This window comes from Nostoc spongiaeforme FACHB-130 (assembly GCF_014698475.1).
In the GTDB taxonomy this organism is placed as follows: Bacteria; Cyanobacteriota; Cyanobacteriia; order Cyanobacteriales; family Nostocaceae; genus Nostoc_B; species Nostoc_B spongiaeforme.
Genome location: NZ_JACJTB010000048.1, coordinates 1 through 50,355 on the forward strand (window position 1 = coordinate 1; position 50,355 = coordinate 50,355).

Here is a 50,355-nt window from a genome sequence, read left to right on the forward strand (position 1 = left end):
TCAACAGGGTCGAACCGTCTACCATATTCATTGGGAGACCTCAAGCTTTGGTGTCGTTACCTTTATCTTGTGGTTTCCCCTTCTTTTTTGCTACCCCATCTCACATAAGGCGTTTTATCTAAAACAGTAATGCCAGCAATAATTGAAAGTTAATCAGGTGTAAAAAATTAACTATGCAGTTAGTAACAACACTAACTACAAGTATGTATTATTTATATTTCAAGTTTAACATTGTAGCGATCGCTTAATATCTACTTTTAAGCTAAACACTTAATTTACCTGATTCATCAAAAAATTATCAGTTACCATCAGAAATTTATTCAAATTTTAAAAAATAGTTTGCATTTTTAAAGAAGAGTTTACTTAAACAGTCCCAAATCTTGTTAATTGCAGGCCATATCTTAAAATTAATCCCAAAAATGGGGCATTTCATTAACAAAAAACCAGAAAAAATCGGGATTTCATGGTAACATATTTTACAGTAAACTTTGATGGCAGTAGTAACTTTTTACCCTAAATTTATACAGGTATCGAATATCAGTATACTTGCTGTATAGCTTAAACAAAGAAAATCAACTTCTAATTTGATAACCAGTGTAGTATATAAAGCCACGGATTTTCATGATTGCGTTTAGTCAACATCAATACACTTACAATTTTCTGGTATGAATAAGCTAATTCCAGCAATCAAAGTTAAAAATCTTAGTCTTTACTACAACACCCAAAAAATCCTGGAAGGAGTATCAATGGATATTTACCAGGATAAAGTCACAGCAATTATTGGCCCTAGTGGTTGTGGTAAGTCTACTTTTATTAAATGCCTCAATCGGATGAATGAATTAGAAGCTGAAGTTCATGTTGAAGGAAAAGTAGAATTTTACAATCAAAATATTTATGAACGTCGCGTCAATTTAAATCGCCTACGTCGTCAAGTTAGTATGGTGTTGCCTAAGCCAAATTTATTTCCTATGAGCGTTTATGATAACGTTGCCTATGGGGTGAAAATACTGGGATGGCGGCCGAAAGTTGAATTAGATCAAATTGTCGAATCTGCCATCAAAGATGCTGATCTGTGGGATGAAGTCAAAAATAAACTGCATAAATCTGCTTTAGAACTTTCTGGTGGACAACAACAGCGACTTTGTATCGCCCGTGCTTTAGCAGTCAAACCAAAAGTCATTCTGATGGATGAACCTTGTTTTGGACTTGATCCTGTAGCAACGACAAAAGTGGAAGGATTAATTCAGAGTTTGCGTTTGCGATCGGAATTAACAATGGTGATTATTAGCCATAACTTACAACAAGTCACACGCATATCTGATTTCACAGCTTTTTTCTCCACCAATGAACATCGCATTGGGCAAATGGTAGAATTTGGACTCACAAAAAAGATTTTCTCTAACGCCCTTGATGTTCGCACGCGGGAATATGTGTTAACCCGTCTTGGTGGTAAATATGAAAATAGATAAAAAGTATGAAGTATGAAATCAGGCTGAGGAAAGAGTATTTTATATGTAATGTTTTTGTCAAAATCTAATATAAGTTTTATATTTATTTTTGATCAAAATTGCTAATTTTCAGGAGTTTTACGGTTATCAGATAGTTTACTACACAGATATAACATGGGTAATTTCTTGGCTTGGATAATCATTTAATCATCTAAGCTAAATTACCTGTGGTAGTTTATGAGCTATGCTAACACAACTGAGTTGAATGGCTCAGGTAGTATCACCCAAGTGCAGCCTACTGAAGCAGAAGAAACAATTGTCTGTTATTCTTTTGCTCATCCAACAGAGACGGCAGTTTTATTATTAGATGCTGAAAACTTACAAATCAATTCTGAAACTGAAAAGTTTTTAACAAAAGTTTGTACTTGTCCAATTCAAATTAAAATTGCCTTTGCTAATTGGTGTAGCATGGGTAAACTTGATGTCGAGTTGCATGGACGTGGTTACGATTTAATTCATGTACCCGTAGGTAAAGATAATGCTGATGGAAAAATGATTGCCTTTGGTTCATCTATTTACGAAAGACATCCAAAGGCGAGAGAAGTTTTGGTTTGTTCTTCTGATAAAGTGATGACTAATTTATGTAATCATCTCCGGCAACATGGGTTAATAGTATATCAAGTTAGTCAACAAGGCGAAGATATTATAGTATTAAATAGTGCCACAGGCCAACAGGTGAGAAAAAATACTAATGTACCAGAAATCCCCGCGATCGCCCAATTTATTCAACAAATTAAAGAGTTAATTAAAACAGAACAAACCCGCACCCATAGTCCTTGGGTTAAGTTAGTTACTATTTCACAAAATTATAAAAACAAATATAAAATAAGTATTACTCAGGTAGCTGAAAAACACTTTCCTGGTAAGAAGTCTAGTGCAATATTTGAGGAATATCCAGCCGAATTTGTGCTGCATCAAGTTGAGCTAAATGCGCCGATATATATCACATTATTTGAAATTGCGGCTGATAAAACTGATATTACTGAACATCAAAAGATAAATATTAAAAGTAAAGCAGATTTAGAACAAGCATTAAAAAAGATTATTCATAAATTAACTAATAACTCGCCTGGCAGTTACATTGACATTGGCCCTTTAGGGAGTGAATTTAAGCAGCAATATGGTAAAGCAATTACAGAACAAATTAAAAGCTTGCAATTAAGTGGCAATTTCATTAAATTTCTGCAATCATGTAGCTCTTATCAACTCAAGCAAACAGGAAAAAGTTGGCAAATAGCAGTTAAATAACCTTGTATAATATCCTTATTTGATTTCTAAATTATCGGTTGAGACAGGGAGTGGGGAGTAGTAAAGAGTAGTTTTTGGGTGTACAGATTGTTTTGAGAAATCAAATTAAAGTCTTATTATGCCAGTTCTTGATTATTTAGGTGTAATTATGTAAGATGCTTACATAATTACTGCTTAGGAAGGACTTGATAATCTAGCAAAAAAGGCAAAATTTACACATAGATAAGCTCTCAAGCTAGATTTTCAGGATTTATGGAAATTGCTCACGTTCATTTCTATGTAGAAGATGCTGCGGCTTGGCGGGATTGGTTCGTCTACTATCTGGGATTTGCCGCAGTTAATGTTGGAATAAGTTCAGAACACACTCGTACCGAAATGGTGCAGAGTGGTGCTATTTGCTTTTTGCTATCTTCACCATTATTGCCGACAAGTCCGGTAGCAGAGTTTTTGCGCCTCCATCCTCCTGGGGTAGCGGATATTGCTTTTACTGTACCAGATGTAGAAGTTGCGATCGCTCAAGCAGTAGCCCAAGGTGCGACAATCTTAGAACCCATCCAAGAATATCCCGGCTATAGATGCGGTAAAATTGCGGCTTGGGGTGGGATGACTCATACTTTGATGGAAAAATCAATAAGCGTGAATTGGGAAGCACGCGATCGCCCCATGTTTAGCGCCATTGATCATATAGTTTTAAATGTACCAGTTGGTGAATTAGAATCTGCTGTGGCTTGGTACAAAAACGTTTTAGATTTGCAAGCACAACAAGCATTTAAAATTAAAACTGATCGCTCTGGATTATACAGTCAAGTGCTAGTTTCTCGGAATGGCAGTGTACAATTACCAATTAATGAACCAACTTCTCGTAATTCGCAAATTCAAGAATTTTTGGATGTAAATCGCGGCGCAGGTATTCAACATATTGCTTTGCGAACATCAAACTTAATTAGTGCGATCGCCCAATTACGTAGCCGTGGTTTATCTTTATTGTCGGTTCCCCAGACTTATTACTCCCAATTAAAAAAGCGGACAGAATTTCCCTTATCACCCTTAGAATTAGAAGCGATCGCCCAACAAGAAATTTTAGTAGATTGGCAAGCTAATACCCAAAACGCATTATTACTACAAATTTTTACTCAACCTATTTTTGGACAGCCAACATTTTTCTTTGAGTTTATTGAACGACGTTTTCAAGCACAAGGTTTTGGCGAAGGTAATTTTCGCGCTTTATTTGAAGCCATTGAAAGCGAACAAATAAAACGTGGAACTTTGCACTTTGAATAAATTAGTTTTGCTGATGACTGCCAATTTGGCTACATATACCTGAGCATCACTGCTAAATTATGAGTGGGAAATAACTTGCGGGCTTGATGAGCCAAGTTTTACTACACTATCTATACATGCTAAAGCATTAACAACGGACGGATTTAGGTTGGTTGCTTATTTTGCTGACTCTTTTGAGAGATTGCTACTGTTTTTTTGTAGCGATCAGCCTCAAACTTCTTTATCTCGAAAAGGACAAACATAACAGGAAGTCCTTGTTGATTACTCCTATCCTCACCTCATTCATTCTGTAATGGATGAGGGCTTTTTTTATTTAGCAGAATTTACCCCCATCACACCAATAATAATTAAAGCTATTGATATAAATTTAACAAGAGACATCGATTCTCGAAACCAAATTACACCAATAGTAGCGATTACAGTTGTTCCTAAACCAGACCAAACAGAATAAGCAATGCTGACTTCAATTTTTTTGAGAGCTAAAGTCAAAAAGCTAAAACATATTCCATAACAAACAAAAATTAATACTGAGGGAATAGTTCTTGTAAATCCCTCAGATAATTTCATAGAAGTTGTCCCAGCGACTTCAAATAATATTGCTGTAATGAGGTAAATCCAACTGTTTATCATATATTTATTGGTTTATTACATGAGGATGATGAAAATATGATTTTGACAATCAAACAGAATGAGTAAGAATTATATATTTTATAAAAAATAAAATTCTGCTATGTTGATAACATTTCTCTTCATCTGATTAAAATTACCAAAATTATACAAATAATTATAATTTATATTCAGTTTACCACACCTATATTATGGGGTTTACCGTACTACTGCCAACATACGGTAATCATGATTAGATTGGTGATAAAAACCGAATTTACATCCCTATAGTTTGTGAATACTATAAGAACAAAGCAAATGATTTAAACCTAAATCAACTACACAAATCGAGCAATTAAATGAGGTGGAAATATGAAACTCGTTCATTGGAATCCTTGGCAAGAAATTAACACTATCCAAAGACAAATCAACCGTTTATTTGAAGAAGAAATGCTACCATCTACTTTACTTGATCGAACCTTGGCAAAAGTTCCTGCTGCTGAATTACAAGAAACCGAAGAAGCGATTCATCTCAAACTAGAACTGCCAGGAATTGAAGCCAAAGACCTAGATGTGCAAGTGACTGAAAAAGCTGTCTATGTTAGCGGTGAACGTAAGTCTGAAACGAAAACAGAAGGTAAAGGTATTACCAAGAGTGAATTTCACTATGGTAAATTCCAACGCTTGATTCCTCTACCAACTCGCATTCAAAATACCAATGTTACTGCTGATTATAAAGATGGTATTTTGAATTTGACATTGCCTAAAGCTGAAGACGAAAAGAAAAAAGTCGTCAAGCTAAATCTAGAATCTATTGGCTAAAAATTAGAGACGTTGCATTGCAACGTCTCTACAGAGATAAAAACTTTGTAGAACAATATCCCCGATAATCAAGAATGGGAAGCTTGGTTATTTAGTGATCATATTCCTGGTGATAAGTAAATCAGCAAATAGCGATCGCATCGCTAAAGTCTTGGTTGATAACAGATAAAATGAAAGCGATCGCTGATGAAAGTTTAATAAACCAAAGGTCTAGCACCACTCATTTGACGCAAAGAATTGATGCAGGCTGGACAGTCACAACCAAACAAAGTAACTGCCATTTCGCTTTCTTGGTCGCTGAACTCTAACATCGGTACATTATCGTTAGAAAATTCTACTTCAGCCTGTTCAGTTGGGATTTGTGCTAACACAGACGCTCTAGCACATACTAAGCCAACCTTATGCTTATTGCGGATACAAGATAAACGGTCTTCAGTATTTTTGACTACTGGTTCTGCTGCTTGTGCTTGATTAAACATCGCTGTCATAGACAGGAGAGAACTAATCAGCATCGGGGTAGAAAGTAAACTCAGTATAATTTTATTCATGGGCTGACTCAAAAATTCCTGGCGGCTTAGAATACTTTGATTAAATCTTACGTTTACCATGAATGTCTATCAGGAGCTTATGTTTCTTAGGTAAGAAAACGAGAAATTACAGCACCTAGCCCCGACGAATGGAATTCGCACGCCAGATGCTACTCTGCGCGGCTTCCCGCAGGGTAGTCCGCCTATCGCGCTTGCGCTGCGCTTGGCGCACCACGCGGATTAATTTTAAATTAGGCTATTTTTCTGGTCATTTCAAACAAATGTTGAGCGTTTCTGCCCAAAAAAGCCTGAAAAAGTGCTGGTTTTCCCTGTTCCGATTCTACTATGTAACGCTGGGCAAGTTCATAATAAGCGTAAGTCCAAGGAATTTGGATTTCTGCTTGACTGCTGTCATCTAAGACTGTCACCATTTCTGAGACGGCGTGAGTTGCAGTTTGGCGCAAACCACAAGTTACATCACCTTCAATTTCGGTTTTCATCGGGACACCTAATTTCACCAAAGCCTCAGCAGTAGTGTCTATGTCAGGATATGTAGGGGTATTTTGGCGGTTAATATATCCTGTAAAGTGGTTGACGGCGTAACCATGCAACAATACCCAAGCACCATATTGAGTGATTTTATTCACCTCCTCCACAACGGAACGCCGGGGAACTTGCCAAGGACGAGTAAAGATTTGCTTTAATTGTTGTTCATCTGAGAAAATCGGTGTCCAGGAAGAAAGCATTGCGTCAGGAATTTTTGAGACTGTTTGATAAATGAGTCGGGCAATATTTTCTGGTAATTCATCGACAATTAATTCACTAATAAATAGTTTGGGTAAGTCAAATTCTGCTGCTTGTAGATGTTGATAGTGACGTGCGTAAAGATGGGTAGCGGTAAATGTATATTCACCCGCAACTTCGTAACCTAATGCTTCGGCTATTTGTGCTAAGTGGTTGATTCCTAAGTTAATCTTTCCTTGGGGACTATCGACTAGCAATCGCAAAGACCGAAAAGCAATATGGTCATTGGCAACGCTTCCACCCGCATTTATAATCATTTTTTCGTAAATTTGAGCATAATTGACTCTGGCTTTATATTCTTGCCAAAGTGCTTCCCAGAGAGAAGATGCGAGTTCGGGTTTCATAATGTCTCACGCAGAGGCGCAAAGGCGCAGAGAGGTTAGGGGTTAGAGACTAGAGGCTAGGGTTTAGGGAGATTTTTTACTCAGCACTTTTGAGAATATCTGAGAGAATTTCGAGGGCGGTTTGTATTTGGTGGCTGTCAATAATTAAGGGTGGACAAAAACGAATGGCGGCTTTACCACAACCAAGTAATAATAAACCGCGTAAAAATGCTTCTTGGATGATGCGATCGCGTAGTTTACTATCATAATTACCAGCTTCGTCAACTAAATCCACCGCTACCATCAAACCTTTGCCTCTGGGTAAGGACATTTTGGGAAATATTTGATGCAACTGAGTTAAGCCAGCTTGTAACAGTTCTCCCATTTGGTTAGCGTTGGTCATCAAGCCGCTTTCTAACAGTCGCAATGTTGCCAAAGCCGCCGCACAAGCTACAGGGTTGCCGCCGAATGTGGTAGCGTGGGAACCAGGCGGCCAGGTCATTAATTCTGGGCGGGCGAGAATTGCGCCCAGGGGTAAACCACTAGCGAGGCCTTTAGCGGTGGTGATAATATCAGGCATTACACCCCAATGTTCAATAGCAAACAAGCGGCCTGTACGCCCCATACCTGATTGCACTTCATCTACTACCATTAATATGCCGTAGCGATCGCAGATATCTCTAATTCTTTGCAAAAATCCATCTTCTGGGACAATATAGCCGCCTTCTCCTTGAATTGGCTCAACGAAAATTGCTGCAACTTCCTGGGGCGGTAGCATTGTCGGAAATAATTGTTTTTCTAAATAATCTAAACTAGCGTGCGTACCGTAAGGAATGTGAGTTACCCCCGGAACTAACGCCCCAAAGTTAGCCCGTTGCACTGTTTTAGAACCAGTCAGCGACATTGCGCCGTAGGTACGTCCGTGGAATGCACCCAAAAAGGCAACAATGAGCGATCGCTTGGTGTAATATCGAGCTAGTTTAATTGCGCCTTCGTTGGACTCTGCCCCGGAGTTAGTAAAAAATACCTTTGCACCTTCGGGAAAAGGGGCGCGAAAGGCTAATTTTTCTGCCAATTCCACCATTGGTTCATAATAAAAATCCGTCCCTGACATGTGTAGCAAACAAGCCGACTGTTCTTGAATAGCTTGCACAACTTCTGGGTGGGCGTGTCCTGTCGCAGTCACAGCAATACCAGCCGTCATATCTAAAAATACATTGCCGTCCACGTCTTCTACCATACAGCCTTGACCGCGAGCCACCACTAAGGGATAGTCGCGGGTATAAGATGGGGAAGTTACGGCGCGATCGCGTTCTACAATTGCTTTAGCGCGAGTCCCTGGTAAAGCTGTCACCAAACGCGGCACACTAGGTAAAGGTTGATTAATGGAGATACTTAACATTTTTTAGATTTTTTTTAGATTATTGATGATTAAACTGTCATGTAAGATTTTTGACAGTATCATTTGCTGCTATTTGTACAAATGTTACGTATTGACAGAACAACGGTAATATGGGTTATTTTCTTCTGGATAAATACCGTAAATTTTTCATGAATCATCCGCACAACTTAGCACCAGAGTTTCATGGCTCTTCTCTTACTGAGTATCTATTATTAGCTGATGATGGGAAGTACTGAATTTTGTGAGCTTGATTCTAGCAAGATGAACTTAGTTATAATGCCACTATTGTAATCACGGTTTCTGGATTGTCAAATTAATATCACCCAGATATTAAGCAAGTGTAATTATTATTGATTAATAGCAATTTTTTCGAGCCTATGAGTAACTTTTTGCGTCACACACTCAACCTGTCTTTAGGTATTACATCCTTATTAACTGCTACCTTTGCTCATAGCTATTTTCCTACTCAGTTAAAAAACATACAACTCCCATCATCAGAAAATCGTCAAGATAATTCTGCCTCATCTCAACTGCAAATTTCCTGGGCTGCGATGCCAACTCTGAGTCTAAATACAGTTCATAAATATGCGGCTGGGGTATCTGTAGGCTATCCCGTGATTGATGAATGGAAGAATTATAAATTTAGTATTAATGGTAATCAAATTTTATCTACAACTAAATTACCAACTAGCAAAGTTAATTTTAACCAAACAGATTTATTAAGTACCCTTGTCAATACCCGAAAATATTTCAAAGACCATGCTACAGATGACCCAGATATTCAACGGAAGGGTGTATTAGGAACTCAAGGAGTCAGTGTCGAAGATGTTCTCAAAACACTAGATTTTATGATTGTTGTCTTAAAAGAAGACATAGCGAGTAGTCGCCCAACACGTCTGCAAGACCCAAATTTTATTAATAAGAATTTTCGGGTGATTAGGTGGAATGCTTATAACAAGCAAAATACTCGTCAAAAACAGCTACGCATCACTAAATATGCAGTATTTACCCATACAGGTTCGCGGACTAAAACAGCTAAATTCAATACAGCAATTTATAGTTTAAAAGATAACGCAATTACAGATAAATTCTATACACGCTACACCAAACAAGATGTTTTATCCGGCATTTATGAACCCGGTGGTAAAGAATTTGGCAAAGTTCAACCATTAGCTTATCTCACCCGTGACGGCTTAGAAGAAGCTTTGTTACAAGGTACTATCTTGATTAAATTTACCGATGGTTCCCAAGCGTTTTTTAATGTCGATAGAAATAATGGGATGTCTTACGTGCGGGGCTTAAAAGGAACAGCCCAAAAGCGTTATTGGTATTTTAAAAAAGTCGATGCTATTAAAGGTTATGGTCACAAAATAGATGCCAAAATTTCGATTAAACCAGGAGTGACTTTTGCTGGCGATGTCCTTAATGTTGGTTTAGGTAAAGTAGTAGTTATAGAACATAACCAAGGTGGACGTAAAAATCTAAGAATGGGAGTAATTGCTGATACAGGTGGAGCCTTTTTACCCAATCTTTACCAACTCGATTTTTTAGCAGGTATTTTTCAAAATCGCCAAGAATTTAACCAGTATATTCAGCAATTACCTGAGTATGCTACAGCCTATTTTTTAGTTAAGAAATAAGAATTTGCAGTAGTAGCTCGTCTAGTCTAAAAAATTTATTTTATCCGCGTTTATCTGCGGTTAATTTTTTCCGATATAAACCCGGATTTCTCACAAAGTTTGAAGAGTCAAAAACTACCAAAAGGGTTATTGCCAAGGTTGAATAGAGTAATCAAAGAATAGATACTCATTTAAATAATTTTTTCGTTTTATCTCGACAGCGAAAACCCAGTTACTGTCAGTAACTGGGTTTTTCCAATCTATTGCAATTGTAAATTATTACAAAGCAATACTCAAGAAACCGCTTTCGATTAAATAAGCTGTGTAAGTCATAAACAACTTAGAATCAATTGGCGGACAGGAAATAGAACTACCTGCTAAGGCTTTCACAGTTGCTTCACAGCTAATTTTTGGTCTTCTAGCTTGCAAATACAAATCAGGAATTGTGAGTTGTTCTTCAGACCAACGTTCTAGTAAGAATGGACGCAGTGTATATAAAGGATTATCTGGTGAAGCAGCATTTTTGATTAACTCTGCTTGCCATTCATCGTAGGGTAGCATTTGCACTGGATAACCAAAAGAACTAACCCAATCAACTAATACTTTTAAAGAAACAGGGTTGGGATGTTGTAAGTGGAAAGCTTTACCTATCGATTCTTTTTGCATTGACAGATAGACGATCGCTTTACTTACATAGTCTACAGGAGACATATCCAACATATACTCTACGTCGGGGAAGTAACCCATTTGTAGACAACCCTTGACCATTAAGTTGATGAAGTCGTGGGTGTTACCAATACCTGTGTTGCTATCACCGGCGATTAATGGTGGTCTGTGGATTGTAACAGGTAAACCGCGATCGCTGGCAATTTTCACCAACTTTTCAGCTACCCATTTTGTTTGAGAGTAACCAAGGAAAATACCTTCCCAGTGGCTAAAGTCATCATCTTCTTTCACCACCTTACCCGCGTAATAAGGTGATTCAAATACAGCCACGCTGGAAACGTAATGTACAGGCTTGACTTTGATTTGACAAGCCAATCTCAAAATCTCTTGAGTACCTAAAACGTTAGCGGTTTTCAGTGCTGAGTAGGGATAAACGTAGTTCAACAAAGCACCACTGTGATAGATTGTGTCAATGTTGGTAGCTAACGCTTGGAATAGTTCTGCGCCAAGCCCTAACATTGGTTGTGATAAATCACCAATGACGGGAATAATGCGAGGATCTAACTCATCCTGACCAATTCCATACTGTTCTAAGTTCTTTTGCAGCTTGTTTTTACCGTCTTGGAGGCTGCTTGCGCGTACCAAGCAATACAATTCTGCATCGGTTTGTTCTAAGAGTTCTCGGATGATGAACGCGCCTAAAAAGCCAGTAGAACCTGTCAAGAAGATTTTCTTGGGTTTGTCGATAGGTGTGTAAACAGCACCACCAGGATGAATAGTTGGGTCGAGGACTACTTCTGCTTGTAAATCGAGAGTGGGGATATCAGCGATCGCATTCCCACTTGTTTGTTTTACAATCCCTGTATCTTGCACATCCGATTGTTCTACTAACTCCTCAGCTAAACGCTCTGATAAAGATGCAATATTGGGATAATGCCACAACAACAAAGGAGATGGTTGAAAACCCAGCAATTCCTCTAACTTACTTACCAGAGTCATCGCTTGTGCTGAGTCTAAACCGTAGTTTTCTAAATTTTCGTGGATATCAATTTCGTCAGTTTCTACACCTACTAACTCAGCCAGGTGAGACACCATCCACGCTTGAATATCTGCTGCACTATAAGACATTGTTACCTCTTGCAATTATTGACAGAACAAGGCAAAAGTAAAAAGTTAAAAGGCAAAAGAAAGAAACAGAAAAATGGTCACAAGCCCCTAAATGTCTCTATGAAAAGAAATAAAAACATTTATTTAGAGATGCGTCGCACGGGAAATAATATGTCCTTATTAAATCCCCTAAATTTCTTTATGGGCATTGTTTTTTTATTTTTTACTTTTTACTTTTTACTTCTTAAAAACTTCGGGACGATACTGAGTGTAGTAATCGGGTATTTGCAAACCTTGAATTTTTAAATTTTGGATGCGATATAAAAACGCTGCGCCCTTCATAATCTGGTCAGCAATATCTACAACGCGACGGTTTTGTGGTTCAGCTAAATAAGAACCGCGCACCCAGTCATTAAAACCACCCATCGCCGGGCCGCACCAAATTTGATAATCAACTTCTCGACCTTTTTCACCAGCAGTAGACCAACGAGAAGATAAGCCTAAATACCAACGGAAGATCAAAGCCATCTTCAACTTAGGATTATTCACAGCTTTACCCAATTTTTCAGGATTTTTCTGTGATAAATAAGCAGCCGTCCCTTCCCAAGCTTCAGCAATAGTTTTCCGAAAAACTTGTTTTTCTAACTTTTCTCTTTCTGCCGCCGGAATTTCTTCAATTGAGTTATAAGTGCGGTACAATTCATACAATTTTTGCGCTCGCATCGGGAACATCGTACCCCGTTTCAGCACTTGTACTTTCACACCCATTTCAAACATATCGCCTGCGGGAGCCATAGTCACATCAGCCATTTCCGCTTGCGCTAATAGTTTTTTAGTATGCTCACAAGCACCCGATTCAATACAAGCTTGATTAATTGAACCAGTAACTACATAAGCAGCACCCATCATAAAAGCTGCTAAGGCTGATTCTGGGGTAGCAATTCCCCCGGCTGCGCCAACTCTAATTGGTTGAGAATAATGATATTTTGTTTGAATTTCGTCCCTTAAAGCAATTAGTGAAGGGAGCAAACAAATCAAGGGACGGTTATCAGTATGACCACCAGAATCAGCCTCCACAGTTATATCATCAGCTATTGGCACTTTTTCTGCCAATCTTGCTTGTAATTCAGTAATTAATCCTTGTTCAACTAATTCTTTTACAAGCTTGGCTGGTGCTGGCTGCATAAATTTACTCGCAACTTCGCGGCGAGAAATCTTAGCGATGACCTTATTTTTAATTTCAATTTGATTAGCAGCATTTAAGCTTAACCCAGCCAACCGATAATAAACAATGTTGGGTGTTAAATCTAAAAATGCTGAAGCTTCTACAATTCTGACACCATATTTTAAATATAAATCCACAGCCCGACGTTCAATCGCCATATCATTAGGGCTATGAATTAAATTAAAAGCGTAAGGAGCATTTGGTAAAGCTTGTTGAATTTGTTGAATTGCTGCTTCTATTCTTTCAGGAGGTAAACCACCTGCACCAAATGAACCTAAAATTTTCTCTTTTCCTAACGCAATCACCATTTCTTCGGAAGCAATACCACCAGCCATTGCGCCAGTCATATAGGCATATTTCACGCCATAACAAGCGAGAAAACTAGGGTCGCCCAACTGTTGTAGAGAAATAGGAGGAATTGAAGATATTAGTTCTATTTGGGAAGTTGTGGCATTATCAGCAGGATATAAATATCCTTCATTAGTGACACCAACTTTACCTGCAATTTTAACAACGTAGCAAGGTTTATCTAATAGCAGTAATTTATTTTTGATAGCTTGCTGTTCAAAAGATATTGTTTCTAAATTACCTTTCCAAACAAGATTGTGATTGTAGGTGTAGGCGGGGAATTTTAAGCCATTATCTTGGGTGCTGAGTGGCATATCGAAGGTAGTCACAGTAGTTATCCCTCGGATTGTTAATTGCGAATTTTATTGTTGTGGTTAAGTGAATTATTTTTTTTAAACGAACCACAAAGGGCGCAAAGTACACGAAGGTAAGAAAGTCAATTGTACAAATGAGTGGTAATTAACCTCTCTTATCTTTTCTTCTCTTTTCTTTTCTTCGCGCCCTTCGTGTCCTTTGTGGTTCGTTAAAAAACTTTTTTTCATTACTCAATTAGAATTGCTATAGTGTCGCTTTTTAAGAAAGGTCTAAGAATAAAGTGTTAAATCTTTATCCTTAAACCATGAGGTAACGTGCATTCAAGCTTATTCCTTGAGCAAATCTTCCGCGCAAACTAATTGCAATTGAATGATTTCACGCATCTGCTGACTAAAATCTTGTCGTGCTTGTAAAAAAGCTGTATGTGCTTGAGTTATCCGAGCATTATTAGCATTCAGCTTTTGACAGTGAGAGGTATTTAACTCCAGCATTCTGATTAGGGTATCTAAATCTTGATTGATAGCAGATGCTTGTGTATGTGTGGCGATTAACTCAGAAGATTCTACTTTTTCTTCTGCGGCAAAACCGTGTTCAATGATATTTTTCATTGAAACTTCTGTATTTTGAGTCAAAATATCATTGCCTAAGATTTTATGAGTATCTTGCAACGATTTGATGATATCAATTTCATCAGGCAATGGTATATTTGAATGCAGATTTTCAGTTTGAATCCCTTTAGCTTTCCCTGGCAAATCTTGGAAAAGTTTGCGGTTTTCTTCAGTCAAAATACTGGCGGTTATTGATTCACCACCGACTATCACAGTGCGTAGTGTAGCTTTATTTTGTTTAGGTGCAGGTGTGAGATTATAGAGTGGTGATAAATCTACAGCTACGCGATGGCTGAGAAGTTTTGCTAGTGCTTTGACAATAGTAGTGTGGTCATCCATACCCCGACGATTGAGGGATACGGTGATGTGGTCTTTATCTTCGAGAATTTTATCAATCCAGCGTGAACAAACACCACCCGCACCCGCTTCGATGAAGATTCTCGCGCCGTCGTCATGGAGGCGGTTGACGAGGCGGGGGAAGTCTAATTGTTGGCAAAGTCCGGTGGCGATGCTACGAGCGATCGCACCACTTTCCAGTACAATAGGCTGATATTCAGCCGCAGAATAGAAAGTTACACCTGCTAGATTCTGCGATGGTAGAGTATTTAATTTAACCAACTCCCCATACTCCGATCGCATCGTTTCACAGTGGATAACGTGATCGAAGGGAGCCACAAAAGAATTACAACCCAAGGCAGCAATGACTCGCTTACAAGCAGCAGGTTCACCGGCAATTAACACTTCCTCCGGTGTATTAATTTGTGTGAGATAAACTTGCGGCTCGTTCTTGATAGCTTCCTGTACTTGTTCAGGACTCGCCATCAAAACGAAGTTACCCCAAAAGCTCTTGTCTGAATTATCTGTGTTTGGTAAACCCCAAAATTCGCGCACCGCATTTTTTGGGCCAGATAACCTATTTCCAAATAACGCTGAGGAGTTGAAGGAGTTACTACCTTGGAAGAAATCATTCCAAACTCCTTGCGCTACCATCATACTCGTTTCACCCAAGCTATAGCCAAATACATACTTCGGCTTGAGTTGAAAGTCATCACAAATAACTGTGGTGAGCAGTCTGGTGAAGAACATTTCCGCTTCAAACATTGCTAAAGAATCATCTAGCAATTGCTTTTCTAGAGTCTCTAGTTGTCTGAGGGATAACTTACTCAAACTTCTGGGAAAAACTCGTAGTTCTACATCCGCTACCCGCTTGTGCAGACTCTTCACCATATAGTCGTTGAAGATTCTGGGGAACAGGCGGAAGAGATTTCGACCCATACCGACATAAGAGTTCACCGCCGCCGGATAAACATAAGCAACTTCACCATGCTTTCCTAGAGGTTTGGGTGTGAAATAACTACCTATAGGTGTTTGCCAGTCTGAACCTTTTTCAAACGCTGTTTTGACACCCTTACGCGCTGATTCAATTTCTTTGAGGAGTTCTTTTTTGTTCCGTCCGTTAATAGCAATGGCGTATTGCGCTTGGGGGTTGGCTTTGTATGCAGCAAAGGCTTGACTTGCACACTCTGATAAAGAAGAACTAGCTTCAATGCTCTTTTGCAAACTATCTAGAGCCGCAAAAATACTCTCCCTGTCGTTAGCTACTATTGGGAACAGATGATATGGCATTTGCTCCAGATATCGGCTAGGGCGTTCTTCTTGGGTGGGGTCTTCTGAAAGAATCACATGGGCAAAAGTACCATCACAACCCAAACCGTTAATTGCAGCTATCCGACGGTCAGAGTCTTTACCCAAGAACCAAGGACGAGATTCTGTAGCGACATAAAAAGGACTGTTTTCCCATTGTTGTGGTGCTTTCACACCAGACCAGTTAGGAGTACCAGGAATGTAGCGGTAGTAAAGACACAATGCTGTTTTGATTAAGCTGGCAATTCCCGAAGCTACTTGAGTGTGTCCAATATTGGCTTTGACGCTACCAATAGCACTGTGCAAACCATGACCTACTGATGGGTATGCTTGCAATAAACCTGTGATTTCGGTTTCGTCTTCTTGGAGAATACCACTGGCGCAAACCTCCACATATTTCACCTGAGAAGGTTGTACACCCGCACTATGAAAGGCTTCGTTAGCTGAATTAACGAGGGATTGTCCGATACTAACAGCATCAATGGTGGCATAAATGCGATCGCCATTTTCCTGCGCCACATCGTAACGTTTGAGAACAACGACACCAGCACCTTCACCCACTGTCCAACCGTTGGCTTTTTGGTCATAACTCAAAGTATTGACACCAGTGTTAATCTTGGCTGTTTGATTGCGTAACAACACATTCTCCACACCACCAGCCAAATCAACAGCACCGACAATGGCTGCGTCTGCTTCGCCAGTTATCAGTAGCATTTGTGCGACTTCCAAAGCTTTGAAAGCCGAAGTTTCTACGGCGGTGAGGGTGAAAGCAGGCCCGGTAAAGTTCCACAGCGAGGAAATGCGACTCGCCATAATGTTGGCGATATAGCTTAAATACTCACCAATCTCTACTTGTTGGTGAACACTATCTTTAACGATGGTTTCTAATTGAGTAATCTTTTCTGGTGGTAAGGTAATTTCCGCCGCGTTCAAACCATCTTTGACTTGCCAAGACAAATCCCATCTTTGCTGTAGCTGGTGTACAGATAACTCTGTTTCAGCTGCAATAATTACTGCGACATTACCGCCTTCGGGTAGGTTTGCATCTTTGATGGCGCGTTCTGCAACCTTCAACAGCAATAACTGTTGAGGGTTCATTTTTTCAACTTCGTTGGGGGGGATTTTATAGGCTAATGTATCAATTTCAAAGTCTTTGATATATGCTCCGGCTGGGGGTTTACCTTCAGATAAGCCGTAGTCTTGGAGTAAATCTTTTTCTGTGTCGATACCATACCATCTTTTTTCGGGTAGAGGTATGAAATGTTGTTTACCGTCATAAATACTGCGTTCAAAAGTATCTAAGTTATTGCATTCGCCAAAGAAGGCATCCATGCCAATAATTGCAATTTTGTTTTGATTATCTTGTGTCATTACTGAGTACCTAGACAGATATTTTTTTGTCTCGCGCAAAGGCGCAAAGGCGCAAAGGTAAGAAGGAATAACGAACCACAGAGGCGCAGAGAACACAGAGTTAGAGAGAAAATAAGTAATTTTGTAAACTCATCTAGGAATCTCTAAAACTTTTATTTCTTTGTGTCCTTTGCGTCCTTCGCGGTTTTTTCCAAAATGATGTGAGAGTTAGTTCCACCAAACCCAAAGGCGCTTAAAGCTACACGTTTAGTCGAATTATTATTAGGCCAAGGTGTTGTTGTTTTGACTATGTTTTTAGGAGAAATAACAGTATTTTCTGCACCGATGGGTTCATCAATATTAATAGTCGGTGGAATCACACCATGATTCAGGCTGTAAATTGCTTTGGTTAAGCCCACCATCCCAGCACCTACTAACAAATGTCCGACATTTGATTTAGCAGAACCAACTAATGGTGATGCTTGATGTTCACCAAAAAAGCTTTCTACAGAATTACATTCGGTGGTATCGCCTAAGAGTGTGCCTGTAGCGTGACACTCTAGATAATCAATGTCTTTGGGGCTGAGTTGGGCTTCTTGATAAGCTCGTTCGTAAGCTAATATTTGTCCTTTAGCGTTGGGGCTGAGTAGGTGTTTGCCTCTACCATCGTTGGAGAGTCCGTTACCGCAAACAGTAGCGAGGATGTTATCACCATCTCTGACAGCATCACGGTAGCGTTTGAGAACTACCATACCGATGCCTTCTGAGGTAACTAAGCCGCGTGATGCTTTATCTAGGGGGCGGCTAATTCCATTTTCTGGATATCCTTGAATACCAGAAAAGAGCATTCGTAAGAATAGAGGATCAGAACAACTAATTGCCCCAGCCAGCATTAAATCGGCTTTGCCTGTTTGTAAGTAGTGCGATGCTAGTTTGATGGAGTAAAAGGCTGAGGAACAAGCGGCATCTATACAGAAATGAGTGCCTGATAGTGAGAGAGATTGAGCGATGAGGGCGGCTGGTAAACCAGAGATCATCGCGTTGTAGGGCGATGGTTTGCTGGTTGGGGGGATGGCTGCTAGATGAAAATCTTGGTCTTGGAGAAGTTGAGCGATCGCACCATCAATTGTGCGGCGATAAATGGGGGATAATAGTTGATTGGAAAGTTTTGTTGGTAGGGAGAGAGTTCCTAAAATTACGCCGCATTTGGCGAGGGCTTGTTGATTACCTAAATAGCCACTATGTTGCACAGCTTGTTTAGCTGCGTAGAGTGACCATTTAAAGGTGTTATCTAAGCTATTTACTAAGGTTGGTGGTAAATTATATTCGCTGGGATCGAATTTAAAGTTGCGAATAAATCCACCTTGGAGGAAGTAAATTTTTTCCGGTTTGCCTTTAGCAGAGTCGTAAAATATTGTGGGATCTACACCAATTTCGGCGAGTGTAACTTCTGAGGTTGAGTTTTTTTGGTTGGTGATATTCTGCCAAAATTGTTCGGGATTGTTCGCGTCGGGGAAAAGGCAGGATATACCGATGATGGCTATTTTTTCCACTGTTGTTGTCCTTGTTGGGGTGGGCTTTAGGATTTACGTTGTTCCCCGGAGTGGAAATTAAGAGTTTATTTCACGCAGAGGCGCAGAGGCGCGGAGAGTTATGAGTGGGGATGTCTGTTTTCCCAGAGTATTTTTTTTAACGAACCACAAAGGGCGCAAAGAGCGCAAAGAAGAGGAGACTAAAGAGAGATAGAGATGAGTATACTATTGCTATTTTAAACGCAGAGTGAAGGGAACTTTCATCTGCGTTTATCTGCTGTTATTTATTCATCATTCTCATAGGCCAAATGACTGCTTTGGCTCCGAGGATACGGGAGTAGAGTTTGCCTTCAAGGTCGTGGATATAGTAGTCGGAGGTTACGCCTGTGGCTGTTTTTGCTTTAACTTCGCAAGAAACGTAGAAGATTTCATCGCAAGGTAAAGCGCGGAATTGTTCGGAGTGGGTTAGTTGTCCTGGTAAGCAAATTTCTTGATGGAAATGGTTGAGCCAAATCCATAGGGGTTGTGTACTTAAATCGTTGCAGTAAGGGTTGTGCCAGTTGATAGGAAATTGCCCCTGTTTTTGAGCAGAAATTGAAGCCCAATAGCATTCGGCGGTGATTTTTTCGGGGGTAATGTTGATGACTCTGGTTATTTTTTGAAATGCTGGGCCGTGGAATAATGAGGAACTATCTTTTTGATAAAAGTCTGTACTAGTAGCGGTGATGATGTTATCTTCGGTGAGGTTTACTGATTCGTAAATGGGTGCTTCTGGCATTTTCCGCACGATTTTGATTTGGGCGCGGAAATGATAATGAGTTTTGCCTTCGGGTGTTTTACTTAAGATTGTGGTTTGTAATTCGACAAATTCTGATTCTTTTTTGGTGAGTTCTTGAACTTCAAGAATGTGTTCACTGACGTTGGAGTTAGCGAAGGTAATTCCTTTGAGAACTTTGAATTCTTTACAACTTAAATAGCGATAACCTGGATGTAATTCTTCGCAAGCGTTAATCATCCAAGACATGGCGCAGGTTGCTGGCAATACTGGAGAACCAGCGATGACATGATCATATAAGAAAGGATTTGCTTCTAATACAATGCGGCGACGAATGCGGTAGCTTTTTAATTCTGCATCTAAAGGTGCGGGTGGGCGAATTGTGGGGCTACCGATAACTACTTGGGTGGAGTCATGGTGTGCGGGATGCAGTTCATTAACTAACATTTGTGCGCCGATGTCTACGGGGATAATATCAATTCCGCGTTCGGCGAAGGCTTTTTTGAGTTCTGGTGTCACCATACCGCTATCCCAGCCGCCCCAGTTGATTGCAACTACGTGACAGTTGGGATGGTTTTGTTTGAATAGATGCGCTGATTTGTTGAGAATTTCGTTAGCGATCGCATAATCAGATTGCCCAATATTCCCGTAAAATCCAGTTACGGAGGAGAACAATACTAACTGTTCTAGTTGATTGGGGTTAACGCAATTCAGTAGATTTTCTAAGCCTTGAACTTTAGCTGTATAAACTTTTTCAAAGTCTTGGTCGGTTTTCTTTTCGATTAATTTATCAGCTAAGTTACCAGCACCGTGAATAATGCCAGTAATTGCGCCAGTGCGTGCAACTGTGGCTGCTAGTTTTTGTTGTAGTTCAGCAACATTTGTAACATCAGCACTCAGATATTCAACTTTCGCGCCTGTGGCTTGAAGTTCTGCTATTGTCTGTTTAATCTCTCGGCTAGAAGCAATTTTGTTATATATTTTCTGCACACTCATGGGTGTGGGTTTTTCTCCTTGCGCGAGAAGATTTTCCATGATGCGTTTTTTTAATGCAGCTTCTTCAAAACAATCTTTGGCGAAGTCTGGTTCGTTTTCTAAAATTTCGGAACGACCAAGAAGGATAAATGTACAAGGTTGTTGTTGTGCGAGTTTTTTAACGCAGAGGGAGGTGATTCCTTTCGCACCACCACTGACGAGAAATACTGATGAGGAACGAACCTGAGTTGCTGTGGTCATATTTATTTATTGAAGATTTAGAATTTAAACGAACCGCCAAGGCGCAAAGGACGCGGAGAAGAAGAGTTTGACTTTGCGCCTTCGCGCCTTTGCGTGAGGCTTTACTTAATCACGGAAGCCTTCAAAGTAACTCGCCCTTGCGAACCGTAACCCACTTCATTGATATAAAGATTCGAGTCGCACAGTTCGGCAATAATATGTTCAGCCGACTTTTGCGGCTCTATTGCTGGACTCAAATCAATGGAGCGAGCAAATACTTTTGGCCATTCCCATCTCAGGGTTTTGGTAAGTCCAAATAAACCACCTGCGATCGCTCCATAATTGGTGTTATGCTCTAACCCGAATGCTCCATCTAAGCGCACTACTGTTAGGAATGAACTGCGGGTGTAATTGGCGGTTTCGGTGAGGGATTTCTTCAGGTGTTTAGCTACGAAGAAGATGTGCTTAACTATCGCTTTGTGCTGTTCTACAGCCTGGGGATGGATGTGAATGAGACTGCCAATTGTGCCAATATTAGTTGCGATCGCGGATAATTTATGTTGGAGTAATTCTTCGCTCATATCTGCGAGGGTGATACGTTCTACACCAGCAGGTAAGGGTGCTTGTTGGGCGATGATGGCTTGGGGGAAGCTTAATACTACTACTTTCCAACCGCGATCGCACAGTGTTTGTACTACGTGGGAGGTGGTGAGGGAGCCATCATCTGTGATTAAGCAGATGTGTCCCTCTGGTAAACTGAACTCTAAGCTGTCGGGTAGCGGGAGGATTTTTAGTTGCGCGGGACGACGCGCAACGTTATCAATTACTTGGACTGGCTGGAAGTCCCAGTTAGAATCAGGCTTTTTTTTTTCACCCGCAACTAGGCGTTGCAGATACTCAACTATTTGACCGATGGTTCGTAAATCACCCAAGTCTTCGACGTTGGGTTTGGGTAAGTTGGGATACGTTTCTTGCATTGCTCCCAGAATTTCTACCCGTTTGATGGAGTCGATACCTAAGTCAGCCTCCATGTCCATTTCCAGTTCCAGCATCTCGACTGGGTAGCCAGTTTTATCGCTGGTAATATTTAGCAGTGTTTGGGCGATATCTGCGTAATCTGTAGTATCTTCTACAATGTCTACGACTGGAGTTTCAGCAATTACTACTGGTTCAGGTGCAGGTGCTACAGGAACTACAGGTATGGTAGTAGCGACTGGCATTTCTGGTGCTGCTGGTGCGGGTAACACTGCAACTCCGACACTAGGATTTCCCGAAGCATTAGATTGCAGATATGTAATAATGTCACCAATGCTGCGTTTTTCTGCTAGTTCTTCTAAGTTGGGCTTGGGTAAGTCAGGATACATTTCTTGTAATCCACCCAAGATTTCAACTCGTTTGATAGAGTCAATACCCAAGTCGGCTTCCATATCCATCTCTAATTCGAGCATTTCGACTGGGTAGCCAGTTTTATCGCTGATAATTGCCAGCAAGTTCTTGTCTAAGTCAGAGACATCAACCGCAGGTGTAGCAACTACAGGTGCGCTAACTACAGCTACAGGTTGGGGTGTAGGAATTTGGACTACTGGTGCGGGTGTTTCAACTACCGGCGCGGGAGTGAAAGCAACAGGTGTTTCAATGACAGGTGCAGGCGCAACGGCTACAGGTTGAGGTACAGATACAACTGGTGTTTCAATGACAGGTGCGGGTGCAACTGCTACAGGCTGAGGTGCTGCAACTGGTGTTTCAACAGGTTTAGCATGACCGTTACCATTACCGTTTTTCGCTACAGGCTCAACTACTGGAGTGGTTGGTGCAACAATTTTGGTGGTTGCAGGTACGTGTGTATCGCTGACTGGGATACTTGTTTGTTCAACTGCAACACCACCAGCAATCAACTGTGAATATTGTTGCTGAATGAGATTGAAGAAGTTTTTGGCGTATTCTACCTGTTCCAGAAGATATTGTTCATGGATGCGGAGGGTTTCACCTTGTTGGGCGTGAAACTGCATCATGCTGCGTTCAACACCTTCCATCACCACTAGCTTCAGTTGCGCTACCTCTTGGGAAGACTTGGCGTTAGCAAACAAAGCGTTTTGCTGCTGCATCAGTTGGAAGAACGCTTTGGTATATTCCATCTGATGGTTGAGATACTGACCGTGAGTTTGTAAATTATCAGATTGATTCTTTTGGAATTGGGTCAGCAGATACTCTAAGCTTTCTAGCATTCGCTGGTAATTTACCAAGTTTTCAGGTGTTGGCATATCAGTTTCCTGGGCTAGTTGATTAGAAAGGATCGCAGGATTCATTTCTGGTTGTAGTTCAGTAATACTAGTGATGGGAGCAACTTCAGGAGCAGGTTCTGGTTTGACAATTTCTTGAAGACTCAGGCCTGAACCCTCTAAAACTTTTATCTCTTCTTCGTGTCCTTCGCGCCCTTTGCGGTTCGTTTCAGAAAATTCCGGGGTAGCACTAACAACTGGTGCAGGTGCAGCAGGTAAAGAAACCTTATGACCACTCTCCAAAGCTTCCTTGAAGCCGTTTCTAGTTTTTTCCGAAACGTAGTTAATCCCATTGAGACGCACACTCAAAGTTTTCTTCTTCTCAGCAGGTAGTGTGGGTTGAACTTGATAGGGGTCAAGATTATTCAACTGCATCCCAATGACGCGCATTTGTACTGCTGCTTCTCGCAGAGAACGATCGCTGTTCTTCTGAGTGCTAGGATTCAATGCAATGGTAATATGAGGGCGATCGCCTAAAATATCCTTAACTAAGTTAGTCAGAATTCTTTTCGGCCCAAATTCCACAAAGCAAGAACCACCAGCCGCGTAGATATTTTCAATTTCCTGTTTAAACAGCACCGAACTTGCGAGGTGTGTTTCCAGGATGCGCTGCATTCCGGTGGGGTCTTGGGGATAAGGCTTGCCAGTAACATTGCTGAAAACTGGAATTGTGGCGGTATTGAATTTTACTGATTTCGTGGCGATCGCAAAGGACTTCTGTGCAAACGCAATCAGCGAAGTGTGGAAGGCTGCGGAAACAGGCAACGGTACAGCCGCGTATCCCTGTTCTTGCAAAGTCTGACGCACTTTAGCGATTTCTGCGGTCGGCCCTGCCAACACTACCTGAGTCGGAGAGTTGAAGTTAGCAATTGATACTTGCGGATAGTGCTTCAGTATCGGTTCAATTTTGTTGATGTCTTCTTTGACAGCCAACATTGTACCTGCATCGTGGTCTGGGTCTTCTGGTGCAGCCATCGCTTGACCTCTAGCTTTCACCAAGAACAAGTAATCTTGCTCACTCAATACACCCGCAGCCCACAATGCTGTTAGTTCGCCAAAACTGTGTCCGGCTACGAAATCAGATTTGAAACCAGCTTTTTGCAGGATGGAATACAACCCAGCACTGAATACACCAATTGCAGGTTGAGCGTATTCTGTACGTTGCAATGCTGCAACTTGAGCATTTTTCTCTGCTTCTTCAAAGGTTGGGCGAGGGAAGACAATTTCTGAGAGTGGCTGCAAGTTATCTTTGAGTAACAAACTATCCATGTAACCATGCAAACGCTGCATCTCAGGGAAGTTCATCACTAATTCCCGACCCATTTCTAGGTATTGGGAACCTTGACCAGAGAACAGTGCAACAACTTTACCACCTAATTCCATCCCAGAGGCGCGGTAGTAAATACCTTGAGGATGTTCCCAAGAAGCCGCCGCACCTTTGAGTTTCAACCAGTCAATGCTGATTTGCAGTAACTTGCAAGCTTCTTGTAGGTTCTCAGCAACAAAGCCAACTCTCGCCGCAGTTTGGGGAATTTCTAGAGATTGACTGTCTTGCACCAACTGAGAAAAGTGTCTGTCGCCGCCTTCTGATTGCAACTTCCATAAATCTGCTTCGCACTTGCTGAGTAGTTGCGCTGGGTTCTCAGCAAACAGCAGGATTTCTTGGGGCGTGCTGTGTATCCGGTAAGGTTGATTTTGTCCCGCTTCGTATTCTTCTAAAACGACGTGGTAGTTTGTCCCACCAAACCCGAAAGAACTTACACCCGCGCGTCTTGGTGCTTCGCCTTCTGCACGTATCCAAGGTCTTGTTTCAGTATTCAGATAAAAAGCCGAGTTGTTAATGTCGAGTTTGGGGTTCGGCTCAGTAATGTTAATAGTTGGCGGTAAAATTTTGTGATGCAGTGCCAAAGCAGTTTTAATTAAACTTGCCGCACCCGCAGCCGCTTTGGTGTGTCCGATTTGAGATTTTACACTACCTAAAGCAATGTGCTGCTTTTTCTGGTCGTATTCGCCAAAGAAGTCTCTTAAAGAACCGAATTCAGTGGGGTCGCCTGCCATTGTCCCAGTACCGTGGGCTTCCATCAGACCGACGGTAGCAGGAGAGAAACCAGCATCTTCGTAAGCGCGGCGCAAGGCGGTTACTTGACCTTCTTTGCGAGGTGCATAAATACTCTTGTAGCGGCCATCGCTGGAAGTACCAATACCTTTAATTACAGCGTAGATTTTATCGTTGTCTCTTTCCGCATCTTCTAGACGCTTGAGAACAATCATCCCGATACCTTCACCCAACATCATCCCATCAGATTTAGCATCGAATGGTTTAACGCTTTCACTGGGAGAAACCGCCGGGGTTTTGCTGAAGGAGATGTAAGCCATGATGGTGTTGTCTGTATCCACACCACCAGTCAGCATCATATCAGCGCGATGTTCAATTAGTTCGCTGATAGCTAATTTCAACGCACCAAAGGAACTAGCACAAGCCGCATCAACTACACAGTTAATCCCGCCGAAGTTCAAGCGGTTGGCGATGCGTCCAGCCACAACGTTAGCCAGCATTCCAGGGAAAGCGTTTTCATCCCACTTGACGTAAGCTGCTTTGATTTTGTCAACGATTTTTTTGGTGTCTTCGTCAGACAAACCACTGCTTTTAAGAACCTTTTCCCAAATAGGATATTCTAACCGTGCAGCTAGTGGCATTCCCAACTGTTTAGCCATCGCCACACCAAGAACTACCCCAGTTGTTTCGCGGCTAAACTCACGAGATTCACCATAGCCAGAATCTTCCATTGCTTCTTTCGCAACTACCAAACTGAGTAATTGCGAAACATCAGTTACTTCTAAAATGCTGGGCGGAATCCCAAATTCCATCGGGTTAAAATCAACCTCTGGAATAAAACCACCGCGCTTACAATAAGTTTTATCTTCTGGGGTTCTGGGGTTGGGGTCGTAATAATCTTCTACGCTCCAGTGGGAGGGTGGAACATCAGTAATACAATCGATTTTGTTAATGATATTTTGCCAATATTCCCGCAAATTCCGGGCTTTCGCAAATAGCGAAGCCATGCCCACAATAGCTATAGGATTTTGTTGCAATTGTCTGTTAAGTTTGTTAATCGACATTGGTTTGTCTGTCGTCATCTTTTTTTCCTCTATATACCGAATCAAAGTTTTTTCACAACTGTTGATCTGGGCTTCTAATTCCGCCAAAGCAGCATCAATTGAATAAGCAGACATAGGACATAGACAGTTTTAATTACTGTGGATTGTGAAGCTACAGTAGTCTTTGTTACCCGTCAAAAAGTATCTGTCTGTTGTGACAAGCAACTAGCTATCCTATGCGTGAAGGCTAAATGCTTTTTTCCTAACAAACACTACACAATTCAAATAGTAGAAATGTCATTTGTCCTTGGTCATTTGTCATTTGTAAGAGTTATGACATTTCCAAGCAACTTATTAAGGATGAAGTCTTTCATACTTCATACTTCACACTTCACACGTCTCTTGATATTGTGGTAGCAGGTCAATAACGTTGTTGAAACTGGTAAAATAATCTTGAAGCGCGTTAGCAGCTTGACCAGTAAATTCAAGCCATTCGTAATGGTAGAAGTTTTGTGTGATTGTATCCGGCTGGAACAATGGAAACTTAGGAGTAGCCATGAGGACAGAAACGCTTTTTTCTCCCAAGCTCGTTTGATTATCTAGCTTAACAGCAGCAACGTAGCTGGTATTAATGACAACGTTCTGTATCTTGATAAATGCCATAGCCAGTTTCAACGTCCAGGATAATATATTGTACGGAATTCGACCCAGAAAAGCTGACAAGTTCGTTACCGAAAGAACATCACCTCTACTTTAAATTTCACAGTAATTTGAAGAAATTAACCAACAGTTACAAGGTGATAGTGATGCGACTTTGTATAGTATGTTTCTCATCTTCAAGCACAATAAATGTGTTCTGTTTCCGTTGGGCTTTGAAGAGTTGAATTAATAAAAAGAATAGCACACTTCACATAAACTAAATCATTTCTTCAAGGGATTTTAAGAAAAAAATCTGGCTTTTAGCAGATGGCAATGTTAAACACAATATGGCAATCAAGTATATTCGCAAACTCATATTTGGTGGTTGTGAATTTACGCGATCGCTCTCCCGAATCCAACTACAGCTTAATTTTCTATCCATTAGCACCATCAGCATATTCCGTAGACAATCCATAAGCAAATACATGGGTATATATCCGATATTTTCAACGTAGCATCATAATTTGATTCGACTTTTTGATGAATTTTTAAAATAAGGCAAAAAACAACACCAATAAGTTAGGAATCAGCAAATATTAAAATTTTAGAAAGTACAGCATAAACAATACTTTGATGACATTTCACAAATTACAAACATTTGAGTGTTGAAATGTATATCTGCTAAAAACGTTACAGAAAATGAGGTGTTTCAGATCCCCGACTTCTTGAAGAAGTCGGGGATCTAACTTCTCACGAGTATTTCATGCTAAGTAGTAAACAGAATTAAATTTAAGGCAAATCAAAGAAACCTGCTTGTTATCAAAAGTTTCTCCTCTTACCTGGTTGGTGAGCGAAGCCGAACCACTGCCTTCTACTCATCAAACACTCACCATTTTTTTTGCTAACTTGCCAGTCAATTGCTGCCAGCGCATCACGCCGCGATTAACTAATTGCTGATTTTCATCGCCAATAAAACAGATGCGTCCCAACCTTTCACAAGTAGCCAATATTTCACCATTCCCCATAAATGGCGCAATGATAAAATTATTGGGACTGGTGTAGAAATTTATTAAATAATTGACAACACCTTCTATCCCTTCTATGTGAATTGGTGATTGGGGTTTAGCGATCGCATGATGTGAAAAAATGCCTATATAAAGGTTATTTACTAACAACTCATATTGAAATGGCATTTTGTTATTTTTGTAAAAGTCGTAAATTTGTCCTTCAGAACGTAGGACAGCCACAACCCTAGCTTCGTCTACTAAATAATTATGTTGCCATGTAGAGGATACAGTAGCGATCGCCAGTGCTGCATCTGAAGGTAACAAATTCCGAAACTGTGAAGTGTAAGTATCGCCACAATAAACCAAATGTCTCCCCAACATCCATTCTTCACCAACTTTTATGGCGGGTTCTACATTGGCTTTTGGTTGCTCAATTGCTTGTTCTACTTGGCGTTGCACCTTTTTGATGGCTAATTTCGCTTCTTTCTCCGCCATAGCACTTTTAAAGGCTGATATCTGTAACTCTTTTTGCTTTTTATTAGCTTCTGCAATTAATTGTGTTTGCTGGATAACTGCTTGTTCATCTCCCTGTTTTTGGGCTAATTCCAAGGCTTTTTGTGCAGTTTCGGCTAAACTGCGTTCTTCGCTACCAGCCCTGGCAATTTTCAGTAGTATTGTAGGACTGTCAGCTAGAGATGTACCTTTAATCATCTGTTTCACATCTGGATGGATACTTTTAGCGATTTGCTTTCCATGTTGAAAAGTACGCTCAGAGTATCCAACTTCCTTCGCCAACTCGATGGTTCTTTTAGGTGGTGAAATGGTTGCACCACCTTTGAAGGTATGTTGGTTATCTCCAGCTTTCGCCCGTAACCCCATCCGCTCTAAAATCTGGTCACGCTCTAACCACAATTCTGAACGTTCCAAGGGTTCTAACTCATTGCGAATCAGGTTTTCGTCAATTTCTGCCAGCCGCGCTTGGTCAGCATCTTGATAGTTAACAACATTACATTCGATGGTTTCTAACCCCAAAAGCTGACAAGCTGTAAGGCGATGTAAACCAGCAACCAAGGTCAAATTCTGATCTACTGTGATGGGGTTGAGTAAACCATTAGTCTTAATTGACTCTTTTAACTCACTAACTTTATGAGCATTAACAGGACGGCGGTTAGCACCTATATGAATTTGATTGATAGCAACAACAGGCATAATTACTGTTTTCATATAAGTTCAGTTAAAACAACCAAGATAACACGCGAAGTCAATTTGCAACATTTTATTTAGTGAGTTTAAATCTAGAATTTTGTTCCTGAAATTTAGGAGAATGTAGCACCTCGACTTCCCTCGGCGACCGGAGGCAGAAGGTGAAAGTATTATTATTTGTAGCATTCATGTTTTTCAATTTTTCTCGCCTGTCTGACAATAGCTATCTATACAATGTGTTTGAAATTACACAATTTTGGTAACAAATAATCATGAAAATAATTCTTAAAATTTATCCCTATTCCCTACTCCCTATTCCCCATTCCCAACCACATAGCTGAGTCATTAAAACCTAACTTAAGCAATGTCAATCGGTTGACAAGAGTAAACAACTTTGCAATAATTGGACACAGTTTATCCAGATTTTCTAAACGCTTCATTTGAGGAAAACTAAATTTTTGGGTTAGCGTTATCGTAATTTAGAATACTGGATTTGATAGGAAATTAAGTTAAAACTGAGAAAGATTTAAAGTACAGCCTTCTGTTAGTTATCCGCACAATTAATTATCAAGATTGGTGTAAAGGCGTACAACAATTCCCATAGAAATGTACAAAAAGTATGAAGTGTGAATTATGAAATAGGGAGTAGGGAGTAGGGAGTAGGGAGTGGAAAAGATAGGAGAAATATAAATTATTCTTTCCTCCTACCTTCTGACTCCTGAATGCTTACATTTTCAGACTTCATTTTTCACCTGAATTATCAGTCATTTCGGCTGTTCCCTGGCATAGCACGATTGGAATAAAAATATGGCACTAAAAAGATACGGCCACTTGTTTACAAAACCCTTGAGTCGGTGGCAAATAATTTTGGCAGCTTCTATGACTGTAGCTGTGGCTGGGCTAGGAACTTTTTACACTGTTGCACCAAAATCAAACCGTGTTGCAGTTCAAACCACTCAAGCAACAACACCAAAACCCGCGCCTGTAAAAGTTGCAGTCACCGCTTTAGGACGTTTGCAGCCAGAAGGTAAAGTTACTTACTTGTCTGCACCTAATTCTATCAACGGTGTGCGCGTGGAAAAACTGTTGGTAAAAGAAGGGGATGAAGTCAAAGCTGGGCAGGTATTGGCGTATTTAGAAGATTATAATCGTGCCACAGCAGCTTTGCAACAATCCTTAGATAGACTGCAAATTGCCAAAGCTAAATTAGCGCAGGTAAAAGCTGGGGCAAAATCTGGAGATATTGACGCACAAAAAGCCAGCATTGCAAATTTAGCATCTCAATTAAAAGGAGAAGTTGCCACACAACAAGCAACTATTAACCGCATCAAAGCTGAAGTAGATAACGCTCAAAAAGAAAACGATCGCTATCAGCAATTATACAAACAAGGTGCGATCGCGGCTTCTGTTGCCGACAGCAAAGCCTTACAACTCAAAACCACCCAACAACAACTCACCGAAGCTCAAGCTGCACTAACTCGTACCCAAAACACTCTACAAGACCAACAAAAAGAAGCGCAAGCCAGACTCAGCAGTATTAAAGAAGTACGTTCTGTAGATGTTGAAGCCGCGCAAACAGAAGTTAAAAGTGCTGTCACAGCAATTAAACAAGCCAAAGCTGACCAAGAATTAACATACATTAAAGCTCCCATTGACGGTAGGATTCTCAAAATTCATGCCAAAACTGGCGAAGTTATCAATACTTCTGGTTTTGCAGAAATCGGTAAGATATCGCAAATGTATGTAATTGCAGAAGTATATCAAACCGATATTCAAAAAGTACGTGTCGGTCAAAAAGCATCAATTACCAGTGCTGCATTTGCTGGAAAATTACAGGGAACTGTGAAAGAAATTGGTTGGCAAGTTGACAAACAAAGCATCTTTAGCCTCAACCCCAGGTCTGATACCGACCGCAGAATTGTAGAAGTCAAAATCTCTATTGATAACCCCGCAGATAGTCAAAAAGTAGCTCGGATGACAAATCTGCAAGTGGATGTATCTATTCAAATTTAGTCAATAGTTAATAGTCAATAGTCAACATAACAAATGACTAATGACTAATGACAAATAACAAATAACAAATGAATCCATGAATTTCAAGATTCCTTTAGCATGGCTACAGCTTGCCCAACAAAAGATTCGTTTTGTCGTTGCTGTAGCCGGAATTGCTTTCATTGTGCTGCTGATGTTCGTCCAGTTAGGGTTTCAAGATGCACTTTATTCTAGTGCAACCGCAGTACATCAAAGCCTACGCGGGGACTTATTTTTAGTTAGCGCACAATATAAGTCTTTGACATCTAATCAAAGCTTTTCTCGCACTCGTTTATATCAATCTTTGGGGTTTGATGGTGTTGAATCTGTTAGCACCATGTACTTGCAATTTGCCAAGTTAAAAAATCCCGTTAATGGTGAGAAATATTCTATTTATGTGATTGGCTTTGACCCAGGAAATCCGGTACTAAATATCCCAGAAATTGAGCAGAATTTGGACAAGCTCAAAATTCCTGATGTTATGCTATTTGACCGCGATTCTCGTCCAGAATTTGGGCCAATTGCTGCCAATTTTGATAAAGGAGATACTGAACAGACAATTGAAATATTTCCTTTTGATGGGCCAATTGGCTATAACGTGCGAGTCGGGGGATTATTTAGCTTAGGCCCCTCCTTTGGTGTAGATGGAAACTTAATTGTCAGCGACTCAACTTTTTTGCGGATAAACCCCAATACTCGCCCAGCAGAAAAAATCGACATCGGCATAATTACTCTCAAGCCTGATGCTGATAAAGAAAAAGTTTTAAAGAGTTTGCAAGCTAATTTACCGAATGATGTTCTAGTTTTTACTCGTCAAGGCTTTATCAACTTTGAGAAACAATATTGGGCTGATAGAACACCGATTGGTTTTATTTTGAATCTAATGTTAACAATGGCTTCTGTGGTAGGTGTGGTGATTGTTTATCAAATTCTCTACAGCAATATTGCCACTCAATTTATTGCTTATGCGACATTAAAAGCCATTGGTTATCCCAACTCTTATTTGTTAAAGGTGGTATTTCAACAAGCGTTAATCTTGGCATTTCTCTCATATATTCCCGGATTTTTCACTTCCATAATTTTGTATGACTTTGCAAGGGAAGCAACAAAATTACCCATCATGATGAATGCTACAAATGCCTTGATAGTGTTTATCTCAGCAGTCTTGATGTGTATTACCTCTGGCGCACTTGCGATTAATAAATTGCGTTCTGCTGACCCGGCAGATATTTTTTAGGGAGTGGGGAGTAGGGAGTAGGGATTAAATAGTGTTTTCACTTTTCTAATTCTTTTTATCTAGTACAGTTCGGCGTAAATAAACCGACCATAAGGAATTACTAAAAAGTTTGTGGTATCACTATTCTTTCTTTTTCCTTTTGACCTTTTACTTTTGCCTTTTTGTACTAGCCCCTAGCCCCTCACATTAAACATTCAAACTTTAGTAAAAAAATAACCCCTGATGAACTTAGACAACAAAACTCTCCTGATTACTGGGATTGATGATTTTATCGGGTTGCGTGCAGCCGAGTTAGCCATAGCGCAGGGAATGAAAGTGCGCGGGTTGCAAAGTTCTAGCGATCGCAAGATACCACAAAATCTGAATGTAGAAGCGATCGCTGGTAACATTACCGACCCCAAAATTGCCCAAAAAGCTTGTCAGGGAGTAGATATTGTTCTCCACACAGCACAACTTACCCAAGAAGCTGGCCCCATCAAAGAGTTCCGGGAAATCAACGTTAACGGTACTCTCACCATAGCAAAAGCAGCTAAAAATGCTGGTGTTAAAACCTTCGTCCATCTCTCCAGCGCGATGGTATATGGCTTTGATTATCCCGATGGCGTAAGCGAAACTGGCCCTTTATCTGGCGATAATAATCCTTACTGTCAGACTAAAATCGAAGCAGAACAAGAACTTTTACCCCTCAACTCTTCGCCAGACTTTGGTGTGATAGTGATTCGTGCTGGTGATGTTTATGGCCCTGGTTGTATCCCTTGGATAATCAGACCACTTTTGATGATGCGTCAAAAGCTATTTGCTTATGCTAACGATGGTCAAGGAGTCATCAACCATCTATATATAGATAATCTGATTGATGCCATCTTTTTAGCCATCCAAAAAGAAGCTTACGGCGAAGTTTTTAACATTACTGACGGTCAACAAACTTCCTGGAAAGAGTATTTCATGCGCTTGGCTGCAACTGAAGGTTTACAGGCTCCGATGTCTGTACCAAAAGATGAAATCAAACTATTTCTCAAAATTCGTAGCCAAGGACAAAAACTATTTCGTAAAAAAGCTGATATTCTCCCGGAATCAGTTGATTTTATGACCCGCCCCTACGCTTATTCTATTGCTAAAGCCCAAAGCTTATTAGATTACAAACCCAAAATTGATCTAGAAGAAGGCTTGCGTAGAACATCTGAATGGGTGCAGAAAACAGATATCCAAAAACTAGCCAAATAGACGGCTCACTTCTCTGATTCCTCTCGAAGTTTGCTCAACGCGACGGCACTTCCTTCAACGGGGGGAACCCCCGCAACGGAGTGCCTTGGGAACCCGCGCACGCAACTTCTCTCTGTGTCTCTGCGGTTCGTTAAAAGAGATAAACCACGAAGACACAGAGATAAAAATTAAGAACTTTTCCCCAATTGTCAAATTACCAAATTAATGAATCATCATGCGTAAAATTGCACGTTGGTCTTACTTTGTGCTTTCTTCTTTAATCAGCATTTATTGTATTAAACCCGTAACCGCAGAACAAACTGCAACACTCACTATTGTCGTTAAAAATGTTCGCCATCAAAAAGGTGATGTGTGCTTCCGCATTTACGCCGGGGAAAAAGGTTTCCCGATGAGCGATAAAAGTGAAGTCCAAAGCGGTTGCGCCAAAATTACAGGTAATACTGTCACAAAGAAATTCTCTGGTTTAAAACATGGTACGTATGCAGTAGCAATTGTTGACGACCAAAATGGCGATCGCAAATTAAATACAGACTTCTTCGGTATCCCTAAAGAAGGCTTTGGTATTTCTAAAAATCCTACTGTTTCTGTTCAAACAGGTACACCAAAATTTCGTGACGCTAGTTTTGTAGTCAATAAAAACACCAGCATCAATATTGTCATGAAATACTCTCTTGATCCATAAGGGGAGAGAAGGGAAAAAGTAGACAAGGTAGGCAAGGGGACAAGGTAGAAACTATGTTTGTCACCCTTGTCACCCTTGTCTTCCCCCTCACCCTTGTCACCCTTGTCTCCCCCCTCACCCAAACTCCTCCTCACATCTCAATTACATGGAAGCATTTACGATATTCCTGTCTAAGTCTTTGCTGGGTTGGCTGGCTATTCAGGTGTGTCTAGCACTTGTTTTCTTGTTCTACTTGCGCTTGGGCAACAGAAGTACATTAGCAGATGAGCAGCTACCCAAAACGGCGGTAATTCTTTGTTTACGTGGAGCCGATCCGTTTTTACCGGAATGTTTGCGATCGCTTCTCACTCAAAATTATCCACAATATACTTTAAAACTAGTTGTCGATAGTCAAACAGATCCAGCTTGGCAAATAGCCCACGATACTATCAGTCAACTAGGCGCAACTAATGTTGATATCAGCTATTTAAGGGTGATTCGCCACAATTGCAGCCTCAAATGCAGCGCCCTTTTGCAAGTTTTTGCCGAATTAGATGATACTTACGAAGTTGTGGCTTTTGTGGATGCTGATACGGTAGTCCATCCCGACTGGTTGCGAGAATTAGTTAGCCCTTTATCTCATCCCAAAGTCGGCGCGACAACTGGTAATCGTTGGTATGTACCAACTGGTAAATATTGGGGTTCAGTAGTCCGCTATGCAGGTAATGTTTCTACAGTTGTGCAGATGTTTTTATTTGGTATTCCTTGGGGTGGTACTTTAGCCATCAAAACACAACTACTACGCCAAACCGGGATACTGGATATGTGGGGTAAAGCCTTAAATGAAGACTTGATGATGCACAAAGTTTTGAAAAAACACGGAATGCAAATCAAGTTTGTACCTTCTTTGATGATGTTAAATCGGGAAGAATCTGATTTACTCGGCTTAATAGATCATCTCAAACGACTGTTTTTATACTCTCGACTTTATCATCCGCAATGGATAGCTATAGTTGGGGATGTAATTTCTAGTATTTTATTTCCCGCCATCACTATTGTTTTATTACTAGCCTCTTTGTGGGATGAAGAATGGCAAACTGCCGCCTTATTATTTCGCTCTTATAGCATCTACACCCTGGGGCTACTTTTACTCATGTTGACATTAGAGATAGGAGTCAGACCAGTAATTTTAAATCAAGGTCAGTCAGTGACAAAATTATCCATCGGCACAATATTAAAAATGTTGATTGCCATCCCCTTAACACAATGGGTATATGGTTTAGCATTACTTACTTCTTTGGTCAGATCAACTGTTAAATGGCGGGGTGTGATTTATCGTGTCCAAGGGCCTTGGAATATCCGTTTAGTGGAATACCAAGCTTATGATTTTTTGGATCAACCGATAGATAGCAAAATATCTTTGTGAGTTAAAAGGGGCTAGTGCAATAAGGCAAAAGTAAAAAGTCAAAAGGAAAAAGAAAGAATCGTGATACCACAAGTCTTTTAATAATTACCGATGATCTATTTATTTACGCCAATCTGTACTAGAGTTTTAATCGCCAATCATCAGATCCCCGACTTCTTAGAGAAGTCGGGGATCTAAAAGTCCAAAATCCTAACAAACTCTGTGTAAATCCTGCGTCAGTTGACTGTTATTTTTCATGAGTCACAAAAGCTATTTATAGCTTGTCTTTCAGATGCAATTGCGTAGGGTTTCTCAAACATGAATGAGTTAATAATATTTTTGTCTCGGTGCTTGTTGAGTTGGTTAGCTATTCAAGTGTGTTCGGTGTTGGCGTTGTTGTGGTGTCTGTCTTCACGACCACAAGATCCATTACTAGACGAAGAACTGCCAAAAACAGCAGTAATTCTTTGCTTGCGTGGTGCTGATCCGTTTTTACCAAATTGCTTGCGATCGCTACTCCATCAGAACTACCCTAACTATCATTTGAAGTTGGTTGTGGATAGCATTGACGATCCAGCATGGCAAATAGCCCACAATACTATCAATGAACTAGGCGCAACTAACGTTGACATCCAACCACTCAAAATAGTCCGCAATAATTGCAGCCTCAAATGTAGTTCTTTGATTCAAGCTGTCTCGGAACTCGATGCGTCTTACGAGGTTGTAGCTTTAGTTGATGCTGATACCGTTGTACATCCCAATTGGTTGCGGGAATTAGTCACACCACTCAATAACCCGAAAGTTGGTGCAACCACAGGGAATCGTTGGTACATTCCGACAGGTAGATATTGGGGTACTGTAGTCCGCTACATCTGGAATGTTTCAGCACTTGTACAGATGTTTCTTTATGGCATTCCTTGGGGTGGAACTCTAGCTATTAAAACCTCTGTACTTCATCAAACTGGACTGCTAGATAAGTGGGGTAAAGCTTTTGGCGAAGATACGATGATTCGTAGCGTTTTGGGTAAGCATAAACTCAAAGTTCAGTTTGTGCCTTCTTTGATTATGTTGAATAAGGAAGAGTGCGATTTACCGAGTTTAAGATACTGGTTTCAACGTCAATTGTTATCTTCTCGCTTGTACCATCCTTTATGGATAGCTGTAGCTACTGATGTGATTTTCACAATCATGCTACCGAATCTTTTATTGCTAGTATTTTTCGCGGCTTTGTTAATTGGAGAAGGAGACAGCGCCAATTTAGCTTTGAGTTGGTATGTCAGTTATATGTTGGCTTTAGTCATGCTGATCCTCTTTTTAGAGTTAGGAGTCCAGCCAGAAATTCGCGCTCAAGGTCAACAAGTAACAAAACTTTCCGCAGCCGTAATTGGGAAAATAGCGATAACTTTGCCCTTCACACAATGGATTTATGGGTTAGCAATGTTAGCATCATTTCAGATGCCTACAGTTCATTGGCGTGGTGTGACATATCAAGTTCAAGGCCCTTGGAATATCCGTCTTGTAGAATATCGTCCTTATCATTTACAAGATCAGCCAAGCGATCGCAAAGTTTCTCTCTAATATTCACAAGTCAGAAGTGATCTTCATGCGATTCAACACTCAGTAATGAGTGTGGTAAGAAGATGATTTATTAATACTTCTGACTTCTTCTTCCAAGAATTTCTCTAGCAATGCGTAAATCCTCAAATTAGCGTTTTTCGGTGTGAGCAAGAATTGTATAGCAATCCTATCTGATTTGTGAGAAGTCGGGGATCTTTTGCCTCACAAACGATGAAACTCTGAGAAAACATTAACAAACTAACTAAAATCATGAAAAAGCAACAGCTACGCATTGCACTGTTTACAGGATTGTACTCTCCTTTTCTGACAGGAGTTTCCGTTGCAGTCCATCAAAGAGTTCGCTGGTTGCTACAACAGGGACATGAAGTTTTACTTGTTCATCCAGAAATCAACGATAAGTATCCCAAAAAAGTTAGCGATCGCCCCATGCCAGGGCTAGATGAATTAAAGTCTTTTCCGACTTTCTCTTCATACAAATTCCCCACAGAGCCTTTAATCTTTTATAAGTCTCTTCCCCAACCATTAAACTATCGTCATTGGAGTGATCATAAACTACTAAAACAATTTCAACCAGATATTATTGTGGTTGAAGAAGCCGCCCAAATGCGGGGAGTATATTCAGCCTTTTTACAAGGTTATGGTCGTCCTGTCGGAGTAGGATATGCAAAAAAAACTCATACTCCAATTGTTTCAGTTTTTCATACTGATATTGTTGCCTACATTAAATATTATTTAGGCGATACATTTTTCAACTTCCTCCGCCCGATTATTCCTTTGATCGTTAAACAGTTTAGTGAATCTTACGACCTGAATTTATTTTCTTCTAAAGAACAGCTTGTAAAATACCAAAACCTCCAATGTAAACGGAGTGAATATCTTCCCTATCAAGGAATTAATTGCGAAAAATTTCATCCCCAGAACATCGTTCATAATCCGATACCGAATGATCATCGTCCGACCCTATTATTTGTAGGACGTGTGACAGCCGAAAAAAATGTGCCTCAATTAATAGATGCTTTTCCCATCATCGCCGCTAAAATTCCTGATGTGCATTTAGTGATTGTTGGTAGCGGCCCCTTAGATGCCGAAATTCGTCGGCGTGCAGCAAAATTTGGTTCTGGAATTACTATCTGGGGTGAGTCACACGGTACAGAACTTTTAGGTTGGTTTGCGCGTGCAGATATATTTGTGAACCCTTCAGTAACGGAAAACTTCTGTACCACAACTAACGAAGCCTTAGCTTCGGGAACTCCTGTAGTAGCTGTGACTGCACCTTCAACATCAGAACAAGTATTTCCTGGTAAAAATGGCTTTTTAGCAGAACCAAATAACCCCAGAGATTTTGCCCAAAAGGTAATCGCTATCTTAGAAAATCCTGAACTCAAAGCCGCAATGAGCGAACAAGCTCGTCCTTCTATTCTTCAGTATGATTGGTCTGCTTGTATGGAGAAATTTGAAGCCAGACTTTACGAAGTCGTGCAAACATCTCAACCACGAAAACCTACAGTTGTGGGATAACTTGACTATCACTCCAGTTAGCTAAAATTACAGCAATCCCAAATGATTAGGACTCACGTAGAACAATAGTTGGTGCGTGAGTCCTGATCATTTGTGAGTGCCTAAATACCAACTTTTCATAGGTGTCTCCTAATTGTTGATTTGCCGCGATCGCGGAACAACGAACGAAATAACTAGCAAACCAGACTAGCTGTCATACCATAACCATATACCTCCTACGCCAGTGAGGGAGTCGGCAAAGCCGCCCAACGCACTGGCTCTTTTTTTTTGACGTTTTTAGTGATCTTTACATTTCTTTAGAAACAGCCTCTAATACATGTTGATTATAAAGAAACAATAATAGATGAATACCAGGTAAGAAATCTCTGATATTAAATAAATAAAGATGTAAATATTACATTTAGATAAATAATATATTTCATTGTTATTGAGTTTTTAAATAAAATTCAATATTGATTTATATTTTCTAAAACTGATTTTTTTTTATCTAAATTGGAAATATTTATCTATTCCCTATTTATCGCTTATTTCAAAACAAGTAATCTCAACGAGCAAACTAGATAATTGTCTTAGGTTTGGTTGAAAATAAATTACTTGTTTTTTGTTTTATCGGCAGTAAGTTTAATGAAATCAATTGTCCAAGGGATAAATTAATGTTTGCAAAATCTCAGAACCAATTGCTACATAAAGCTTTGCATTTTCATTCGTGGCCATGAGAATCCATAGATTTTTGTAAATATGAACATATTTAGTTTCATACGTCAGAAAAAAAAGGAATTAGGCATGAATAAGAAATCCAGTAATCGCACACCAAATATTAAGCTCACACCAGGAGCAGTTTATATTCAAGACTGCGTATCTAATGAACTCAGCAAGCTTTACAGTCTGGATTTAACTACAGGTAAAGCGAACTTGATTGGTGAGATCGTGACAGAGGTTTCTGACATTGCTTTTGTAGGTTCGCAACTATATGGGCTTGACCGTGAAGGCGACAAGACAAAACTAGTTAAAATCGACATCAATTCAGGCGATGCGATCGCAGTTGGTGATATTGGCTTTGCTTGTGCAGGTTTAGCATACAATCGTCAGCGCAAAATTCTCTACGCCACAACAGCCAAACAATTAATTTCTATTAATCTCGAAACAGGTAAAGGTACACCAGCCATCACAGTAGCAAGTAAAGACCACAACTGTGGTGAAGTTGCTTTTGATAGTAATGGACGAGGCTATATTACCTTAATTGGTTACGACAAAAAGAAACTATTAGCCAGTTGTGACCTCAAGACAGGTGAAGTGCAAATAATTGGTGACATTGGCTTTCCTGATGTAGCCAGTTTGGAATTTGTTGGTGATGTACTCTATGGCGTAACTGGCAACTTTTTTAACTTAGGTAAAGATGGTCAGTTAATCTGCATTGATACCAAAACTGCTAAAGGCACTTTAGTTACCATAACCGACCCTATCGGTCGTTGGGCTGGAATGAGTATTTATGAACCAGCTACAGCAGTCGTAACTAAAAATACTTCAGAAGTGAAACCACAAGAGGAATCTGAAAAGACTGAGGAAAAATCTGAAAAAACTAAAGTTACTCAAGAAATTCAAACTGTCAAGGAGGTAAATATGAATACTTTAACCATTGATACCAAAACTAATTGTTATGTTATCGACGCTAACCAAATGAATCATCTGCAACAAAACGTTGCAACATCTTTTGTCTTTGAAAAAGGTACTTTTGATATCAGAATTACTGGGGGTCACTATAGCCACAGCAAAGCTAAAACATCAGGAGAACCTTTTATTTTACTGTGGATATATGGAGATAACGGCAGTACATTTATTAACAAAACAACAGGTTTTGAAGTAGGCGCAACCTGGACAACTTTAAATGGTTACAATGATATCTTAAAGCTGGAAATTAAAGAAAGAGCAGTTCTCCACGCTTTATTTTTTGATTTTAATAATGAAGATAATAGTGGTTCTCTTGACCTTTTAATTACTAGTAACAAGCAGTTCTTTAATCCAGCCAACTTAACGGTAGATAGCAAGCGTAACTGTTATGTTCTTGACAATAGTTACCTATCTAGCCTCAAACAATCTGGTTCTAACTTTGTTGATTTGAACCCAGGTAATTATCGTCTAAAAATTCGAGAAGGCACTGCCAGCTATTGGTCAGATAACAAAAAATTTAATATCGAACCTTGGGCTTTATTGTTGGTCAAAGGTGGAAAATTTGTTACAAAACTGACTGGCATCGAATCTGACGAAACCTGGGTTTCATTAAATGGTCTTAAAGATGAAGTAGTTTTAGAAGTTAAAGAAAAAACTACACTCACAGGTTTATTTTTTGACACCTATAAAGAAGATAACGAAGGACAGATTATTCTAGCGATCGAATCCCTAAGCGTAGAAGAAATAACTGAGGGATATAAAAAGCAAGAAAATATTCAAGTCAGTCAACAATCATCATCAAAAACAACTGTTACAACTACAACAACTGGAGGTAATGGTGGCTCTGGTGGTGGCTCTGGTGGTAGCTCTGGAGGTGGTTCTGGAACTCGTGAATTAGTTGGTGCTGGTGCTAATAGTACAGTAGAGTTCACCTTCCGTTTTAATGAAGAGGAATTCAAGAAGAAATGGGAAGAGCAGCTACAGCAGATTAATACATCTATCAAGGTAATAGATGAAACCGATGTCACTTTAGAAGCTAAGTACTGGGATCAACTTGAACAGTGGCTGCTAAAAAACTATGAGAAGCACTTCAAAAACCTATCTGTAGAAGTAGCAAAAGTCAGGTTTTCGATGGATGCTTATTTACAACAGATAGAGTTTAGTTTAAACCAGCATCTACAAGGTTGGTCTGGCTATTTAGAAAGGATTTTGGAAGATAGGATTAACGTCGAAGTATCGAGGAGAATCAACCAATACATCAATCAGTATATTGACCAAACCTTTGAACAAAGAGTCCGCAGTAACGTTGGTTTGATTATCAACAACCTTGTCAATAAGCAAGAACTCAACCAGTATATTGACCGACAAGTTAATCAACAAGTTGGCAATTCCTTTGAGCAACATATACGCAACAACGTTGAGTTAATCATTAGCAACATTGTCAATAAACAAGAACTCAACCAGTATATTCACCGACAAGTTAATCAGCAAGTTGACAATTCCTTTGAACAGAAGATACGCAACAACGTTGAATTAATCATTAACAACATTGTCAATAAGCAAGAACTCAACCAGTACATTGACAGTCACGTTAATCAGCAAATTGACAATACCTTCGAGCAGCATATACACAAAAACCTGAGCCTCATCACACAGAACATTGTCAATAACAACGCCGAACTTAATCAGTACCTCAGCCAGCAGATCAGCAATAATTTTGAAGAAAACATACGCAATAACATTGACTTAATTAGTCAAAACATCGTGAATAACGATACTGAACTTAATCAGTATGTCAGCCAGCAAATCGATAATAGTTTTGAGCAGAAGGTACACAACAACATTGAACTGATTATCAACAATCTCGTCAATAAGCAAGAACTCAACCATTACATTGACCAGCACGTTGACCAGCACATTGATAATACCTTCGAGCAAAGGATACACAACAACCTGAGCCTCATAACGCAGAATATAGCTAACAGCACTGAGCTAAATCAGTACGTCAGTCAACAAATTGACAACTCTTTCGAGCAGAAGATTCAGAATCATATCCAACTGATTACCCAGAATATTATCAATGATAATGATGTATTCAATCATTACGTTGACCAACGTCTGGAGCAAAGTGTACATCACAACACTGAAGTTAATAACACGATTGTCAACCTTGTTACGAATAGTGCTGAAATTAACAACAAGATTGAGAACATCCGCAACGAGTGGAATCAATCATTCATCACTCTGGTAACAGAGCAAATTGATGAATTAATCAACGTTATAGGTGGTAGAGAGGCATTTATCAAATTAATTACTCAGAATATTGTGAATAACAATACTGAGATTAGCCAGTACGTCAGCCAGCAAATTGACAATACCTATGAACAAAAGGTCAAAAATTATGTCAAGTTAATTACTCAGAATATTGTCAATAATAATGACATCTTGAACCAGTACGTTGATCAGCGACTACAGCACAATGTAACTAACAATAATGTTGTTATTAATCAAATCTTTGACAACGAGCAAATAACCCAGAAGATTCAGAATATCTTGAGCAATAATACTCAAATTCACCAGAATATTGAGAGCGTTGTGATCAATAGCAATGAAATTAACAATAGAATTCTGAACTTGGTTGTCAACAGCACAGAGATTAACAACAAGATCAGTAACGTCTACAGAGATGTTGACCTCAAGATTGAGAATATCCGCAACGAGTGGAATCAAACATTCATCACTCTGGTGAGACAGTATGTTGATGAATTAATTAGCATCATTGGCGATAGAGATTCCTTCAATATCCAAATTGCTAATATCATCAACGTTAAAGTGGATGAGCTTCTCAACCAAATCTTGAGAATCAGAAACGAACTGACTGTGATTATTAACAATGCAGACAGACATCTCTACGAATGGACTTTGGGAGAACTAATGGCTATTAAAGGTTGTTTAACTGACCGTCAGGCTCTTGTTGAACAGCTAGTGACTTTCAGTACCGAACTTAGAGTTAAGCTAGATAATACTAACTGTGTTGATATCAACACATTCAAGCCTTTCAAGCCTCTCTCAGTTCCCCAACAGTTACCAGGGAATAGATAGTTAATAACTATCTTTGGCTACTTTATTTTTACTGAAGTAGCCAAAGATGTAACTAGTTGAAGATGATAGATTATTTGACCGGATCGGCAAATTAGAGCCAAATTTCTAATCCCGTTGAAAAAATTTTCGTAAATACTATCTTTAATGGCTAAATAAACTTGATATTCCGGTTCAGTCAGATTAATTAAATTTCGATATAAAATATATTCTCCTCAAGCAAGCTCAAAGTCTCGCATTGGTGAGGCGCTTAAAAAGCTTTTAATTTCGACAATAATTTTGCGTCCATTGTGTTCATTCGCAATAGGTCTTTCTATTGCTAAATCAGCAAATAATTCAGTATCTTTATATTTAATTTTATAAGGATCAGCAAAAATGATCCAACCGTCTTTAACTAAAGCATTTTTAATTGCATCATGGTAAACATCTTTGGCTGGCATTATCCTCTTGGTAATTTATATGATTATTTTAACAACAGATGTTCAGGAAATTTAAGTAACAAATAATACATGAATAAATCACTTGGTTACTGAATAAATGAGCGATCGCTAAATCGATAAATTATCACCTCGTGGCGTAAGTCCTAGTTAATATACAAATATGCTCATACTTGATGTTCAAGAATCCATCAGTAGACTCTAAGTATATTAATTTTAGGTATTTATATGTTTTTAGTAACAGGAGCAACGGGGGGAATTGGTCGTCGTGTTGTGCGACTGCTACGCCAACAGGAACAATCAGTCAGGGCGTTTGTGCGCTTGACTTCACGTTATAGTGAGTTAGAACATCGGGGTGCAGAAATCTTCATTGGTGACTTGCGCCAAGCCAGAGATATAGAAAAAGCGACTCAAGGTGTCAAATATATTATCAGCACTCACGGTTCTGATGGTGACGCGCTCTCACTGGACTATCGCGCCAATATAGAACTGATTGACCAAGCAAAAGCTAATCAAGTTCAGCATTTTGTGTTTGTGTCTGTGTTGGGAGTCGATCGTGGCTATGAAGATGCACTTGTATTTAAAGCCAAACGCGCAGTCGAACAATATTTGGTAGATAGTGGCTTAAATTACACAATTTTACGTCCATCTGGACTAGCATCAAATTTGCTGCCACTGGCAGAACAATTTCGAGAAACAGGGTTGTATTTATTGATTGGCGATCGCAAAAACCGTAGCTCAGTTGTGAGTACAGACGATTTAGCAAAAATGATAGTCGATTCTGTCAAACTTACAGAGGCGTGTAATCAAATATTGCCAGTCGGGGGGCCAGAAATTTTGCAACGGGAAGATATTCCGCAAATTTTTGGTCATATTTTTAACAGAGAACCGATAGTCATCAACCCGCCAGTCTTTTTAGTGGATGGGGTAAGAAATATTATTGGTTTATTCAATTCCCAAACGCAAACAGCTTTGGGAACTTATCAGACATTGCTATCTAATGAATTTTTCTGTAAAAAAGATGAAATAGCAAACTTAGAGAGGATTTTCAATTTTCAATTGGAAACTTTGGAAAATTTTTTACGACGCTATTTAGCAGTTTGAATTTAGAGGTTACAGGTTACAGGTTAGAGCTTAGTTTAATGCGATCCCTAGTTCCTCCCTAAGCCCCTAACTCCAAGCCCCTAGCCTCTAGTCCCTAGTACAATACGGCGTAAATAAACAGACAATAAGAAATTGCTAAAAGACTTGTGGTATCGTTATTACTTCTTTTTCCTTTTGCCCTTCGGGTTCACCATTTGACGACAGTTGCCTCAAGTCGGGAGACCCGCCCACGGCACTGTCTCCTTTATGCCGGGAAACCCGTCCACCGCAATGGCTCACCTTTTTACTTTTGCCTTGTTGTACTAGCCCCTAGCCCCTTTTATTAAATTTAAAAATTTATGACTTCTCCCCTATTTGCTAATGCGGCTCAAGCACGTCAAACAAAACAGCGATTCGCCAAGCCAGAGGATCAGCTGTCTTATGAATTAGGTAAGGCAGTTCAAGAGTTGCCACCGCTTTATACTAGATTGTTAGCTGGAACCATTAGTGTAGCTTTATTCGGGACTATCGCCTGGGCGCATTTCTCGGAAATTGATGAAGTAGCGATCGCCCAAGGGGAATTAATTGCTTCAACCCAAGTCAGACCTTTGACATCCCTGGGGAATGGGATGATTTTAGCGGTGAAGGTGAAAGAAGGCGATCGCGTGACCAGAAATCAAGTATTAATTCAACGCGACCCCGATTTCCAAAAAACAGACGTGAACCGCCTGACAGAATCTAGCAAGTTGATTAAAGATGACTTAGAGCGTTTGGATGTAGAACGCATCGGCGGTCAAAGTACTGGTGAGAAATTGCAAGATGAACTGTTGACAGCACGCTTACGCGATTATCAAGCACGTCAAGCCAGCGCCGAAGCCGAAGCCAACCGCCAACGCGCCCTCCTCGACCAAGCAAAAGTCCGCTTGACAAGATTGCGAGAAAATTTAGAAACTGCCAAAACTGCATTAGTTAACTCCAAAGCTAACTTAGCTAATGCTCAAAATATCCGCGCAACAGTCAAAGAAGCATTAACAATTGCCAAAAATCGAGAAACCAAACTCCGCACTTTAATTACTCCTGGTGCTGTCCCTAGGGTTGATTACTTAGAAGCACAAGAAAGATTAAATCGTGCTACTACAGATGTCACCAGATCAGAAGATGAAGTAACTAACGCGAGTAATAGAGTCGCAGAAGCACAAGATCGAGTTGTATCTCTCGAAAAAGACATCGCAGCCCAAGTCCAAGAAGTCCGTCAAGCGGAAGAAGCTTTTCAAGGGGCGCGTAATCAAGCACAACGTGTTACATCTGAGCGTCAAAGTGAAATTTTGACTCAAATGAACAAACGTAAAGAAGAATTAACCACTGTCTCTGGTCAATTAGCCCAAGCGAAAAAGCAAGAAGACGGAGAAACCATTAAAGCGCCTGTAGCGGGGACAATCTACAGAATTAAGGCTACCAAAGGCCCTGTACAATCAGGAGAAGAATTACTGTCTATCTTGCCAGATGGCGAAGAATTAGAACTAGAGGTGAAAGTCCTCAACCGCGATATTGGCTTTATTCGTCCAGGGATGAAGGCAAAAGTTAAAATGGCTACTTTTCCATTCCAAGAATTCGGCACTATTGATGGCACAGTAGTACAAGTTAGCCCCAATGCTGTAGTTGATAAAGATTTGGGCTTGGTTTTCCCCACCAGAATTCAAATGAATAAACATTCCCTAAACGTACGGAGTAAAGAAGTAGTATTTACACCAGGTATGGTAGCTACAGGAGAAATTGTCACGCGCAAGAAATCAATTTTAACTTTCATTATCGAACCCGTAACTCGCCGATTTAGCGAAGCTTTTTCTGTTAGGTAAAAGATGACATAAAAAACTAAAAAAGACAGGCGATACACCTGTCTTTTTTAAAAAAGGATTTATCAGAGAATCTTAGAAATTCATTTCAGCAGCTTGAACTTTTTCAACCTGTTTCTTCTTGAGAACTAGCATTACTTGAGCTAACATTACCAGGCAGATAAAAGCAATTAGCCAACCAACTCTGCTAGAGTCTTGTAACACAATTTCTGTATCTTTTTGACCAAAACCACCAACGTTGGGGTTATTAGTCAAAGCGTCACCAGATTTTACTGTTTGTCCTTCAGAAACAATCAGTTCTGGGCCGAGAGGAATTGTATCAGTGACCACATCACCAGCTTCGGTTGTGATGTTCACCAAATATTTCACGTTACCTTCACCATCATCTTCTTTGGCAATCTTGTTGATGGTACCAGTAGCAGAAGCGTTGTAAACAGTGTTGTTGCTCTTTTCACCAGTAGGATAAACTTGTCCGCGTCCTCTATTACCACCTACGTGAACTGAGTATTTACCAAAGTGGATATTTTTGTCAGTTGCAGGATTAGGAGACAGAACAGGGAAGACAATTTCCTGATATTGTTCGCCGGGTAAGGGGCCAACAATAACTACGTTGTCGGAACCTTCTTTGTAGGTTTGGAAGTAGGTATCACCAACTTCTTCTTTCAGTTCTTCAGGAATGCGGTCTTCAGGAGCAAGTTTGAAGCCTTCGGGGAGCATCAAAACTGCACCAACGTTTAAGCCAACTTTAGAACCATCTGCACCAACTTGCTGCACGCTGGTATCGTAGGGAATTTTCACCACAGCTTTAAATACTGTGTCGGGCAGCACTGATTGAGGCACTTCGACTTCTGTGGGCTTGGCTGCTAGGTGACAGTTAGCGCAAACGATTCTACCTGTTGGCTCGCGGGGAGTTTCAGGATAGGTTTGCTGCGCCCAGAAGGGATAAGCAGCAGCACTTTGAGGCAAAGCAATATCGCTAGTAAAGAAGAATGTTACTGTAGCGATCGCTATGAGCAATGTTTTGGTAATTGCTCTAGCACTGCGAGTCAAACTCGCTGTTGTAAAGGCATTTCTCATCTCTATAAGGACAACGATTCTTGGATGAAGTAGTCAATAGTCACAGTTATCAGTTATCAGTTATCAGTTATCAAGCATGTTCACTGTTCACTGTTTACTGATAAATTAAGCCCACCAAGGTTCTTCGCCGGTGCGGAAGTCGGTTTCAGTCCAGGGTGTGAGAACAATCTTGTCGTTTTCGGCTTTGGCGTGGCTTAAAGCCAAAGAACGGGGTGCAGGGCCTCGAACTACTTTACCAGTTGCGTCGTATTGAGAACCGTGGCAAGGGCATTTAAATTTGTTTTCCGCAGCGTTCCAAGGAACAACACAACCCAAGTGGGTGCAAACAGCGTTAATGCCGTAATCGGTGATGGCTTCTTTGCTTTCGACCACAATGTAGGTGGGGTCGCCCTTCAATCCTTGAACGAGGGTGCGATCGCCTACGTTATGGCTGTCTAGAAATTGACTAACGCTCACATCGTTGCCCAGGCTGTCTTTTGCTGTTGTACCACCGCCAGCACCACCAGCAGCCGGAGGAATAAAGTAGTTAACAACGGGATACAATGCACCCAGAGCTACTCCAGTGACAGTCCCAAAGGTGAGCAAATTCATGAATTGACGACGACCCATATCGGGAACGTCCATTGATTCCGAAAATTGAGCCATATCCTACGCGCTCGCTCTTTGTATATTTTGTTTAAGCATTTTGACAAGAGTACTAATACTTGAGCAGCTCCTGTCTGGGTCGAAATGCTAACTAACAATGCTAAACTTCTTTATTGCAAGATCCTTTTAGCATCTTTTCTGTTAGCATTACATTTCTTTATATCCTTATCATACTTGAGTTACGGAACTTAACATCATAACTAAATGTAAAATCTAATTGAGAGAAGCTATGACAGGAAAGGAATTACACCAACTGTTACTGGATAAATGGGGATATTCTTACGATGTCCAGTTCCGTCGTACCCAAGGCAAGATATTTCTGCAAGTGATGTGGAAATATCTTGAGCAAGCTTCTTTTCCCTTAACTGAGGCAGAGTACCAAGAACATCTTGATACCATCGCTAATTATCTTAATGCTTTAGATGGTACAGCACAGGTGAAAAATTTTATCGCCCAAACACGCGATCGCCCCCGGCTGGGTAAAGCTGTCAGCATCCCCCTCGATTTGGGGGAACGCGCTTCTGAGTGGATAGTGTAACAGCTAAAATTAAACAATTAACACTAAATCTTTTGGTTGGTAAAGTTGAGTAATTTGGGCGCTAGATTCTTTGATGCCTAAATTACCAAAGTTTACCCACTTGGGTAAATTATAAAACTTTGGTAACTTTTCATACACAAATTTCTATAAATTCTTTGTATTACTTCCCTGTGAGTTTCACTAAACCAATTCCCCCCATATAAAGCCCTAAAACAGCGCCTGCTAACAAAGCTTGGGTTAAAGGGTCAGTGGAAGGTGTCAGCACTGCACCTAAAATTACAGCTGCCATAATGACATATCGCCAGCCAGCCAGCATCCGCTCAGAAGAAACAATGCCTAAATTGCCTAGCAACAATTGAATAATGGGAATTTGAAATGCTAAACCAGTGCTAAATAACAACAGCAATACAAATTCAAAATACTTATCAATTGACCAGAGTTGTTCTACTACATCCGCACCATAGCTAATAAAAAATCTTAAAGCGGCGGGAATCAGCGCAAAATAGGCAAATACTAACCCAGCAACAAATAACACGCTTGACCCCAAAACTATTGGCCCCACTAGGCGACGTTCGCGGCGGGTCAACCCTGGCAAGACAAATTGGATAATTTGATAAAGAATAAACGGGCTAGAAAGAACTACACCACTGTAACCAGCAACTTTCAGGGAGACAAAGAAATATTCCCCTGGTGCAAGCTGGAGAAATTTCACTCCGGCGGCTGGTGCTTCTAGTAATTGCACAATTGGCTTAACAGCAACAAAACAGCCAATCACAAAAATGACTACAGCTATTAGTGCATAGAATATTCGCTGTCTTAACTCTTCTAGATGGTCGAAAAGAGACATTTCGACTTCACCCGGCAACTCATCAAGAGGATTGGTCTCCGAGTTGCCTTGTCCTTCTAGATCGATATCAGGATTGATAATGGTGTCAGCTTCAGATGAAGGAGTCATGAGTAGGCTATTAGGCAACATTTGTTAACTATTCTATTACTCATGGGTGTAAGGGTGTAGGGGTGTACTGACAGGTGTAGGTTTTTTACAATTAGGAGGAGTTAAAACGGTAGAAATCGTTAACAGGAGTAGAAGGAAAAGAACTCCAGCGAAGAAGTTGAATAGGAAGATGGTTGAGTAAATTAGCAATCAGG

33 protein-coding genes and 1 pseudogene are annotated in these 50,355 nt (G+C 40.2%); 17 read left to right on the top strand and 17 right to left on the bottom strand.

Going from position 1 to position 50,355, the window contains the following annotated elements; genetic code table 11:
* Positions 1-665 precede the first annotated feature (665 nt).
* The 3 genes from H6G74_RS25590 (at position 666) to hppD (ending at position 4,037) form a co-directional block, all read left to right on the top strand.
* Positions 666-1,469 (top strand): phosphate ABC transporter ATP-binding protein, encoded by an 804-nt coding sequence (locus tag H6G74_RS25590; protein WP_190970324.1) that lies wholly within the window; start codon positions 666-668, stop codon positions 1,467-1,469.
* Between the two features lie 216 nt (positions 1,470-1,685).
* Positions 1,686-2,756 (top strand): NYN domain-containing protein, encoded by a 1,071-nt coding sequence (locus tag H6G74_RS25595; protein WP_190970325.1) that lies wholly within the window; start codon positions 1,686-1,688, stop codon positions 2,754-2,756.
* 252 nt (positions 2,757-3,008) lie between these two features.
* Entirely contained in the window at positions 3,009-4,037 is a 1,029-nt protein-coding gene (hppD, locus tag H6G74_RS25600; RefSeq protein WP_190970326.1) for a 4-hydroxyphenylpyruvate dioxygenase, read from the top strand.
* 309 nt (positions 4,038-4,346) lie between these two features.
* Here the strand turns inward: hppD and H6G74_RS25605 are convergent, their stop codons facing one another.
* Positions 4,347-4,667, bottom strand: a complete 321-nt coding sequence (locus H6G74_RS25605; protein ID WP_190970327.1) for a DMT family transporter — start codon at positions 4,665-4,667, stop codon at positions 4,347-4,349.
* Between the two features lie 348 nt (positions 4,668-5,015).
* On the opposite strand from H6G74_RS25605, the gene H6G74_RS25610 reads away from it, so the two are divergent.
* Positions 5,016-5,465: an Hsp20/alpha crystallin family protein gene (locus tag H6G74_RS25610; protein ID WP_190970328.1), complete on the top strand. Its 450-nt coding sequence runs from the start codon at positions 5,016-5,018 to the stop codon at positions 5,463-5,465.
* A gap of 194 nt (positions 5,466-5,659) precedes the next feature.
* Here H6G74_RS25610 and H6G74_RS25615 read toward each other — a convergent pair whose 3' ends face one another.
* The 3 genes from H6G74_RS25615 to H6G74_RS25625 form a co-directional block, all read right to left on the bottom strand.
* The gene (locus tag H6G74_RS25615) at positions 5,660-6,013 is read right to left on the bottom strand and encodes a hypothetical protein (protein ID WP_190970329.1); all 354 of its coding nucleotides are present in this window, start codon (positions 6,011-6,013) and stop codon (positions 5,660-5,662) included.
* A gap of 230 nt (positions 6,014-6,243) precedes the next feature.
* The gene (locus tag H6G74_RS25620; protein WP_190970330.1) at positions 6,244-7,140 is read right to left on the bottom strand and encodes a DUF1338 domain-containing protein; all 897 of its coding nucleotides are present in this window, start codon (positions 7,138-7,140) and stop codon (positions 6,244-6,246) included.
* A 76-nt stretch (positions 7,141-7,216) separates the two neighbouring features.
* Positions 7,217-8,521, bottom strand: a complete 1,305-nt coding sequence (locus tag H6G74_RS25625) for an acetyl ornithine aminotransferase family protein (RefSeq protein WP_190970331.1) — start codon at positions 8,519-8,521, stop codon at positions 7,217-7,219.
* Between the two features lie 377 nt (positions 8,522-8,898).
* On the opposite strand from H6G74_RS25625, the gene H6G74_RS25630 reads away from it, so the two are divergent.
* Positions 8,899-10,161 (top strand): hypothetical protein, encoded by a 1,263-nt coding sequence (locus tag H6G74_RS25630; RefSeq protein ID WP_190970332.1) that lies wholly within the window; start codon positions 8,899-8,901, stop codon positions 10,159-10,161.
* A gap of 258 nt (positions 10,162-10,419) precedes the next feature.
* Here the strand turns inward: H6G74_RS25630 and H6G74_RS25635 are convergent, their stop codons facing one another.
* From H6G74_RS25635 to H6G74_RS25665, 7 genes are all read right to left on the bottom strand, one after another.
* The gene (locus tag H6G74_RS25635; RefSeq protein ID WP_190970333.1) at positions 10,420-11,934 is read right to left on the bottom strand and encodes a thioester reductase domain-containing protein; all 1,515 of its coding nucleotides are present in this window, start codon (positions 11,932-11,934) and stop codon (positions 10,420-10,422) included.
* 216 nt (positions 11,935-12,150) lie between these two features.
* Positions 12,151-13,800 carry a PfaD family polyunsaturated fatty acid/polyketide biosynthesis protein gene (locus H6G74_RS25640; protein ID WP_190970352.1) on the bottom strand — a complete coding sequence of 550 codons (1,650 nt, stop codon included), beginning with the start codon at positions 13,798-13,800 and terminating at the stop codon, positions 12,151-12,153.
* A gap of 327 nt (positions 13,801-14,127) precedes the next feature.
* Positions 14,128-17,424 carry a PfaB family protein gene (locus H6G74_RS25645; protein ID WP_190970334.1) on the bottom strand — a complete coding sequence of 1,099 codons (3,297 nt, stop codon included), beginning with the start codon at positions 17,422-17,424 and terminating at the stop codon, positions 14,128-14,130.
* 152 nt (positions 17,425-17,576) lie between these two features.
* Positions 17,577-18,956, bottom strand: coding sequence for a beta-ketoacyl [acyl carrier protein] synthase domain-containing protein (locus H6G74_RS25650; RefSeq protein ID WP_190970335.1), 1,380 nt, complete (start codon positions 18,954-18,956; stop codon positions 17,577-17,579).
* Between the two features lie 259 nt (positions 18,957-19,215).
* Positions 19,216-20,946, bottom strand: a complete 1,731-nt coding sequence (locus H6G74_RS25655; protein WP_190970336.1) for an SDR family NAD(P)-dependent oxidoreductase — start codon at positions 20,944-20,946, stop codon at positions 19,216-19,218.
* 101 nt (positions 20,947-21,047) lie between these two features.
* Positions 21,048-26,438 carry a type I polyketide synthase gene (locus H6G74_RS25660; RefSeq protein WP_190970337.1) on the bottom strand — a complete coding sequence of 1,797 codons (5,391 nt, stop codon included), beginning with the start codon at positions 26,436-26,438 and terminating at the stop codon, positions 21,048-21,050.
* Positions 26,439-26,687: 249 nt separating this feature from the next.
* Positions 26,688-26,966: a hypothetical protein gene (locus tag H6G74_RS25665; protein WP_190970338.1), complete on the bottom strand. Its 279-nt coding sequence runs from the start codon at positions 26,964-26,966 to the stop codon at positions 26,688-26,690.
* 309 nt (positions 26,967-27,275) lie between these two features.
* Between H6G74_RS25665 and H6G74_RS25670 the strand changes: the two genes are divergently transcribed.
* Entirely contained in the window at positions 27,276-27,419 is a 144-nt protein-coding gene (locus H6G74_RS25670; protein ID WP_190970339.1) for a hypothetical protein, read from the top strand.
* 401 nt (positions 27,420-27,820) lie between these two features.
* Here H6G74_RS25670 and H6G74_RS25675 read toward each other — a convergent pair whose 3' ends face one another.
* Positions 27,821-29,158 (bottom strand): ParB N-terminal domain-containing protein, encoded by a 1,338-nt coding sequence (locus H6G74_RS25675; RefSeq protein ID WP_190970353.1) that lies wholly within the window; start codon positions 29,156-29,158, stop codon positions 27,821-27,823.
* Positions 29,159-29,959: 801 nt separating this feature from the next.
* Here H6G74_RS25675 and H6G74_RS25680 point away from each other — a divergent pair.
* The 8 genes from H6G74_RS25680 to H6G74_RS25715 all read left to right on the top strand — a co-directional run bounded on the left by H6G74_RS25680 (position 29,960) and on the right by H6G74_RS25715 (position 43,576).
* Positions 29,960-31,165 carry an ABC exporter membrane fusion protein gene (locus H6G74_RS25680; RefSeq protein ID WP_190970340.1) on the top strand — a complete coding sequence of 402 codons (1,206 nt, stop codon included), beginning with the start codon at positions 29,960-29,962 and terminating at the stop codon, positions 31,163-31,165.
* A gap of 76 nt (positions 31,166-31,241) precedes the next feature.
* On the top strand, positions 31,242-32,420 hold the full coding sequence (gene devC, locus H6G74_RS25685; protein WP_190970341.1) for an ABC transporter permease DevC: 1,179 nt from the start codon (positions 31,242-31,244) through the stop codon (positions 32,418-32,420).
* 222 nt (positions 32,421-32,642) lie between these two features.
* The gene (locus H6G74_RS25690; protein WP_190970342.1) at positions 32,643-33,644 is read left to right on the top strand and encodes an NAD-dependent epimerase/dehydratase family protein; all 1,002 of its coding nucleotides are present in this window, start codon (positions 32,643-32,645) and stop codon (positions 33,642-33,644) included.
* A 214-nt stretch (positions 33,645-33,858) separates the two neighbouring features.
* Positions 33,859-34,326: a DUF2141 domain-containing protein gene (locus H6G74_RS25695; RefSeq protein ID WP_190970343.1), complete on the top strand. Its 468-nt coding sequence runs from the start codon at positions 33,859-33,861 to the stop codon at positions 34,324-34,326.
* A 145-nt stretch (positions 34,327-34,471) separates the two neighbouring features.
* Positions 34,472-35,731, top strand: a complete 1,260-nt coding sequence (locus H6G74_RS25700; protein WP_190970344.1) for a glycosyltransferase — start codon at positions 34,472-34,474, stop codon at positions 35,729-35,731.
* Between the two features lie 297 nt (positions 35,732-36,028).
* Positions 36,029-37,288: a glycosyltransferase gene (locus tag H6G74_RS25705; protein WP_190970345.1), complete on the top strand. Its 1,260-nt coding sequence runs from the start codon at positions 36,029-36,031 to the stop codon at positions 37,286-37,288.
* A 249-nt stretch (positions 37,289-37,537) separates the two neighbouring features.
* Positions 37,538-38,806, top strand: a complete 1,269-nt coding sequence (locus tag H6G74_RS25710; protein ID WP_190970346.1) for a glycosyltransferase — start codon at positions 37,538-37,540, stop codon at positions 38,804-38,806.
* A gap of 783 nt (positions 38,807-39,589) precedes the next feature.
* A complete protein-coding gene (locus H6G74_RS25715; protein WP_190970347.1) occupies positions 39,590-43,576 on the top strand; it encodes a hypothetical protein in 3,987 nt (1,328 codons plus the stop codon).
* Positions 43,577-43,593: 17 nt separating this feature from the next.
* Here H6G74_RS25715 and H6G74_RS25720 read toward each other — a convergent pair.
* Positions 43,594-44,013 (bottom strand): annotated as a pseudogene (locus H6G74_RS25720) (XisH family protein).
* Positions 44,014-44,238: 225 nt separating this feature from the next.
* Here H6G74_RS25720 and H6G74_RS25725 point away from each other — a divergent pair.
* The gene (locus H6G74_RS25725; protein WP_190970348.1) at positions 44,239-45,114 is read left to right on the top strand and encodes an SDR family oxidoreductase; all 876 of its coding nucleotides are present in this window, start codon (positions 44,239-44,241) and stop codon (positions 45,112-45,114) included.
* 338 nt (positions 45,115-45,452) lie between these two features.
* On the top strand, positions 45,453-46,949 hold the full coding sequence (locus tag H6G74_RS25730) for an HlyD family efflux transporter periplasmic adaptor subunit (protein WP_190970349.1): 1,497 nt from the start codon (positions 45,453-45,455) through the stop codon (positions 46,947-46,949).
* 72 nt (positions 46,950-47,021) lie between these two features.
* Here the strand turns inward: H6G74_RS25730 and petA are convergent, their stop codons facing one another.
* Together petA and petC are read right to left on the bottom strand one after the other, a co-directional pair.
* On the bottom strand, positions 47,022-48,023 hold the full coding sequence (gene petA / locus H6G74_RS25735; protein ID WP_190970350.1) for a cytochrome f: 1,002 nt from the start codon (positions 48,021-48,023) through the stop codon (positions 47,022-47,024).
* 105 nt (positions 48,024-48,128) lie between these two features.
* Positions 48,129-48,668 carry a cytochrome b6-f complex iron-sulfur subunit gene (gene petC / locus H6G74_RS25740; RefSeq protein ID WP_015111832.1) on the bottom strand — a complete coding sequence of 180 codons (540 nt, stop codon included), beginning with the start codon at positions 48,666-48,668 and terminating at the stop codon, positions 48,129-48,131.
* Positions 48,669-48,897: 229 nt separating this feature from the next.
* Between petC and H6G74_RS25745 the strand changes: the two genes are divergently transcribed.
* Complete coding sequence (locus H6G74_RS25745) at positions 48,898-49,206, top strand: DUF3067 family protein (protein WP_062290766.1); 309 nt, start codon at positions 48,898-48,900, stop codon at positions 49,204-49,206.
* 9 nt (positions 49,207-49,215) lie between these two features.
* Here the strand turns inward: H6G74_RS25745 and H6G74_RS31650 are convergent, their stop codons facing one another.
* Together H6G74_RS31650 and tatC are read right to left on the bottom strand one after the other, a co-directional pair.
* Positions 49,216-49,344 (bottom strand): hypothetical protein, encoded by a 129-nt coding sequence (locus H6G74_RS31650; RefSeq protein WP_277927184.1) that lies wholly within the window; start codon positions 49,342-49,344, stop codon positions 49,216-49,218.
* A 22-nt stretch (positions 49,345-49,366) separates the two neighbouring features.
* Positions 49,367-50,161: a twin-arginine translocase subunit TatC gene (tatC, locus tag H6G74_RS25750; protein WP_190970351.1), complete on the bottom strand. Its 795-nt coding sequence runs from the start codon at positions 50,159-50,161 to the stop codon at positions 49,367-49,369.
* Positions 50,162-50,355 lie beyond the last annotated feature (194 nt).

Excerpts from the sequence above, each read along its gene's own strand:
- H6G74_RS25635 (WP_190970333.1), bottom strand. The coding sequence starts at position 11,934 with ATGTCTTATAGTGCAGCAGATATTCAAGCGTGGATGGTGTCTCACCTG.
- H6G74_RS25690 (WP_190970342.1), top strand. The coding sequence starts at position 32,643 with ATGAACTTAGACAACAAAACTCTCCTGATTACTGGGATTGATGATTTT.
- H6G74_RS25660 (WP_190970337.1), bottom strand. The coding sequence starts at position 26,438 with ATGTCTGCTTATTCAATTGATGCTGCTTTGGCGGAATTAGAAGCCCAG.
- devC (WP_190970341.1), top strand. The coding sequence starts at position 31,242 with ATGAATTTCAAGATTCCTTTAGCATGGCTACAGCTTGCCCAACAAAAG.
- H6G74_RS25620 (WP_190970330.1), bottom strand. The coding sequence starts at position 7,140 with ATGAAACCCGAACTCGCATCTTCTCTCTGGGAAGCACTTTGGCAAGAA.
- H6G74_RS25705 (WP_190970345.1), top strand. The coding sequence starts at position 36,029 with ATGAATGAGTTAATAATATTTTTGTCTCGGTGCTTGTTGAGTTGGTTA.
- H6G74_RS25695 (WP_190970343.1), top strand. The coding sequence starts at position 33,859 with ATGCGTAAAATTGCACGTTGGTCTTACTTTGTGCTTTCTTCTTTAATC.
- H6G74_RS25605 (WP_190970327.1), bottom strand. The coding sequence starts at position 4,667 with ATGATAAACAGTTGGATTTACCTCATTACAGCAATATTATTTGAAGTC.
- H6G74_RS25730 (WP_190970349.1), top strand. The coding sequence starts at position 45,453 with ATGACTTCTCCCCTATTTGCTAATGCGGCTCAAGCACGTCAAACAAAA.
- petC (WP_015111832.1), bottom strand. The coding sequence starts at position 48,668 with ATGGCTCAATTTTCGGAATCAATGGACGTTCCCGATATGGGTCGTCGT.
- H6G74_RS25640 (WP_190970352.1), bottom strand. The coding sequence starts at position 13,800 with ATGCCACTCAGCACCCAAGATAATGGCTTAAAATTCCCCGCCTACACC.
- H6G74_RS25670 (WP_190970339.1), top strand. The coding sequence starts at position 27,276 with ATGTTAAACACAATATGGCAATCAAGTATATTCGCAAACTCATATTTG.
- H6G74_RS25745 (WP_062290766.1), top strand. The coding sequence starts at position 48,898 with ATGACAGGAAAGGAATTACACCAACTGTTACTGGATAAATGGGGATAT.
- H6G74_RS25610 (WP_190970328.1), top strand. The coding sequence starts at position 5,016 with ATGAAACTCGTTCATTGGAATCCTTGGCAAGAAATTAACACTATCCAA.
- H6G74_RS25625 (WP_190970331.1), bottom strand. The coding sequence starts at position 8,521 with ATGTTAAGTATCTCCATTAATCAACCTTTACCTAGTGTGCCGCGTTTG.
- tatC (WP_190970351.1), bottom strand. The coding sequence starts at position 50,161 with ATGACTCCTTCATCTGAAGCTGACACCATTATCAATCCTGATATCGAT.
- hppD (WP_190970326.1), top strand. The coding sequence starts at position 3,009 with ATGGAAATTGCTCACGTTCATTTCTATGTAGAAGATGCTGCGGCTTGG.
- H6G74_RS25590 (WP_190970324.1), top strand. The coding sequence starts at position 666 with ATGAATAAGCTAATTCCAGCAATCAAAGTTAAAAATCTTAGTCTTTAC.
- H6G74_RS25710 (WP_190970346.1), top strand. The coding sequence starts at position 37,538 with ATGAAAAAGCAACAGCTACGCATTGCACTGTTTACAGGATTGTACTCT.
- petA (WP_190970350.1), bottom strand. The coding sequence starts at position 48,023 with ATGAGAAATGCCTTTACAACAGCGAGTTTGACTCGCAGTGCTAGAGCA.
- H6G74_RS25655 (WP_190970336.1), bottom strand. The coding sequence starts at position 20,946 with ATGACCACAGCAACTCAGGTTCGTTCCTCATCAGTATTTCTCGTCAGT.
- H6G74_RS25595 (WP_190970325.1), top strand. The coding sequence starts at position 1,686 with ATGAGCTATGCTAACACAACTGAGTTGAATGGCTCAGGTAGTATCACC.
- H6G74_RS25645 (WP_190970334.1), bottom strand. The coding sequence starts at position 17,424 with ATGACACAAGATAATCAAAACAAAATTGCAATTATTGGCATGGATGCC.
- H6G74_RS25725 (WP_190970348.1), top strand. The coding sequence starts at position 44,239 with ATGTTTTTAGTAACAGGAGCAACGGGGGGAATTGGTCGTCGTGTTGTG.
- H6G74_RS25615 (WP_190970329.1), bottom strand. The coding sequence starts at position 6,013 with ATGAATAAAATTATACTGAGTTTACTTTCTACCCCGATGCTGATTAGT.
- H6G74_RS25665 (WP_190970338.1), bottom strand. The coding sequence starts at position 26,966 with ATGGCATTTATCAAGATACAGAACGTTGTCATTAATACCAGCTACGTT.
- H6G74_RS25700 (WP_190970344.1), top strand. The coding sequence starts at position 34,472 with ATGGAAGCATTTACGATATTCCTGTCTAAGTCTTTGCTGGGTTGGCTG.
- H6G74_RS25675 (WP_190970353.1), bottom strand. The coding sequence starts at position 29,158 with ATGCCTGTTGTTGCTATCAATCAAATTCATATAGGTGCTAACCGCCGT.
- H6G74_RS25630 (WP_190970332.1), top strand. The coding sequence starts at position 8,899 with ATGAGTAACTTTTTGCGTCACACACTCAACCTGTCTTTAGGTATTACA.
- H6G74_RS25715 (WP_190970347.1), top strand. The coding sequence starts at position 39,590 with ATGAATAAGAAATCCAGTAATCGCACACCAAATATTAAGCTCACACCA.
- H6G74_RS25680 (WP_190970340.1), top strand. The coding sequence starts at position 29,960 with ATGGCACTAAAAAGATACGGCCACTTGTTTACAAAACCCTTGAGTCGG.